The sequence below is a fragment of the Pseudoalteromonas sp. Ld20 genome (genome assembly GCF_045064175.1).
Taxonomy (GTDB): Bacteria; Pseudomonadota; Gammaproteobacteria; order Enterobacterales; family Alteromonadaceae; genus Pseudoalteromonas; species Pseudoalteromonas neustonica.
The window spans coordinates 1-57,671 of the sequence record NZ_JBISHB010000032.1; the positions used below are offsets into that span (position 1 = coordinate 1).

A 57,671-nucleotide genomic window follows, 5' to 3' on the forward strand; every position below is an offset into this window, starting at 1 on the left:
CGCATTACTTATCCCATCTAAACTCAGTGGGTACATACGGTTATCCATCAACTGTTTTATAAAATCAATTGATTGATAGTAACGCCAGTGTTCAACGGGTTGCGGGTTGAGCCACGCGACTTTATCAAAGTGATCGGTGATACGGTTTAACCATGCACTGCCGGGTTCTTCGTTGTAGTGCTCAACTGAGCCGCCGGGGTAGGCTATTTCATACGGGCCCATAGTGGTATCCCCCACAAATATCAGTTTCTAGTCGCTGGTAAATTTGTTGATCAGCGTCATGGTGTCAATAACGTTTGAATAGCGGAGCTAAAGCGCTCTTCACAGGCGTGAATGTCAAAAGCTGGACAGGCAGTGGCACTAAACGAGGCTGAGGGCCTTAATTAATCATCAACGATACTTAGTTGAAGGCCTAAATTCATATAGATGAATGGAGCATATTCATACCAAACGACTTCATTACTGAATGCATAGTCATATTTAAAGTAAGTTTAAAAAATAACAACACTTGGTTTTTTAATAAAAAATAAAGAAAACACAGCTGCCTGCTTGACTGGGGTTTTCTAATGGGTAACTCCTTTGGCTTTCTTCTGAAAAATGCTCACTTCGTTACCATTATGAACAATTTCAAGGTCAATACAAAGACCTTTGATGGCGCATTTTTGATATAGCAGCTTTTCGGCCTGCTGTTTGTTGTTAGCTGGCAGTGCAATCAACAACTTTTCGTCCTGTAGCGCTTTTATCCCAAATGGCTCGGCACATTGCCTAGGATTATTACAAGCAATCACTAGCCACTGTCTTAGTTCTTCGCTGTAGCTGCGAGTAACGGCCTGCCATTTGTTGTGATGAAAAACCTGATATTGACCATCAAGTACCCGCAGTAAGTCGGCTTCTGCGGGCAAGGCTTTAAAATTGTGCGTTACAGGCTGCGCCACTGGCTGATGTAAAAACAACAATATAGCCATGGTCAAAATAGACCAGAAGTCTGCGGCTAACCATCCAATGTGTTTATTCATGGGTTTTATCTCCGCGTAAAGTCACCATAGTCGCTGTTAGTAAAGCGACGATTAAGCCTGCAATAGAGGTGGGTACTGCTGTGGCAATGGCTTCTGCAGTGCTTTCTTGGCTTAATCCTTCGCTAAAACCAATAAAAAAGCCAATGTAGGTCCCTAAAATACCAATCAGCAAACACGATGAAATAGCATGCTTTTCGAGCTGTGTAATTACAGGGCTGACTTTTAGTTTTAGTAGTTTTGCCGAAGTCACGTAAACCGTTAGTCCTAAAATAGATGATAATACTGCATAAATAATAAGTGTACTTTGCATGTTTACGATCCTTTTCCGATTGATACCGGGCATACCCATCTAACGGCATTGCCCTTAAACGATGCTGCACCTGACTGGATACTGGGCAGTTGGTTATAGATTTCACAGCTTTCGTCTGCGAGGTTTAGACCATTTTTTTTATTGACTCTAAATGCGGTTGGGGGCGCGTAATTGCTACCTGCAAACTCCCAGCAAAGCTTAGGGTTGTCGTTTGCAAGCGCCACCCATTCACAATTGTCGTCACTCGTACCCGAACGAAACTGTAAGGCCTCCGTTTTTTGTGCGTTCACTGTCAGCTCTTCGGCTTTTTCATCAGATTCAAATATTGCAATCATTGACGCATAGCTCACAAGCATTGTTAATAAAGCTAATGTATATGGAAGGGTTTTAGTCATAAGTCACCTCACTTTTTTGGCACAAGAAAACCAATCGCGTTTTCGTGCTTAAATTTGAAATTGTGGTAGGTCGCTAGACAATAATCGACCAGCGCTTGTTCTAGATTTTTAACTGGCTCTGCAAGATAAACTTGCTTTGTACTTGCTTCGGCAAAGACCTTGGCAAATGCAATTGTTGATTGGTATTGGTGCTCCTTAAGTTGACTTTTTGTGACAATCCACCAGTCTTTGTTTGGTTTTTTTGCGAAAGAAAATACCTTTAAATTAGAGTTCGAAGAAAACAACAAGCAGGTTCCTTCCTGAGCTGCGCTAATCGCATATTTAACTGCCGATTTGTTATCGCATTTATTGTTAATACAGTGAGCCTGAGCGAGTGCTACGCTTTTGTCAGACGCTAAGGCTGAAGTCGCTAAGCTCATATTAAACACGACTAGTAAGCCCACCCATTTATGGTTCATGTCTGCTCTCCCTAATTTCTGTATAGTGGCGAACTTGACGTTGCAATTTACTAGCAGCCCTCTGCGCTTCTTGATTTAGGGCCAGTAGTTCGGCAACCACCAGCAGCTCGTGTTGTAAAGAGCTCACCACAATAAATTTGTGATGCATCTGCGATACAAGATCGATACTCGGACAGGCTTTTTGATTTAAATTCACCAGTGCAGAAAACTGATGAGAAAAATTAAGCAGTTCTTCACTTAAGGTACTCGCCGCCTCTTTCATCTCACGCGATGTCATCGTATCGATTTCTGTAAAGTGGCTGAGCGATTCGGGCCACGCTGCTAAGTGCAAAAGCAATACGCTATCGGCTCGTGAGTCGGCCTGATTACTGCATTTAACAAACTCACCGCTCAACTTCGTTGGCGAAGCACTGGCAGCAAAAATGCTGCCCAGTGCATAAGTTACCATTGCAAGAATAGGCGCTTTCATGCCTACTCTCCTTGCTTTAACGCATACTTCACACCTAAGCTTGAATAGTCTCCCAACAGCAGATCATCTAGGCTTATCAGTACACCTTTTGCAGCAGATGAGCCGTAAATTTCAAGGTAAGGCTGATCGTTGTTAGTATGTTTAAAAACCATTTCTGTTATGTCGGGTTTTATCTTTTTAAGTGCCTCCCATACCTCAGCATTCACCTCTTCGCCATAAAATTTAACCGACTTAAGCGAATAGGCCGGCTCTAACAAAAGCAATTTTAAAGTCCAAGTAGCACGGTCTGAAATAATCGCTGCACTGTTTGTTGCTGAAAACCCAATTACTTCGGCTGAGCTAGGCAAAGCGAACGTTAGCTTATTTGCGTCTAGCCGTTGCTCTCCTATATGCGCCTTACGGACTGCATTTTCGCACGCACCTAGCTGAAACTTGCGCAGTTCTAACTCTTCGAGTGAAGCAAAGGCGTTGACGTTACTCGCAAGCATGGCCAAACAATAAGTTGAGGTAGCAATAGCATCGTCCTTTGTTTTGTCGCTCTCTCGCGCTTGCGCTAACTCAAGTGTCGACACAAAAATTTGCTCAGCCTCCTGCACAACAGATGGGTGCTTATCTGCAAACAGTGCTTTGTAATTGAGGTCTTTAAATTCACGAAGCAATGCCACTCGTGTTTCATCACTCTCAGACTGAAACATACTACTTGCCAATGCGTAAACCTCGGTTGGCATAATGTACTGCTCAACCTCTAGAATAGAACTCGCAAGAACTGAACTGCTTAGCAAAACACCCGATACCATTGGTACTACTTTTCTAAGTCTCATGTCTGACTCCTTATTTAGCTTTGGCATTATTTAAATTGGCCTGACTAATCTGATAGTCTTCCAAAAGTTGTAGGGTGCCCGAGAATGCATTTTTAGACTGCAACCTAGCCTGGAGGGTCTCGAGGATAAGATCAGCTTGCTCAACGATCAGAGAATTGGTCTTAACCTCTGCAGGCAAGGTAGTGACTACCTCCAATACATCTTGAGCGATGTTTTCTAACTGCTGTAACGACAGCTCGCACGTTGATTGATATGCTTCTTGAAACACGGCTAGTTGCAGCGATTGATCTGCAAGTGCATTACAATAACCATGCAACCTTTGTGCGCTACTTAAGGCCGCTTTATATGAGTTGGTTAGCTCGCCTGCAGAATTAATGAGCTTAGATGCCAAACTAGACATGCTTTTAATCTCTGCGATTAAGTCCTTATCACTTTTTTGTGTGCCTAAGGGAACCACCACTTCTGTGCCCCCGTCGTTGATATTGTTAACATTGGCAGAAAGCTGAAAAGAGAGTCCTGCTGATAGTGATACAAGTGCAATTGAAAGAATTTTCATGACCTACTCCTTAACTGAGTATTTACTGATTGAAGAATTTAAATCCGTAATGTGCGAATTCGTTCGCGCGATGTACTCACGTAAGAGTTGACAGCTATCGCTCGATTTACACTCGGCCGCGAGTAGCTCCTTTTCGGCCTCTTCGAGTAATACTTCCTTGAGCTCTAGCTGTTGTTGTAAGAACAATACTGAGAACTGCGCAACATGCCGATCGTTATTTTCGACACGCTCTTTGAGCAAGTCGCTATTCGCTAAGGCATTTACACCTGCTAAAAGCGTTTGCTTGCTTTGTTCCTTAAATATGCTTCGGGCTTCATTGCTTTTTTCACTGCTGTCCGATACCTTATTGGCACTTTTGTACAGTAAATCTAGCTTGGCTTGGTCTTGCTCGTTCGCATGTGCTGAGCAAATCATGCACCCGCTAAGTAAAATGCTAAGTAGTGTCTTTTTCATTTTTCATCTCCTGATGATTTCAGTTTTAGTAATGACTTTTTTGTTATAAAGCGTGGTTGCTTTTTAGCTTTAGGTAAGGGAATTTCCTGCATCTGAATTTGACGATAGGTTTCGTTGTTTCCAGGAGCAGGCGGTAAAGCACATCCGTTCACTAAGAGCATTGCAATTGCGCCTAAACACATGATTTTTAACTTCTTCATTATTCACCCTGTTGATTTGCGGTAAATTCAAGTTATGAGAAATTTTTAAGCCTGTATATAGCAAAACCCAAAGATACATCCATGAACGTGCACGACACTGTTCATGCACGTTCATGAATGTTTATTGTTTATTTTTCATTTACTTATGAAACTATTGAATTTATGGTGACGATACTGATTTAGGCATATAAGGTGTTAAACATGGTGAAGGTAATAACAGATGTCGATGGGTGTTTAAGTGCAGGGAGATTTGCCTCCTTCAATTTAGATACGTTCCAAAGATTGCAAAAAATCGTTGAGCAAAATGACATTCACTTAGTCCTTGCGAGCGGAAGAGCGCAAGGTTATTTGGAGTGTATTAGCCAAATATTGAATTTAAACACGCCTTATATTTGTGAAAATGGCGCGGCCATATTTGATCCTCACTTAAACAAATACATCTACAACACAGAAAGCGCCTTAATTGAGCAAGCAAGCAACAGGATTGTTGATAAATTTAAAAAGGCCGCTGTATTTGAACCAAACAAGCAGTTCACACTGAGCTTGCGTTTAGTGAATGATCGATTCGCTGATATAAAGGAGGAATTTACTGCAATAAATGAACTGCTTAGCGATGTTGAAGAACTAGACGTTACGCATTCTAATTCGGCGATTGATATTTTACCGAAGTCACATTCAAAACTATCGGCCTTAGAAATATTATGCGCACAAAATAATTGGTCACCGGAGGAGTTTATTGGCTTTGGCGATTCTAAAAACGACCTAGACTTTTTATCGGTTTGCAAGGTGGCTGGTGCGCCCGCAAATTGCACACCTCAGGTTGCTAATCTTGTCGATCATGTATCTCAATACGACAACATCGAAGGACTAGTTGAATTTTTGAATAGTACACTGGCTAGCTAAATTAGATGTGCCAGATGCGCTAAATCACGATATCGCGATAGTGTGATGCAGCAATATTATTAAGAAGTAAGGACATAAATACCATGACAGCTAAATTAGAAGTTTCACAAAAAATACGTTTATTGTTAAGTGAATTTGACTGGAAAAAACTTGCTCACTTTATCAGGAATATAGACGCTGCTAAGTGCGACATTGAACTACAAGACAGCATTAATAAAGAAATTCACCGAAATTCAGCAACTCGTTGGATAAATGACGGAATGGTAGGCAAACACAGCTTCTTTAAACTAACTGAAATTCAAGAGTATTTGTCAGACGAGCTAAGTGAAAAAGAAGCTGTGATTACAAAGGCTTTCGATTTGCTATCACAATATTTTCCATCTATTAACCCGCTTTATACCAGAAAAAGCTCCATGCACCTTTTAAGAGTGAAGTATGAAAATCTGCTTAAAGATTGCAACAGTGAAAGCATTAGCGAATTTGAAGCGGTCGAAAATATGGGTGATGATTATTTACCTTATTATAAAGAGCGTCTATTGCCCGATTTTTTGAATGTGCATGTTGAATCCTTAACAAACTTTTTGGGCGAGTCTGCTCAGCAATCTATAGCTTCCAAAATGTTTACAATAAACAATCCACTTAATGGACAACAGCACGTTTATCCGGCAATCGACCTATTACCAGGCGGTTTAGCTTTAGAACTTAGCGATACTCTGAGCTTTTTAGACAGTAATGATCCCCCTGAAGATTACATAGCAGCGGTTAAAAAAACAAAACCTGTAATTTTTAATGCGCCGACTTTTGCGCTACAGTCATTATCGTTACAAACCGGTGAAATGAAGTGCGCGGTGAGTGATTACTTTAAAAATTTGTATCACTGCGACAAACACTTTTACAATATTGTGGGTGGCTTCCCAGGTTTAAATAGTGCAATGCTTAGCGACTATATGAACAGCGCAAACATTGAGGAATGGGCACAGCGACTCAAAAACATTGTCGTTGACAATGACTTTTCTCAAGGTGAATACTCGCTAGGCAGTGCTTGCTTGTTTATATACAACACAGAAGAGCGTGGTTACCAGGCGCTGCTTGCCAAAATGGCAAAAAAAGCGAATGGCTTTAACGACACGCACGTTATACCAGCGAGTATGTTTCAGCCAGTATTAAATAATCCTTTTGATTATGATCGCGAATTAAACTTTAAAGATCAGGTGATACGAGAAGTTGCCGAAGAGATTTTTGGTTATCCTGAACGCACTAACTCGCACCCAAACAACTACTTAACAGAATTGTATGCACACCCAGAAATTGCCGACTTAGAAGCCTTATTTGAGTCTAAACAAGCTGAATTTCATGTAACTGGCTTGTGTTTAGATATGTTCAGATTACGCCCCGAAATTTTAAGCACCACTATTATCCACGATGCAAGTTGGGCGCGAGAGCATTTTCCTGCATACAAACAATTAGGTAATTGGGAAACCACAAAAAATGGGCTTATGGCTATTACACTTTGCGATGATCAGTTTTATGAAATATGTGCGTCGAGCCGCACTAAACCCTTGTGCGCACCAGGCATTGCCTCGTTCATTAAAGGCTACAGTAAATTTAAAGATGTTATGGAAGCTAGAGCCGAGCGTAAAGTAAGTTAACATACTGGCTTTGGCGCTTACTCGGTTTGGTAGCGCTAGGCCATTTTTTCAAGCTATTTGATGGCGGAGTAACTTTATGTCAATCTACCTCCTTCTTAGACTAAATACTAATTTCTCAATTACCTTTTATAAACTCTAAACAACATTGCTAAAACGTTCACTTAGCTCTGTTTCTTTTCAAATAGATAAAACAGTCTAACTGTTTCGATAAAGTACCAGGGACAAAAACTCGAAGAAGAAATTTATGCGGAATCTAGGGAGTGTTGAACTTTGTAGTATAAAAAACAAACAACACGAAGGTGAGGTATAATTGAATGCACTAAAAAACGTTACACCGAACCCTCATACCAAGATTAATGTTAACAGACGGTACATGGAATGTCTTATCAAAAATAATGTACTTAAGTGGTCGAATTTATAATTAGCCCGACCATAGAAAAACGCTCGAAGGCATACTGTATAAGATGGCAAAGGTATTCCATGGCGAGATTTACCTTCTTATTTTGACCGTTGGAGTGCTATCTACAGACGGTTTAATTTATGGTCTAAGAAAGGGATGTTGAATGAATTTTTTCGCGCACTATCTCGTGATGCAACATGGATTGGTCCTCATTGATGGCAGTATTTTCAGGGCTCACCAACATAGTTGCGGTGCAAGAACTGCTGACAATGAATCAATTGGGAAAAGTCGAGGTGGTACTTCTACTAAAATTCACCTTCAGTAGATAGTGAAGGGTTGCCTGTTTATTATGAATTATCCTGTGGAAATATGCATGATATCGTCCATACAGAGTCACTCGTAGCCAATTGCCCAACAAGTAATGTGGTTGTCGCAGACAAAGGCTACAACAGGAAATGGCAAATGAGGTCGCGTCTTGCCTTTTTCCTCTTTTTTGGGTGCTCTAAATAGATACGGAGCTGTGGTTAATCCACGCTTTAACTCAACTCTTTGATTGCATTGCTTATCCCATCTAAACTCAGTGGGTACATACGGTTATCCATCAACTGTTTTATAAAATCAATTGATTGATAGTAACGCCAGTGTTCAACGGGTTGCGGGTTGAGCCACGCGACTTTATCAAAGTGATCGGTGATACGGTTTAACCATGCACTGCCGGGTTCTTCGTTGTAGTGCTCAACTGAGCCGCCGGGGTAGGCTATTTCATACGGGCCCATAGTGGCATCCCCCACAAATATCACTTTATAGTCGCTGGTGAACTTGTTGATCAACGTCATGGTGTCGATAACGTTTGAGTGGCGGCGTTGGTTATCCTGCCAAACGTGTTCGTATAAGCAGTTATGAAAGTAGTAAAACTCTAAGTGTTTAAACTCGCTGTGGGCGGCGCTAAATAGCTCTTCGCAGGTGTGAATGTAATCATCCATTGAGCCGCCAATATCAAACAGCATTAATACTTTTACTGCATTATGACGCTCTGGTGCCATTTTTACATCAAGCATGCCGCCTTGCTTAGCTGTGGCGCGAATGGTCTCATTTAAATCAAGCGTATCACTTGCGCCTGTGCGAGCAAATTTACGTAGTTTTTTAAGGGCGAGTTTAATGGTGCGCGAGCCTATTTCACGGTCAGAGTCTAAATTACGGTATTCGCGTTTATCCCACACTTTTACAGCGCGGCGGTTACGGTTGCCGTCTTGGCCTATGCGCACGCCCTCAGGGTTGTAGCCATAGGCGCCAAAGGGCGATGTACCGCCTGTGCCCACCCACTTATTGCCACCAGCGTGGCGTTTTTGTTGTTCTTCTAGGCGCTCTTTGAGGGTTTTCATGAGTTCATCAAGACCACCCATCGTTTTGAGTTGCGCTTTTTCTTCATCCGTCAGGTGTTTTTCAAACTCTTTACGCAGCCAATCATTAGGTAAGTCATGCTGTTGCTTTAGACTTTCTAATAAGTCGAGATCGGCAATACCAGTAAAATAATCGCTAAAGGCTTTATCAAAGCGATCAAAATGGGTTTCGTCTTTAACCATAATAGTGCGGGCTAAATAATAAAAACCGTCAATGTCGGCAAATACCGCGCCTTTTTTTAGCGCGTTGATCAAGTCAAGTAGCTCACGCAAACTCACTGGTAAGCGGTATTCCCGTAGTTTGAAGAAAAACGCAATCAACATCTTAACGGCGGCTCATAAAGGCAAGTTTTTCGATTAAGCTAATATCTTGTTCATTTTTTAAAAGCGCACCAAACATTGGCATTAAGCCGCCTTTTTGGCTTTTGTCGTGCAGCGTTTTTGCGTCGATGTCTTCGGCCATTAAAAGTTTAAGCCAATCAAGTAGTTCGCTGGTAGATGGCTTTTTCTTAATGCCGTTGACTTCACGTAAGCCAAAAAATACTTCCAGCGCTTGGCGTACTAAATCTTGTTTAACATACGGGTGGTGTACATCAACAATTTGTTGCATTTCATCGCTCGATGGAAAATCAATGTAGTGGAAAAAACAACGACGTAAGAAGGCATCTGGTAGTTCTTTTTCGTTATTTGATGTGATGATCACAATAGGGCGTAGCTTAGCGACTACACGTTCACCGGTTTCATAAACATGAAACTCCATTTTATCGAGCTCTAATAATAAGTCGTTAGGGAACTCGATGTCGGCTTTATCTATTTCATCAATTAATAATACCGGGCGTTTGTTATGTTCTTCACCATAAGTAAATGCCTGCCACAATTTACCTTTAACAATGTAGTTACCAATATCATGAACGCGCTCATCGCCTAATTGACTGTCGCGTAGGCGCGATACCGCATCATACTCATACAGACCTTGTTGTGCTTTGGTGGTCGATTTTATATGCCATTGAATAAGCGTGGTATCTAAACTTTTAGCGAGTTCTTCAGCCAGCATGGTTTTACCTGTACCGGGTTCGCCTTTTATAAGGAGTGGCTTTTCAAGCAAAATAGCCGCATTAACAGCTTGTTTTAACGAATTACTTGCTATGTAGTTATCTGTAGAATGAAATTGCACGGTAATACCTATCTGGTCTGAGCAGTAATAATGTTAGCCATGATGCCATATCTAAGTGGCCTCGCCAAGATAAGCAAAGCGGGGGATGGTTTGGCCGTCTTTTTCTACGGTCTCTAAAAACATACTCAGTGGGCGTGCCCACATGCCAAACTCGCCGTAAAGGGCTTGATAAATAACAAGCTGCTCGTGCGTTTCGCTATGAGTGGCAGCATAAAATACTTTGTACTTAGGGCCTTTGTAGTGTTGATATATGCCTGATTTGAGGGAATGTGGTTTTATTGCTGTAGTCATGTTTTGATCTCTTGTATAATTTGCGCTTGCACTTTTAATGCTAACTAATTTGCTACTATTATGAACTATATACCGTTAGATGATTACAAAAAAGCGTGGGTTTTTCGCCATAAAGATGCCCCTGTTAATGAGCAAGATCTTGCTTTAATAAAACCAATGAGCCATGAGCGCGCTGCGGTTTTATGGAGTACAATGGTGAGTCGCGAGCATGATCATCCCGATTTTTTTGAAAAAACAGATTGGTGTGGCAACGAAGAAAACTTTACGCAAACTATCCATTGGGAAGCTGCATGGGAAGAAGGCGCAGATCAACTCCCTCAAGACATTCTTGATCACTTAGGCTGGCAAGCAAATACCACGGTGTATTTTTGTATTGCCCGCGATAATATTATCGAAACCAGTTTTGATGTATTTAAGCGCAATTGGCAAAACTTTATGTTTTTAGCTGATGGTAGTTTGCTATTAGGCAAAAAGCGCGACGAGGTTGTTCAATTTTTAGAAACGGGTGACGCTAAACTAGGCGCAAAGCCACAAGCGAAGTAAATAGCTTAAAATGCGGTCAGTACTGTGCTATAAAATAGTTAACTAAACGTTTTTGAGTATAAGTGTTGGCTGCAAGTGATCCCCATCAACAAGGTGATATTTGGCAATCAGATGCGCAGCGTGTGCTTTATGCACAGCTGTGTAACGCTTTTTATGCGCGAGAAATAAATCGGCTTACGCATGAGCTCAATGAATCGCGCTTACGAAAAACACTAAAAAGCCTGCCTTATTATGTTGAATGCGCAGCGACACATATCGTAAATGGCCAAGTGCCTTTTCAATTAGATCCACAAAATGGCTGCTGGCTTGAGAAACAAACAGCGCACCCGCCCGACGAAAAAAAGAATGGTACTTTTTATCAAACAGATAAAAAAACGGGTTTAATAGTGCCGTTATTGGTTAATAACGATAATCATACTCGTGTTGCAATAGACAGCATCGACCAAGTAAGCGACAATAAACTGCATTGTAATGAGCACGGTTGGTTTGATTGCGCAGGGCGCTCACTTGATGGGTTAGCTGTTGTGTTACTTAAGCCCAGCAAAGCCACAATGGCTGCTGCATGTTGTGGTCACCAATGGCATTTTGCTAAACGTTGTACACCGCGAACTCTATCACTGAGAGAAATGCTGCTTGCAGGCAATATCAATTGGCGTAATTTAAAACGCCCGTATGTTCACGTTAAAAAAATATAATACCAGTTGCCTCAATCGCATTAAATTTGTACTGGTAAAGATAATCAAGGAGTGTTTAATGCGACTATTTCAATTTACTTTGCTGTGTTTAGCACTGTTTGTGCAGTATCGTTTATGGTTTGGTCATAATGGCTTACAAGATTATAGTCGCTTAAAAAATGCGGTAATTTCTCACCAAGATACTAATGCCAAGCTTATTAAACGTAATAAAGTGCTCAAAGCTGATATTGAAGATTTAAAGCTTGGTCAAGAAGGGGTCGAAGAACGTGCCCGTAATGAACTTGGGATGATTAAACCCGCAGAGACATTTATACGTGTTTTACCGAGCCAGCAATATAATGAAAAATAATCAAACAATCGCTGCCATTGTTCCAGCCGCAGGGGTGGGAAGTCGTATGCAGCATAGTATGCCAAAGCAATACATTATTTTGGCAGGGAAAACGATTTTAGAGCACACACTGGCGAAATTAGCGCAGCTTACGCAGTTAAGTAAGATAGTCGTTGCGGTGAGTGACAATGACCCTTTTTATCAAAATATAGGGTTTATTGATGTCAAAATTATTAGGACTGTGGGCGGTAAAGAGCGCGCTGATTCAGTGCTCAATGGTTTATTGGCTTTGTCAGATAACCCCCCTGACTGGGTATTGGTGCATGATGCCGCAAGGCCACTCGTTGCGATTGATGACATTGAAAACCTCATCGCGCAATGTACGCATGCAAATGAAGGCGGGATTTTAGCCAGTAAAGTAAAAGACACCATTAAGCGCGGTAATACTCACAGTGAACAGACTGTTCCGCGCGATGATTTATGGCAAGCATTGACTCCTCAACTTTTTAAATATCACGAACTAAAAGCGGCATTAGAGGGCGCATTACAACAAGGTGTAACTATCACCGATGAAGCATCAGCTATTGAATGGGCCAATAAGCCTGTCAAACTTATCGCTGGACGAAGCGATAACATTAAAATTACCACGCCTGAAGATTTAGATTTAGCCCATTTTTTACTCCAAAAACAACACAGTGAGAAAGCATCATGATTAGAATTGGCCATGGCTTTGATGTCCATAAGTTTGGTGGCGAAGGCCCGTTAACAATTTGTGGTGAAAAGATAGAGTATCCACAGGGTTTTCTTGCTCATTCCGATGGTGATGTTGCGATCCACGCATTGTGCGATGCTATTTTAGGATCGTTGGCGATGGGCGATATCGGTAAGCACTTTCCGGATACAGCCAGTGAATATGAAAATATCGATAGCCGTATTTTACTGCGCCATGTTGTCGACTTAGCTAAGCAGCAAGGTTATGTACTTGGTAATGCAGACGTAACCATTGTTGCGCAAGCACCAAAAATGTTGCCGCATATTCAAGCTATGCGAACAAACTTAGCCACAGATTTAAACGCAGAGCTTAGTCAAGTAAATGTAAAAGCAACGACCACGGAAAAACTAGGTTTTGAAGGGCGTAAAGAAGGTATATCGAGTCACGCCGTCGTGATCATGAGCAAAGAGCTGTTATGAGTGAATTAAATTATCTATATGGCGCGCCATTATCAAAAGCTGATTTTAAAACCACTGCTGAAGACTTTATGGTTGATGAAGACTTAGGTATAGAGTTTACGGGTAGCGGTGAGCATGTGTGTTTGCAAGTGGTTAAAAAAGGCGAAAACACCCAATATGTTGCCAAATTGCTTGCTCAAAAAGCCGGTATTTCACCGCGCGATGTAAGTTACGCAGGTATGAAAGATCGCCATGGTGTTTGTAGCCAATGGTTTAGCGTGCCAGTGCCTATTAAAAAAGACATTGATTTTACAGAGCTCAATAGTGAATCACTGTTTATTATTTCTCAACAACGCCATAACCGTAAACTTCGCACTGGTTGTCACAAAGGTAACAAATTTACTATAACCTTGCGTAATGTGACTCAGCCGCTTGATATTCTTTGTCGAATAAATGCAGTACGTGCTGGTGTGCCCAATTACTTCGGTGAACAACGTTTTGGTCACGACGGTCATAACCTAGTGATGGCTAAAAAAATGTTTGCCGGTGAGCGTATCCGTGACAAAAAACTGCGTGGTTTAATAATCTCTGCAGCGCGCTCGTATGTGTTTAATCAAATAGTGAACCTGCGAGTCGCTGAACATGGTTTGGCTAAAACCATGCACCGCGAAGTATTTATGCTCAGTGGTAGCAATGCTTTTTTTGAAGATGCAATCAGTGATGAAAACATAGCAAGGCTCGCCTCAGGCGATATTATGATGTCAGCGCCTCTGGTAGGCACTAGCGAAAAAGGCCTTACTGAACAAGAAAAAATATGGCTAGAACCATATAAAGAGTGGTGCGAAGGGCTAGGTGAATTAGGGCTTAAAAACGAACGCAGAATGCTGCGTTTGATACCACAAGATTTAGCGGTTGAAACGGTTGATGAAACCACCATTAAATTGAGCTTTGGTTTACCAAAAGGGACTTTTGCAACGGCATTATTACGTGAGCTGGTGGATTACACTGACGCCAGTCCACGCGTACATAAAGAGAAGGACGCTTCCAATGAAAATTCTGCTAAGTAATGATGATGGCGTAAATGCTAAAGGGATTGCGGTGCTTTATCATGCGCTGTCACAAATTGCCGATGTGACACTTGTTGCGCCTGACCGTAATTGCAGTGGAGCAAGTAACTCATTAACGTTGATGAACCCATTACGTGCAACAGCACTAGAAAATGGGTTTATTTCTGTCAATGGAACTCCTACCGACTGTGTGCATTTAGGGGTTAATGAACTACTTGATGAAAAACCTGATTTGGTTGTTGCAGGTATAAACCATGGTGCTAATTTAGGCGACGATACCTTGTATTCAGGCACTGTTGCGGCGGCAACTGAAGGGCGTCATTTAGGTTTGCCTGCGGTGGCAGTCTCATTATGCTCTAAAGAGGGCAACCATTTTGAAACGGCAGCGGCAGTTACGGTCAGTATAATTAAAGAGCTTGCATCGCACCCCCTTCCTAAAGATCAGATCATTAATATTAATGTGCCCGATATACCATTAAGTGAACTAAAAGGTGTGCAGGTAACGCGCTTAGGCGCACGCCACAAAGCTGAAACTATGACCAAGCAACAAGACCCTTGGGGACGCGATATCTATTGGTATGGTGTGTTAGGGGCCGAAAGTGATGCTGGAGTTGGCACCGACTTTTTTGCTATCAATAATGGTTACGCATCAGTCACACCTTTAAGTGTAGATATGACCGCAAAAGATAGTTTAGCAGCGGTAGGTGATTGGCTCAAAACAATGGAGATCAACGGTGCTAGCTAATTATACACGCAGTGCACATGGGCTCGCTGAGTTATTACAGCGCGAAGGTGTTGAAGATAAAGACGTATTGGCCGCTATTGCAGATGTTCCACGTCACGTATTTATTGACGATGTACTCAAGCATAAAGCCTATCAAAATACAGCATTGCCTATAGGTCAGGGGCAAACAATTTCACAGCCTTATATCGTTGCACGAATGACAGAATTGCTGCGTTTAGCCGGTGTGCGTGATAAAGTTCTTGAAATAGGTACGGGCTCTGGTTATCAAACAGCAATACTGGCTAAAACCTTTACCAAGGTATTTTCAGTAGAACGTATAAAAGCGCTGCAATGGCAAGCCAAACGTCGCTTACAGAACCTTGATTTATATAACGTTACCATGAAACATGGTGATGGTTGGCAAGGATGGGAGTCGCAAGCACCTTTTGCAGGAATAATTGTGACTGCGGCAGCGTCACACGTGCCACAAGCACTATTGGATCAACTTGCTGATGGCGGTGTGATGATTGCCCCTATTGGTAATGAAGATCAGCAACTAGTGATGGTTGTGCGTGAAGGCGAAAAATTTACTCAACATGTAATTGCGCCAGTGAGGTTTGTACCTCTTATACCTGGCGATATTGAATAGGAAGCTACTTTGAAATTGTTTACTAAGTTATACGATATGGCATTAGTGTGGGCAAAACATCGCCACGCAGAGCGTTATTTAGCAGGGATGAGTTTTGCTGAATCAGTTATTTTTCCTATACCGCCTGATGTAATGCTTGCGCCTATGTCGCTTGCTCAACCAAGCAAAGCGTGGCGTTTTGCTACACTGACTACTATAGCTTCAGTTATTGGTGGGGTATTTGGCTATTTACTTGGTTTTTGGTTATTTGAGCCTGTTGTTGAACCGCTTATTGCGCAAATGGGATGGCAAGATAAATTTAACGTTGCTTTAGAGTGGTTTAAAAATTACGGAGTTTGGGTTGTATTTTTAGCTGGGTTTTCTCCTATCCCCTATAAAGTGTTTACTATTGGCGCTGGTTTATTGCATATGGCGTTTTTGCCATTTTTATTGGCGTCGGCGGTAGGTCGTGGCGCACGCTTCTTTTTAGTTTCTGCTTTAATGAAATGGGGTGGAGTTAAAATGGAGCAGAAATTACGTCAATATGTTGAAGTACTTGGCTGGGGACTCGTGGTTTTAGTTGCGATAGCGTACATTTTACTACGCTAAGCATTGAAAAATCACTTTTTGGTAATTAAGGGCAAAACGCTATGAATAAACGACAAATTCTCTATGTTACTTTATTTACAAGTGTTTTGCTCAGTGCTTGCTCATCCCGCCAAGCGCCAGCCCCTGTAAGCAGTTTAAATACAAATGTAAAACCTTATACAAGCAAGGTTAATATCACAGGTGATCGCTATACAGTCGAAAAAGGCGATACATTATATTCAATCGCGTTTAGTGCTAAACAAGATTTTAGAACCCTAGCGAAAAACAACCGTATTCCAGCCCCTTACATTATTCAACCGGGGCAAATAATAACGTTTAAAAAACCATCAGCAAAAAAGAAAAAGCAGAAAAAATATACGAGTTCGAGTAAAAAGTCTACAAAAGAAACACAAAAAAATAACAAAAAATTAAAGAAAGAGCTTGATCAGCCAAAACAACGAGAGTATGTTCAAAAACAGACTAGTAAAAAAGTTAGCAATTCCAATAGCATGTACGATAAAAGGGTACATTGGTCTTGGCCAGCTAAAGGAAAAGTAACTCAGCGTTTTTCTACTAAGGAAAATGGTTTTAAAGGGTTACAAATTGCTAATAAAAAAGGTTCGCCTGTTTTAGCCGCAGCCAAAGGAACGGTTGTTTATGCGGGGAATGCGCTAAGAGGTTACGGTAATTTAATCATATTGAAACACAATGATGATTATCTAAGTGCTTATGCACATAATTCAAAACTGCTAGTTAAAGAAAAACAGGATGTGAAAGCAGGACAGAAAATTGCAGAAGTCGGTAACTCTGACTCAGAAGTAACGGCTCTACGTTTTGAGATTCGTTTTCGGGGTCAAGCAGTCAACCCTGCAAAGTACCTGCCTTAGCTATCGGGAATATATATAAGTGGTCAATAAATCACTTATTTGCTTGAGGGTACGCTCATGGGTAACACAGCAAAAGTAGAAAAATCAAAAGACGTAATTGATGATAAATTCGATGATGTAGCGGTTGAAGAACCAAATAAAGCATTATTGGAAGAAGTTGATAGCGAAGATGAAATATTTGCTAAAGAGGAAGTAACTAAAAACTTAGATGCAACCCAACTATATTTAGGCGAGATAGGTTTTTCACCTTTACTGAGTGCTGAAGAAGAAGTGTTTTTTGCCCGTAAAGCGTTAAAAGGCTGTGAAGCTTCTCGTAAACGTATGATCGAAAGTAATCTACGTTTAGTTGTTAAAATTGCCCGCCGTTATAATAATCGTGGTCTTGCGTTACTTGACCTTATTGAAAAAGGTAATTTAGGTTTAATCCGCGCGGTAGAGAAATTTGATCCTGAACGTGGATTTAGATTTTCAACTTACGCAACGTGGTGGATCCGTCAAACGATTGAACGCGCTATTATGAATCAAACTCGTACCATCCGTTTGCCTATCCATGTTGTTAAAGAACTTAATGTATATTTACGCACCGCACGTGAATTAACGCAAAAGCTAGATCATGAGCCAACAGCGGAAGAAATCGCTGAGTGCTTAGATAGACCTGTTGAAGACGTAACAAAAATGCTGCGTTTAAATGAAAAAATCACCTCAGTAGACACCCCGATTGGTGGTGAGAACGATACTGCTTTACTGGATATTATTGCTGATGAGAAAGGCTTTGGTCCAGAAGGCGAAGTACAGAATAACGATATTAATAAGCATATTGTAGATTGGCTTGGTGAGTTAAACCCCAAGCAACGCGAAGTACTTGCTCGTCGTTTTGGCCTGTTAGGTTATGAACCATCAACCCTTGAAGATGTAGGTCGTGAGATTGGTTTAACACGTGAGCGTGTAAGACAAATTCAAGTTGAAGCGCTGCGCCGTTTAAAAGATATTTTACAGCATGAAGGTTTAAGTACAGATAGTTTATTTGACCAATTCAATTAATCTGCTTTATTACATACGTAAATAGAATTAAAAAAGCTGAAGGGTGTCACTCTTCAGCTTTTTTTGCTTTCAGAATATTAAAGCAGTGCTTTTAACTTATAAAGTAAGTCTTGGGCTTGGCGTGGGCTTAGGTTATCTAAATCGATTTCAGCCAGCTGAGTTTCTACCTCACTCGGCTCGCTTTCAAATAACGATGCCTGCTGAACATTAAGATCAGCGGTAACGGGTTGATGATTCTCAAGCATCTTTAGCTTTTGTTTAGCTTGCTTAATCACAGCTTTCGGTACGCCAGCTAATGCAGCAACTTGTAAGCCAAAGCTTTTGCTGGCAGCGCCATCAAGCACGGTATGCATAAACGCGATAGTATCATTGTGCTCAATCGCATCTAAGTGAACATTTACGAGCCCAGCTTGTTGCTCAGCTAATTCGGTTAACTCAAAGTAATGTGTTGCAAATAAGGTTTTGGCTGATATTTTTGATGCTAAATGATCAGCCGTTGCATACGCTAAAGATAAGCCATCGTAGGTACTTGTGCCTCGTCCAATCTCGTCCATTAAGACCAATGATTGCGCTGTTGCATTATTTAAAATAGTCGCCGTTTCGGTCATTTCGACCATAAACGTTGAGCGTCCTGATGCAAGGTCATCGCTGGCACCAATACGTGTGAAAATACGATCAATATGACCAATATGTGCGCTGTCAGCGGGGACGAAACTACCAATGTGCGCCATTAAAACAATGAGTGCAGTTTGGCGCATGTAAGTTGATTTACCACCCATGTTTGGCCCTGTAATGATCAACATTTTACGTTGTGCATTGAGTTCAACAGGGTTGGCTATAAACGGGTCTTTCATAACTTGCTCTACGACAGGGTGGCGGCCTTGCTTGATACTTATATCGTCATTGTCGCATAGTACGGGTTTGGCGTAGTTAAGTGTAACAGCACGCTCTGCGAGGTTATTTAGCACGTCTAAATCAGCTAATGCGGCGGCCATCATTTGCAGCTGTTCTATGTGGGGAGCTATAAATTCAAATAATTGTTCATAAAGTTGTTTTTCAAGTGCGAGCGCTTTTGATTGGCTACCTAGCACTTTGTCTTCGTGCTCTTTAAGCTCTGGAATGATGTAACGTTCATTATTTTTAAGTGTTTGGCGACGAATATAATCAGCAGGTACTAGGTGGGCGTTGGCGCGGCTCACTTCGATAAAGAAACCATGAACACGGTTATACCCTATTTTAAGAGTGCTGATCCCTGTGCGTTCACGCTCACGCAGTTCCAGTTGTTCAAGTACATCGGTTGCGCCTTGGCTTAACGCGCGCCACTCGTCTAACTCACTATTATAACCGGGGGCAATAACGCCACCATCACGAATAAGTACCGGTGGATTATCAATCACGGCTTGCTCAAGCAAATGTTGTAAATCTGGTAATTCAGGTGACTGCATGATGATTTGAGTGATGCGCGGGTCGCTGGCATCCGTTAATAACTCATGCAGTGGTGCAAGGGCTTGTAGAGCGCTGCGTAGGCGCGTTAAATCGCGTGGGCGGGCAGTACACAAAGCAAGGCGCGCAATAACACGTTCAATGTCACCTATTTGCTTTAAAGAATCATGCAGCTCACAGTAGAGCTGAGCATCGATAATGGCACTAATCGCATTAAGACGTGCATTTAGTTCAAGCTTAGAACGAATTGGCGTATGAATACGACGTTTTAATAACCGTGAGCCCATGGCTGTCGCGGTTTTATCGAGTACTTGCGCTAGGGTATTTTCAAAGCCACCGGATAGGTTAACAGTTAGCTCTAAGTTTTTGCGTGTAGCAGCATCTAAAATAACAGCATGTTCATTATGCTCAAGAGTAATGGCGCGAATATGCGGTAAAGTAATACGCTGAGTATCTTTTACATATTGCATTAAGCAGCCGGCAGCAACTAATGCCGCTTTGGCTTTATCAACTCCAAAGCCAACTAAATCCTTAGTGCCGAACTGATCGCATAATAAGTGTTGTGCAGTATCTAAATCGAATTCCCATTCAGGACGACGACGCACACCTTTAACATGCTCAATTAAATGAAAGTTAGCAAAGTCTTCACTATAAAGTAGTTCTGCAGGCGCCAAACGTTGCAAGGTTGAACTAAATGCTTCGTCGGTATTTACTTCAACAATGTTAAACACACCAGAGTTAATATCTAAATAAGCAACACCGTATACACCTTTTTTGCTTTGCCAAACACTGGCGAGCAAATTATCTTGGCGTTCTTGTAATAGCGCTTCGTCCGAAATAGTGCCGGGTGTAACTATTCGCACAACTTTTCGTTCTACAGGCCCTTTGCTAGTGGCTGGATCGCCTACTTGTTCACAAATAGCGACCGATTCGCCCATCTGCACTAATCGCGCAAGGTAGTTCTCAACAGCATGGTAAGGTACACCGGCCATAGGTATAGGATCACCGCCAGCTTTACCGCGATGAGTTTGCGAAATATCAAGCAGTTGAGCCGCACGTTTGGCGTCATCAAAGAACAGCTCATAAAAATCACCCATCCGATAAAACATTAGAATATCGCGATGCTCAGATTTTATTTTTAGATACTGCTGCATCATCGGAGTTTGTTGACTTATAGTGTGTGGTGCATAAAGATCAAACGACATGTATTTACCCAAAGGCTGAATATGGAATTACATCAAGAGATTAAAACACTTGCTGCGCAATTAGGTGTTATTTTAACGGATAAATGCTTATGGATCACTACCGCTGAATCATGTACTGGTGGCGGAGTGAGTTATGCGCTTACAGATACCCCCGGAAGCTCTGCGTATATTGACCGTGCATTCGTAACTTACAGCAATAAAGCAAAGCAAGATTTACTGGGGGTTAATGCACAAACATTAACACACTATGGTGCAGTGAGTGAGCAGACTGTTTTGCAAATGGCAGAAGGTGCAAGTAAAGCTGCACATGCAGATATATCAGTCGCTATATCAGGAGTCGCAGGCCCAGGTGGCGGCACTAATGACAAACCGGTCGGTTTAGTATGGTTTTGTATTAAAATTGGCAATAAAGTGTATTCTAGCCAACAAATATTTGCGGGCGACAGAGCCGAAGTTAGGTCGCAAGCTATTGTTTATGCATTGAAAAGTGTTATTGAAAAGATAAATTTATAAAATAAGCTTGATACTGTGATTTCATACAGTATACTTGTCTGCATTAGCCGGATTTGGAGAGTAAAATGAACGATAACAAACAAAAAGCATTGGACGCTGCTTTATCTCAAATTGAGCGTCAATTTGGTAAAGGCTCAATTATGAAATTGGGTGATAACAAAGCGTTAGATATTGATGCTGTATCAACAGGCTCACTAGGCATTGATATCGCGTTAGGCATAGGTGGTTTACCTATGGGGCGTATTGTTGAAATATACGGTCCTGAGTCATCAGGTAAAACAACGCTGACACTACAAGTTATCGCAGAAGCTCAAAAAGAAGGTAAAACATGTGCCTTTGTTGATGCTGAGCATGCTCTTGATCCAATTTACGCACAGAAACTAGGCGTTAATATTGATGAGTTATTAGTTTCACAACCAGATACCGGTGAGCAAGCACTTGAAATTTGCGACATGCTTGTACGCTCAAGTGCTGTCGATGTAGTCGTTGTCGATTCTGTTGCTGCACTAACACCAAAAGCTGAGATTGAAGGTGACATGGGTGACTCACACATGGGTCTTCAAGCACGTTTAATGTCACAAGCATTACGTAAGCTAACGGGTAATATCAAACGCTCAAACACGTTATGTATCTTCATAAACCAAATTCGTATGAAAATTGGTGTTATGTTTGGCAACCCTGAAACAACAACAGGTGGTAATGCACTTAAGTTTTACGCATCTGTTCGTTTAGATATTCGTCGTATTGGTTCTGTTAAAGAGGGCGATGAAGTCGTTGGTAACGAAACCCGTGTTAAAGTGGTGAAAAATAAAGTTGCACCGCCATTTAAACAGGCTGAGTTTATTATTATGTACGGCCAAGGTATCTCTAAACACGGCGAGCTTATTGATTTAGGCGTTAAACATAAATTGGTTGAAAAAGCCGGTGCATGGTACAGCTACAATGGCAGTAAAGTTGGCCAAGGTAAATCTAACTCAATTAAGTTTTTGAAAGAGAATCCTGAGATTTCAGATGAGATTGAAGGTAAGTTGCGTGATTTATTGCTATTAAAAGCAACCATTAAGCCTGACGATGAAGATGCTCTTTTAGCTGATGATGCAGAGCTTTAAACAGACTCAATAAGCTCGACTTGACCCGCGCTTAATATTAAAAAACCGCTAAATATAATTATTTAGCGGTTTTTTATTTTTACTTTTTGAGTAATGAGCTAGGGCGTGTTGACCTTTCGTGATTGATTTTGCAGCAGTATGTTTGGTATTTAGGCAAGGCAGAGCCTATGTCGTGTGGTTGTTCCCTATAAATAGGCGATAACGCAGTATAAATGCCAAACATGCGCTGCCCAAAGGGTTCTTCCTAGGGGCGATTGACTCTTTGTTGCTCGGTTTTACTTAGCCCACTAGGTTACAAACCTCGCGCCGCGATTAAATCGCCCCTAGATTGAACAAATTTCAATCCACAAAGGTCAACACGCCCTAGTGCTTTTTAATAAATAAAAAGCGTGTTAGTGATTATAGTTGCCAGTTTACAGAGATGGCGTAACTACGTGGTGCACCGTAATAGCCTTGCGCCCAGTATAGGCTGTTAATGTATTTTTCAGAGGTAACATTATTAATGTTTAAAGTGACCCCTACGTTATCAGTAATTTCGTAAGTGGCCATTAAATCTAGTAGCCCATAAGCGTCTTGCTTTGTTGTAACGAGTGCATTATTGTTGGCATCACGCACTTGTACGCGCTTAGTATCATCTTGCCAGCGGTAATTTAAACCAAAGGTTAGACCTTCAATCGTTGGTACTTGATGAGTAATAGCAAGCTTAAATTGATTCTCAGGGGTGTAATCTTTAACTAAGTCATCACCTTCAATATTTACGCCACTGTAGCTAAAGCTTGCACTTAGATCGTCAGTCAATTTACCGCTGAGCTCTACTTCAAACCCATCACTATTAATGCCGTCAGCGCCATAAAAGCGCGTATCATCTGGCGATGAATTAGGAATAGCTACAGCAAGTCCTACTTGTTTGGCATCAAAGTATGCCAAAGTAATAAATAGATTATCTTCAAGTAATTGAGCTTTTAGGCCAACTTCACTGCTTTTACCAGTAATTGGATCTAAGTAGTCACCGTTAATGTCGCGTTGTGTTTGTGGCACAAAAGTTTCGGTGTAGCTAGCATAACTAGAAATACTCTCGTTGAAGTCATAAACAGCACCGAAGTAAGGCACTGTTTGCTCACTATCTTTCGCTTTATTTACGCCATAAGAAATACCATCAGTTTGCCAGTTAACTTGGCTTATACCTGTTAAGAAGTTAAATGAATCGGTGAGACTAAGTCGTGCTGATATATAAGCCGAGCGTTGTCTGTTTTTTACATCCCCACCACGTAAGCCTGCATTTAAAGTGGGTACTGGCGCTGATCCGTCCCAAGTATTTAAGTGATCAATACTAGGTGCTGGATTAGGGTGCTGCTGGTTTGCATCATATAGCGATGATTCGGTTTTTTTCATATCGGCTTGGTTTACGCCAAATGATAAATCATGCTCACGTGAGAATAAATCAAGTTTACCTGTGGCATATAAATCAAAAATATCATGCTCATCTTTATAATTATAATTGCTTGCTAAGCCAGATAGACCTGTTTGAGTTTCTTTATTTGGTGTGCCGTATACGTAAAATAAAGCCGACTCTTGCTCATTTTCTATATGGGCATAATTCGCTTTTATAAACCAACTAGCAGCAATACTTTGCTCAATAGATACAAATATTTGTTCAGCGGTATTGTTCCAGTATGACCAATCAGCGGCAGTGCTGGTTGATGAGTCATAATTTGTTGCTGTACCGTCAGTGTAATAAAGTGGCAGCGCACCCCATAGAGGACTATCAGCATCCTTTTTTTGATTAACGTAGTTAACAGATAAAACAGTACTATCGGTTAGCTGTCCTTCGTAGGCTAGGTAATAAATAGTTTTATCTTGTTCATAACGATCTAGGTATGAATCTGTTTTTTGCTTAGTGAATGCGACGCGTACTGCATGGTCATCCGCTAAGGCTGTTGAGGCATCAAGCTCAAAACGTTTGTTATTCCACGAACCATAAGAAGCTGAAGCGCTAACTTTTGTTTGATAAGTCGGCTTTTTAAGCACCATATTAACAGTTGCTGATGGATTACCAGCACCGGTCATTAAACCGTTGGCACCGCGAACAACCTCAATACTTTCAAAAATTGATGTATCAAGCGTACCTTGAATAGAACCTAAATCTTGAGGCAAGCCCATACCATTTATTTGAAAATTTGTAATTTCAAAACCACGAGCTTTAAAATACGTACGATCTGTCTCTATTTGTTCAACGGTTACACCTGGTGTGCTCTCTAACACTGCGTTTAAATTATCAAGCGAGAAGTCATCCATGAGTGCGCGCGAGATCACTGAAATAGACTGCGGCGTTTCTTTTATTGTTAAGCCAAGTTTGGTCGCTGATTGTGCATCTTCCGTAATATAGTTTTTGTGGTGTTGTCCATACACCGCGATTTTTTCAATATTCTCATCATTGTCTTTATTTTCAGTGGCTTGGCTGTAACTGCTGAGGGCTAAAGAGGTTAGTACGGCTAACTTAGATAAACGTAAAAATTGCGGGGCAGACATGTAAAGTTCCAAATAGTTCAAAGAAGCGAGTAATTTAATCTAAATGATAGTGATTTGCAATACTTGTTCTGTTTAAGTGGATAGTTAGAGTGGTATGGTTGGCAATAAAAAAGCGGCTAAAGCCGCTTAAAAGGAAGTAACAGGAAATAAATAATATTAAAATGCATATTTAACAGAAAATTGTAAGCGTTCCATATCACCATCAGAGCCGCTTTCTAGTTCGCGTTCGGCAACTTTTAACTCAGCACCAAATGTTAGCTTTTTAACTGGAGAATAAAGAATATTAGCGCTATAGCTTTGACTTGTTTTTGTTGGGTCGCCAGTTATCGCTAGTAAATCTGAGTTATTATCGGCTGAGAAGAATGAGTATAAGAATGTTGAACGCCATTGGTTATTCCATTGCTGTTGATAAGCAATAAAACCAGATGTTGAATCAATCGCATCGAGATCATCGCCATTAAGTACCGCACTATTAGCAACATTTAAACCAATATAGCGCCCTAAACCTTGGCCTTGGGTAAGCATAAATTTAAGATTGTTTTTACCAAAATTAACTTTACCAGAGGCGCTTACACCAAATGATGTTTCGTCTGCGTCAATGCCGTTTTGTTTGTAGCTAAGTTGACGTGCAAGCCCCGCAACCACAATCTCACCCCATTTTGCCTTGTGCGCATAGCGAGCTGTAAAATCAGGTAAAGATGCATCATCAATTGACGCTCTTGAACCACCTTGCATTGTTACTGTGGTTTCAGGGTTTTCTATAGAGAAAGACCAGCTACCCGTTGTGTATTTAACTTGAGCTTGACGAACAAATACAGTGCCCTCTGCTGGGCCTACAAAATCGAGTGTTTCAGGTAATGCCCCTACGTTCTGGAAGTTTGACCATGTTTGGCCAAATAACCAACCATCATAAGTAATAAATGCTTGGCGAACACGCGGGGCGTATGAGTTACTCACGCGCTCATTTCCGCCGGCAGCTGATGCAATAAAATCGATTTCAATTTTAGTTTTTATTTCTTTACCGTCATCTAGCGTTGTTGCAGTACCAAAGAAAAAGCGTGATTGGCGAGCATGCATATCAAATACTGGATCACTATCTACATCAGCACCCACAGGTGTCGTGCCTGGTACGTAAAAGTCACGACCAATGCTTCCGCCAGCTTGTACACCTGATGAGTAGTCACTCCACATAGCATCTAGCTTTACATAACCACCGTAAGTTACATCAGTATTACCAATGGTTGCAGCATGCGCGCTTGCTGATAGTGCGCATAGAACGGCTGTCGCGGTGAGGGTTTTTAATGCTGTTGTTTTTGTTGTCATAGTCAATGTCCTATTCGAGGCTGCTTGTTGCATTTTTGTAATACCACTTTTGATTAAGTACGCTTTTTACTCAATTACCTATTGGTCTATTAGACTAAGGTGGCATTATTACAGAGCATAAAAAGTACAAATTATTAACACACTGTATTAATGGTGTAAAAAGTGCGATAGTTTAGTATCTTTTTAGGTACATATAAACAATTAAAAGGCTCTACAACTAAGGTCTAATACTTTCACCTACGATGCTGGGTGATCCTTGGGGTAGGCCGATGGCAAGTAATTAAAAATGGAGACGACTATGTCACAAAGTATCTATCCAGTTCCTGCACATATCAAGAATGCAGCATTAGTTGATAACGATAAATATAATACACTTTACAAGCAATCTATTGATGACCCAGAAAGCTTCTGGGGTGAACACGGCAAACGCCTTGATTGGTCTACACCTTTCACTAAAGTAAAAAATACTTCTTTTGATAAAGGCCATATCAGTATTAAATGGTATGAAGATGGCGAACTAAATGCGTCATATAACTGTATAGATCGCCATTTGGCGACTAAAGCAGATAAAACAGCACTCATTTGGGAAGGTGATGACCCTTCACAAAGCGAACATATTTCTTATCAGCAACTGCATGATGAAGTTGCTAAGTTTGCCAATGGCTTAAAAAAATTAGGTGTACAAAAAGGCGATCGAATCGCTATATATATGCCAATGTCACCGCAAGCGGTTTACGCAATGCAAGCATGTGCGCGCTTAGGTGCAATTCATTCAGTGGTATTTGGTGGCTTTTCACCTTCAGCCATCGCTGATCGCATTAAAGATTCTGGCGCTAAAATAGTTATTACATCTGATGAAGGCCGCCGAGCAGGTAACACCGTACCGCTTAAAGCAAACGTAGATGAAGCCGTTTCACAACCATCAGTGACGACAATCGAGCACGTCGTCGTGCATCAGCTTACTGGTGGGGAAGTGCAGTGGAATGAACATGATGTTTGGTGGCATGACTTAGTTGCTGATGTACCTGCAGTGTGCGCGCCAGAGCCTATGAACGCAGAAGACCCGCTCTTTATTCTTTACACGTCGGGTTCTACAGGGCAACCAAAAGGCGTGGTTCATACCACCGGTGGTTACTTAGTTTATTCATCGATGACCCACGAATACGTATTTGATTTAAAAGAAGATGATGTTTTTTGGTGTAGCGCTGATGTAGGCTGGATCACCGGCCATAGCTATATTGCTTACGGGCCATTAGTAAACGGTTGTACGCAAGTATTGTTTGAAGGTGTGCCTACTTACCCAACAGCTGGCCGTATGGGTGAAGTCGTTGATAAGCATGGTGTAACAATTTTATATACTGCACCTACGGCAATTCGTGCATTGATGGCTAAAGGCGATGAACCTACAGCCACATCAAATCGCGATACTTTACGTATTCTTGGTTCTGTTGGTGAGCCAATTAACCCAGAAGCATGGACATGGTATTACGAAAGTATTGGTAAGAGTAATTGTCCGATTGTTGACACTTGGTGGCAAACTGAAACCGGCGGCATCATGATCACACCATTACCAGGTGCGATTGACATGAAACCGGGTTCTGCAACGCGTCCATTCTTTGGTATCGCCCCAGCATTATTTGATGCCGAAGGTAATACACTTGAGGGCGCTACTGATGGCAATTTAGTTATTCTTGATAGCTGGCCATCACAGGCTCGTACCGTTTATGGCGACCATGAGCGCTTTGAACAAACGTATTTCTCAGCGTATCCGGGTGTGTACTTTACCGGTGACGGTTGTCGTCGTGATGAAGACGGTTACTACTGGATCACAGGTCGCGTTGATGACGTGCTAAATGTATCAGGACATCGCCTAGGTACAGCAGAGATAGAAAGCGCGTTAGTTGCCCATGCCGCAGTCGCAGAGGCTGCTGTTGTTGGTTACCCGCATGATATTAAAGGCCAAGGTATTTATGTATATCTTACGCCAAACGAAGGCGTTACTGTTAGCGATGAACTGACCAAAGAGGTGCGTAACTGGGTGCGTAAAGAGCTAAGCCCAATTGCATCGCCAGATATGATTCAATGGTCACCTGGTCTACCTAAAACACGCTCAGGCAAGATTATGCGTCGTATTTTACGTAAGATCGCTGCAAATGAGCATCAACAACTTGGTGATACCTCAACACTTGCAGATCCGGGCGTTGTTGATGAATTAATCGAGAACCGATTAAATCGTTAAATTTGCGTTAAAAACTTGATTAGAAGTTGATTCTAAACGTAGTATATCGGCTGTTGTCTACTTGATAGATAGCAGCCGAATTTATTAGGAGTGAACCATGAGTCAGTTTTTAATAGCGGATGACCACCCGTTATTTCGTGAAGCACTAAAAGGAGCATTAAGTTCAAAGTTTGATGATTTAGACGTTTTTGAATCAGATAGTTTTGATAGCACTTTGCAGGTACTTAGCGAACAAGAAGATTTAGACATCTTACTACTTGACCTACATATGCCAGGAAGCGGCGATTTATACGGCTTAATTCGCATTCGTGAAGACTACCCAAGCTTACCAATTGCAGTTGTATCAGGCAGTGAAGATATACATATTGTTTCAAAAGTCATGAGTTATGGCGCAATGGGGTTTATTCCTAAATCATCATCATCGGATGATATTGCCAGTGCAATTAACCAAATTTTGGATGGTGACGTGTGGTTACCGCTCGAACTAAAAGACAAAGTTGCAACCGTTGAAGGTGAAGATAAAGAGATCGCAGCGCAAGTTGCGTCGTTAACGCCCCAGCAGTACAAAGTATTACAATATCTACACGAAGGTTTACTGAATAAGCAAATTGCCTACGAACTTCATATTTCAGAAGCGACAGTAAAAGCCCACATTACTGCAATTTTCAGAAAACTAGGCGTTTATAACCGTACGCAAGCGGTATTGATTGCAGCAAAATTACAACTAGAACCGATTGAACCTGCACAATAAGTACACATTAATAATAACAAAAATAAAGAGGCGAACAGCCTCTTCATTTTCATTGGCATGCTATTTCCACAAACCAAGAGCTTAACTAAACACCACAGTACGATTACCATTAATAAACAGCTTGTGCTCAGACGCTAATTGTAGTGCCTTACAAAACACTGTTTTCTCGACATCTTTGCCCATCTTAGCCATCATTTCAGCTGTGTTAGCATGATTTACATGAGTCACGTCTTGCATGATGATTGGCCCTTCATCAAGCTCATTATTAACAAAATGCGCGGTAGCTCCAATAATTTTAACGCCACGTTCAAATGCTTGATGATACGGTTTTGCACCAATAAATGCAGGCAAAAATGAATGGTGAATATTAATGATTTTACCGTCAAAACGACCAACAAACTCAGGGCTTAAGATTCGCATATATTTGGCAAGGCCAATAATATCTGGTTTGTAACTAGCAATTAAGTCACCCACTTGCAGGTCGTGTTCAGCGCGTGATAACCCTTCATGGCTGACCACATGAAACGGCACATCAAAGCCCTTCGCCAATGGTGCTAAGTCAGGGTAATTAGCAATTACAGCCAATACTTCAATATTCAGCGCTTGCTCAAACTGCTTTAGCAATACGCCGCCCAAGCAATGCGCTTCTTTAGTGGCAAGCAACACGACTTTGGTTTTTTCGTCAGTATGCAGTGCTAATTGCGCGCCATCGGGTAGCAAAGCCTGTAATTGATTTAAAAAGTCAGGTGCTGGTGCGCCAGTTAATTCAGTACGCATAAAAAAGCGCTGGGCGTCTTTATCTACAAATTCATTATTACGAGTAATATTTAAATTATGTTGGTGGCAAAGTCCGGTGATTTTAGCTATTAAGCCTACATCATCCGCGCATTGTGTGGTTAATATCGTGTTCATTTTTCCTCATTCTGATCCCGTGAACAGTAGCTCCATTATTTGTTAATTTGTCACTATTGCAAGGGCTTTATCAAGTAATTGATTATTACTTATGGGTCGTAGCAGCGACTTTACGTCGCGTTGGTTTAACATCGCGCATATTTATGCGATATCCGACACGAGGTAAACCCTTAAGAGAACACGATACGTAAATGAATCCCGTAGCGACTTTATATCGCGTAATTTCACACCGTGTTTGTTTTAAATCGCGTCTATTTTTCGACGCGGGGTAAACCCGCAGCTACCAGAAAAACATTTTAAAATTGTGAGAAAATTTTAAATAAAATACGTCTGTATAAATTTTGCTTCTAATAAGTTAATGCTATGTTGTTAATTTGCTTTTATAATTGAATTATTAAACACGGAGTTTTAATCACCACACTAATATATCCGCTGTTAGCTTAAATTAATGTAATTACCCATTGAGTCTCAAGGAACTGACATGAAAAATAGTGCATTATTTGTATTGTGTGCTTTGCTTACTGCCTGTGGTGGTAGTGATGACAATAAAACAACAAATCAAACAACCATACAAAGTTACACTATAACTACCAATGTTGAAGGTGAAGGGCAGCTACAACCTACAAGCCTTGTTTTAAAACAGGGAGAGAGTGGCACATTTGAACTACAGCCTGAACAAGGCCACAAAGTTGCCAGCGTTGAAGGGTGTAACGGTACATACAGCAACAATATCTACACTATTGAAAGTGCAGCACAATCATGCCAAGTAACCGCGAAATTTGAAGCAAAAACAATTAATGTCGCGCTTGAAAGTGATGCCTACATAACGCTCTATACTGATAAAAATGATTACGTTTATGGGGATTCTGTAGTAATTAACTATGAATTAAGTTCAGGTTATTTATTAGATGAAATAACAGGTTGTAATGGTACATTGAATGGCGAGCTGTATAAAGTTGATACGCTCATAGCTGATTGCCAAATAACGGCAACAACGTTGCCAACAAGTCAATTATTTAGTGGTGAAGATGAAGCACAAGTCAATGTAACCGTTTTAGATGGTAAAGGGAGCATTTTATCGTCAAGTAAAGGAATTATTGAATCATCTACTCCTGAATTACCAGCCTTGAATAGCTCACTTGAATTTGAACGAGATTTACTTGCTGTTGATATTGCAACTGAAGCAGGGCAAACCATCGAGCTGCAAATAACCTATGAAAACCCATTACCTACACAATTTACCTATCAAAAATTAATTGGGCAGCAATGGCAAGCATTAGACCAAGAAAACGTAGCAGTAAGTGAGGACAGATTAACACTTACATTAACTTTAACCGATGGTGGGGCCGGCGATAGTGATGGCGTAATAAATGGTGTTATTAAAGATCCTGGCGGCCCAGCTGTAGTAAAAATGCACACTGTCACTATAAACCAGTCAGCCGGAGGAGCTATAACGCCAGAGAGTCTAGCAGTGGCTCATGGTGATACGGCATTATTTACTATTTCAACTGATGCAGGTTATACCCTTGAAAGTGTAACAGGGTGTAATGGCATATTAAATGGAACCAGTTATCAAACGGCAGCAATTACACAATACTGTGAAATATCAGCAGAGTTCTCACTTACGTCATTTTTAGTTACAGCTCAAGCGGGCGAAGGCGGGCAAATATCGCCACTTGAACAGCTGGCTTCTTATGGAGATACTCTAACATTTACCGTTACAGCGGATGATGATCATAATATCGAGTCAGTCCAAGGCTGTGATGGGTCACTAGCAGGTAATATATATACTACAGGTATTATTACTGCTGCATGTGAGGTGCGCGCAACATTTGACCCTCAAACAGTACTCATGACTGCGCAGGCAGGTATGGGGGGCAGTATTTCACCCATGAGCCAAGAACTTAATATTGGGCAGCAAGCAAGCCTAATAGTGACACCAAATGAAGGTTACAGTATTGCCAATGTTACTGGCTGTAGTGGCAGCTTAAATGGCAACACTTATACTACAAGTACAGTAACCGTAAATTGCCAAGTACAAGCCAGCTTTAGCATTAATAGCTACACAGTAACCGCCAATGCTGGTGAGGGTGGAACGGTTACCCCTGCCACGCAAAGCGTTAATCATGACAGTAGCGCACAAATTACGATTACACCAAATGAAGGTTACAGCATTGACGCGGTAACTGGCTGTAGCGGTAGCTTAAGTGGCACCACTTACACCACAAGTGCAGTAACCACAGACTGTGAAGTGCAAGCTAGTTTTAGCATTAATAGCTACACAGTAAGCGCCAGTGCAGGTGAAGGTGGAGCAGTTAACCCTGCCACACAAAGCGTAAACCATGGCAGCAGTGCTCAAATTACGATTACACCAAATGAAGGCTACAGCATTAATGCGGCAACAGGTTGTAACGGCAGCTTAAGTGGTAACACTTACACCACAGGTGAAGTAACCTCAAACTGTGAAGTACAAGCCAGTTTTAGTATTAATAGCTACACAGTAAGCGCCAGTGCTGGTGAAGGTGGTGCGGTTACTCCTACAACACAAAGTGTTAATCATGGCAGTAGCGCGCAAGTTACTGTAAGAACTGACGAAGGTTATATGATAGACCGCGTATATGGCTGTGAAGGGGGATTGGTTGAAAGTGTTTTCACTACAGGATTAATTACTTCGCAATGTACAGTAACTGCTGAGTTTAAAATTATACCTAAAGCTCCCACAATTTCTGCACAAGCTTCAGTTCAGAGTATTACTGTAAGCTGGGATAGCTTAGACAATATTGCAGGGTATACCCTTTATTATGCAACAAGTGAAGCTATAACGCCGTATAACTACAACGACCTCGGTGGGGTTAAAGTAGAGTTTGATACATCAACTACTACGCATGAACTTACCAACTTACAAAGTAATACAACGTACTACATTATAATGACAAGCCACATAACAGGCACTGAGTCGGATATCAGTAACAAATTAGCCATTACCACTCAATTAAAAGTTATGCCATTGAATGATACCGGCATAACCTGGTGCGCTGATAGCAGTAGTAATAAACCTGACTGCCCAGCCATGGGCCATGAAGGGCAAGACGCCGAGTACGGTCGTGACGCACAAGCTAAAGCAGGCATACTTGAAAAAGTCGGTGGTGGTAATGCTGGGTTTGACTTTACTAAGCTGGATGCCAACGGCAATGACTTATCAGAATCTGCAAGTGCATGGTCGTGCGTGCGTGATAACCATACTGGGTTAATATGGGAAGTGAAAACCGATGACGGAGGCCTACATGATAAGCATGACCACTATAACTGGTATAACCCTGACAGTAACAATAATGGCGGAAGCCCTGGTTACCAAAATTATGATGGTGATACTTGCTACGGCTATGATGCCAGCAACTCCGCCACGTATTGTAACACTTATGCGTATGTTGAGCGTGTGAACACTCAAAGCCTATGCGGTGCCAGCGATTGGCGCATGCCAACACGATTAGAGCTGATGGGGATTGTGGATAATAGTATCATAGGTCCAGCTATTGATACGCAGTATTTTCCACTAACTCGGTCAAGTCATTTTTGGTCGTCGTCGTCTTATGCTGGCGATAGCGATAGCGCATGGGTCGTCAGTTTCAGCCTTGGTTATGTTTTCGACATCAATAAGTACGGCAACGGCCATGTTCGGTTGGTGCGAGGCAGACCCTAAAAAATGTCACTGATTTGATGAATCATCGAGTTATTGACGTTAACACTTGACATATAAGGAGTGTGTGAATGAACTTTAAATAGTTGGATGTATGGAAGTGCTACCAAACGATAGTTGCAGCACAATATAGGCCAAAAGCTTAAAGTGCAAGCTTATGACACGAGTAAGGAAAAATAATGAATACCACACTCAAATTTACCACAGGTTTGGTTAGCCTGTGCTTCTTAAATAATGTTATAGCAAGTGACAGTTGTACTAATGAAAATACAGCTATTCCCTATAGTACGCCCAGTAGTGATTTTACACTCCATGATAACGGCACGGTTACGCACAATACTACAGGCTTAATGTGGATGCGCTGCAGCATTGGGCAAACATTGGAAGATGAAAGCTGTACCGGTGATGCAAGTGGTTTTACTTGGCAGCAAGCCTTAACTCAAAACGATACTGCGTATGCTGGGTACAGTGATTGGCAGTTACCAAATAAAAATGAGCTTGCTTCTATTGTCGAGCAGCATTGCTACGAGCCGAGTATAAATGAGGTTATTTTCCCTGATACGCCAGCGAATCATTTTTGGTCGTCGTCACCCTATGCCTATACTGGCAGTGGCGCGTGGGGCACCGATTTCTACTATGGCAGTGTTTTCTACTATGTTAAGTTTAACTACTACCATGTTCGGTTGGTGCGAGCCAGACAGTAATTTTGATTTATATCGCGTTATATTATTTCATACTAGGGGAGGGCCTAATGCGGGGTAAATCCGCAACTACGTTTGAGATAAATGCTTTAGCAAATAGGTTGAATCAATCTCTTTACTGTAGCTTTATAAATGTATATGACATACATGTTTTAGGTGATAATAAAGACGCGCTTTAAGTTTATCTGCACTTTGAGAGCAGCCACTTTGCCAGTCATTAATTAATTCATCAAGTGGAGTTTTCATACATAAAAAATATTAACCTTATCATTTATAATGGCATATGAGTCGTAGGTTGTTAATTTAATTGTTAATTTAATTGTTTGTAATGATGCTTCGTAACTGTGAGGGAGTCGTCCCCGTCCAGCGTTTAAATGCGCGGCGAAAATTTGTTAAGTCACTAAAGTTAAGTTCGTTGGCTAGGGTTTCATTGGTTTGGGCTAAGGTTGTAATGTTAAACACCGCTGTTTGGCGGTTGATACAATCTTGTAAGGCGCTAAAGCGAGTATGGTGCTGTTTGAGTTTGCGTTTAAATGTAGCTGGGCTCATGGTGAAATACTGAGCAACGGTTTCAAGAGGTTGCTGTGGGTGAGCTGCAATATGATTACGCACTAATTGCAACCAAGGGTAAGCAGGTTGCGGCAGTTGTTGGATGTTAGTTAATGATTGTTGTAATAAACTTGGGCAACTATCAATTAAATGCTTGTTATACAGCTCATCACTGATACTGATCATAAATAATTGTTGTGAAAACTTGCAGTTGGCTTGCAGGTTAGTTTGGTACTGCTCTATGTGTTTAGGCTCAGGGTAGGGAAATGAAAAACATAAATCACTGTTATTCCCTACTCGCCATTTGCAGGTTGCAGCGATAAAGCTGGCAAATAACTCACAGCAAAATTGCTCAACCGCTGCGCTTATTGCGCCAAAGCTGAGGTTAATAATAAAGTAATGGCGGCCTTGATGATGCTTATGATGGGCGTTAAATAAATTAAAGCCATGTAATGGGGAGCGAGTTAGCAGTTTTTGTAAGGTGCGTAAACTTTCACCTTGAGAAAATGCGCTGTATAACGGGTTATGGTTGAGTAATTTACGACCGAGTAGAAAACTGAGTTGATGTTGGTTATCAAATTGGCGGCAATTTTCTTGTAGTTGATAAAACTGTTCAATAGTAATCGAGGCTGTTCCTGCTGCAAAGTCCTGGTAAAATAATTTAGTGCCTTTGAGTAATTTATCTGGGTGTACTCCACGGTGCTTTGCTAAATCAACGAGTTGTGCCGCCCACGACTGTAAGCCTTGGCACGGCGTGTCGATATAGCTTAGCTGACTCGATTTAGCATTCACACCAGCATTCACGCAGTTTGCTCATCAGAGTATTCGTGCAAGTGCTTATTTTTTAATAATCCTTGATGTAATTTACTTAATAGACCTGAAGTTGAGTCAGTGGTTGTTGCAGACACTAAACTCGCATGTACTTTTTGTTTATAAGTCAGCGTGCTATCGCTGCTGTTAAACGAAAATGCTTCTAATGCCGCGACAATAGATAAACTCAGCTGTTCTGCGACAGCTAGTTTTGTATTTGGTAGCATGACAATAAAACAATCACTGGCATAGCGACAAACTAAGTCTTGCTCTCGCACATTAAGGGTGATCACTTGTGCAAATTCTTGTAATAGTTTATCGCCTTCAGCGTCGCCAAACTGACGGTTAAAGCGATCAAACTGCGCAATATCGAACATCAGCAATGAAAAACCATGCAGGTTATGGTGCAATAAATTTAGCTCGCGATTAATTTGGCTTTTCATATAATCGGCACTGGCAAGGCCGCTTATGGCATCACTGAGTTGGTGTTCTCGGTAAAAGCGTTCTCGGTTACGTAATTGTTGGTTAATGCTCATTTGTTCTTGATGCCAGTGATAAAGTGCAATGGTCATTAAAATCATGCCAAAAGGGGCGGGAATTGATTCAATGGTGCTGAGCCATGCTTGCTCATCGCTATAACTAACAAACTCATCAATAAAATCTAATGTCATAGATAGATTCATAATCGCAAGACCTGCGAATAATAAATTGGTTACTCGTCCCTTCGGCCTACTTAATAGAATAAAAAATATCCACACTAGGGTCATGGCAGTAATGCCACCTTCGCCCGCAACATCAAACCAATCAACTTCACTGTGGCCTTTGTATTCGCCAAAGCTCAGTGTCAGGGTTAATACGCTGGCCAGCATTACCACTAAAATCAGTAGTAATGAGCGATGTAATTTTAAAAACGATAAATTCATATTGAGCTCAATTGGTCATGTCTGATTGGCAGAATAAGCAAACAGCTTTAATGCCACTAGGGTCAGATTAGCTCACAGTGATGACATATTTTTTACCATGTGTGATTTATTTCGCTAAACACCGCGTCTTTTAGTTGAAAAATACAGTTTGGCTAGGGGTCGAATTAGCTCATTTTAAGCTCTTTAAGTGCTTAAAAAAGCCTAATAACAGTGAATTAAACGTATTGCCTGAAGGACTGACATATTTCTTTCATGATTGCCCCTTAGGGTGTTGCTGCAAGCCAAGCATGGCCAAGTAAATAATTAAAATCACTAGCAGCAACCAAGAGAACAATTATGAACCCGTTTAAGACGTCACCTTTTATTAAGTCGAGTATTGCATTAGCGTGTTGTGGCATTTTATATGCGACCCCAGCTCTGGCTGATGGCCGTGTGCAAGGCCGGATCACCGATGCTAGCCAAAGCGTGTACTTTGGCGGTGCGAAAGTATCGGTTAAAGAATTAAACTTAAATACCGTTAGTAACCGCGATGGTTCGTTTTCATTTAATAAGTTGCCGGCGGGTGATTACACTTTGGTTGTTGATTACATTGGCGCACCATCAGTAGAGCAAAAAATTACTGTGGTGGATTCACAAGTTTTCACTCAGCAGATTATTATTGGTGAACAGCAACAAGCAATGGATAACATTATTGTCTACGGGCAAAGTGCAGGGCAAGCTGGGGCAATTAACCGTCAAAAGAATGCAACTAACTTAAAGTCGGTGGTCAGTGCTGATTCGATTGGCCAATTTCCAGATCAAAATGCAGCAGAAGCACTACAACGCCTACCGGGGATTTTTATTGCTCGCGACCAAGGTGAAGGGCGCTTTGTTGGTATTCGCGGTATTGATCCTAATTTAAATAACGTCACAGTCAATGGCTTAAATGTGCCATCACCTGAGGCGGGTGTACGCTCTGTGGCGATGGATGTGTTACCAAGTGAGCTTATTCAAAGTTTAGAAGTCAGTAAAACGGTCACCCCAGATATGGATGCCAGTGCGATTGGTGGCTCAATCGAAGTTAAAAGTCTTAGTGCTTTTGATAAAGCGGGTGAGAGCTATAGCTTTACTGCGCAAGGCTCGTATAACGAACTAGAATCTAAAACCAGTCCTAAGCTTTCAGGTAGTTATACTAATGTTTATGAGCTTGCCAGCGGCTTAGATTTAGGGGTTGCTACCGCCGTTTCATGGTCTAAACGTGAATTTGGTTCGCGCAATGTTGAAACTGGTAGTGGGTGGAGTACGTTTGAAGTTGAAGATGCAGCTACCGGCGATGATATTGAAATGTTTGGCGCAGAAGAAATAGAACAACGCCATTACCAAATTACTCGCGAGCGTTTAGGTGCCGCTGTTAATTTAGACTTACACAGTGGTGCAACGGATAAATATTACTTACGCACTCTATATAGTGACTTTTCAGATGATGAATATCGCTTATCAAATGAGTATAAATTTAGTGATGGTAAGCAATTAACAAGCACAGCGGCCAGTGGCAGCTTCACTGATGCCGAAATGGTACGTAATACTAAAGATCGTTATGAAGAACAAAGCATTTTAAGTATGGTGCTAGGTGGTGAAAATCAATTAAATGATTGGTTTATTGAATACAGCATCGGTTATTCAAAATCAAAGGAACAAGAACCTAATCGGCTCGATGCTGCGTTTATTGGTTCAGGGTTTGATTTAGGTTATGTTGCCCAAGTAGATGTCCCATTACTTAGCCAATCAGCAGCTGCTCATGATTTAAGCCAATTTGAGTTAGATACTATTGAGGCGATGAACAACGTTAGTGATGATCAAGAGCTTAGTTTTAAACTTGATTTTAGCCGTAATTTTGTTTGGCAAAATAACAATGGTGAATTTAAATTTGGTTTTAAACAGCAAAACAGAGAAAAGCGTAACGATGCTCGCGTTGCTATTTATGACGGTGATTTTTCAGGCGCTTTAGCCAGTGATTTTTCAGCCCCTATACCTGATTATGATTTAGGTGATTTTGGTCCAGGTTTAAACTGTGGTGCACTGCAAAAATTTGTCGCTGACAATAAACAATCATTTGCCTTTAATAGCAATGAGTCACAAATTGAATCTAATGGCCAAAGCTACGTTAGTAATGAAGATATTACCGCCGCTTATGCGATGATCAGCATGGATATTGATAACTTACATGTGGTTGCTGGCGTGCGCTATGAAGGCACACAATTTGATACCAGCGGTAATCAAGTAGAATTAGTGGTTGATGATATTAACGATACTGAAACGGTTACCACCACGCCTTGGCAGGTCAGTAAAGATTACGACTACTTTTTACCAAGCTTAAATTTACGTTATAACGTGAGCGATAAATTGGTAACACGTTTTGCCTACACCAACACTATAGCGCGACCAACGTTCAGTGATTCGGCGGCGTATCAATTAATTGAAACTGAAACGCTAGAAGAAGATGGCGTGCAGGTAACAGAGCGTAAAGCTGAAGTGGGTAACCCTGACTTAAACCCTTACGAGTCAATGAACCTAGATGCGTCAATTGAGTATTACCCAGGCAGTATTGGCGTGTTATCGGCGGGTATTTTCTATAAAGACATCGACAACTTTATCATTCAACAAGAAGTGCAAGATAACGGCGAGTGGGATGGTTTTGATGAAGTGGTGCAAATGGTTAATGGTGGCAAAGCCTCATTAACTGGGGTTGAACTAAACTGGAACAAAACCTTTAAATCAGGCTTTTTATTAGGGGCCAACGGCACATTTATTAATGCTGATGACAAACTACCTAATCAAGCTGATACCGTCGCAAATGTGCTCATCGGTTTTGAGAACAATACAATCAGCACTCGCTTAAGTGCATCTTATAAAAGTAAGAGCTTTCAATTTGATGATGCAGATATGGCTGTATACGAAGACAGTCATATGCAGTTAGATTTAAGTAGCAAGTATTACTTTAGCGATAATATTAATGTGTACTTTAACGCGACAAACTTAACTGATGAACCATTGTATTTATATCATTCTGATAAGCGTTATAACTATCAGTATGAATCATACGGGCGCACCTTTGAGTTGGGCTTTACGTTTTCTTCTTTATAAAAATATTGATGAGCTTGCAATTATGCAAGCTCGCTATTGAGAATGTTATGAATAAATTAAATACAGTATGGTTGGTATTAAGTGTGTGCTTAGCCGCATCAGGTTGCACATATCAAAATGTAGATAAGCCAAAAAAGAGAAATATAGGCACCGCCGATATTGCATTCTTAGCGTTTGGTGATGGCGGGTACCATGTTGATTACCCAAAAATAAAGCACCTTAAAAATCCAAAGAACAAGCAGCAATTTATTGCAGCTGAGCTTAACGATTGGCTTGAAGATTACCGCCCCAGAGCTGAGTTTGATCATGCGCCTATTTATGTTTATCCCGGAACTGATATTGCAACAGAGCAAGGTGGGGCACAAGCGGTTGGCTTAGCTATGGCTCAGCTATGTAAAACCAAAGCGTGCCAGTTTGCTATTCAATTGGGAGATAACGTATACCCAGATGGCGCCGATGCCGATGACGGTAAAGACGATCAAAAGCGTCTGCACGATTTAGTGTATGCACCACTTAAACCGTTGTTTGATGTTGACCCCAATTTAGTTGTGTATTCAGCATTGGGTAATCATGACTGGAAAAGCTCGCGTAAAGGTGTTGCTTTACAAACACAGTGGATGGCAAAACAGGCCAATTTTTATATGGAAGAGCAAGGTTATTACAGTTATAAAAAAGGGGGGCCAGGTAATGATGTAGAGTTTTTTGTACTGGATACCAATATGCTGTTAGCAGGGCAGACATTCTATGAAGTACCACTGAATTCAGATGGCAGTGAAGGCGATGAGGGCCAAGCAATAGCAAATGGCACCGCCGAGCTTGAAGTTCATGAGCAGCATGAAGGCCCAAAAAATGGTGAAGACCTTAAACAACTCGCATGGCTAAAGCAAGGCATTGCCAACTCAACGGCGAAGTGGAAGTTAGTGTATGGCCACCATATTTTATGGTCAATAGGTGGTACAAAATACAGTGAAGGGCATGTATTAAGGCGTTTACTAATGCCTACACTATGTAAATATGCAGACGGTTATATTGCAGGACATGAGCACGATTTAGAGCTATTAACGGATGATTGTACACAGTACGACTCAGGCAATAGTCAAGGTAAGTTACCGTTGATCATCTCAGGAGCGGCTTCAAAAATGCGCGGTAAGCATACGCCGTTTGCGCAGTATCAAGCGCGTCAGTATCCTCAGTATGATTTAGTGTGGTCAAAGAGTTTTGTGTGGGGCTTTAGTCACATAAACCTTGATAATGAAGACGATCAACTTGATGTGAGTTTTTATACAACTGCGCGAGATTTAAGTGGTGAATTACAGTCAGAAGCTCAGTTTAGTTTTAATAAGCGCACGCAATAATTAAGCAATATCACTATGAGTAAATGTGCGATTTGTTTGCACATTTACACAGTTTTTAACAAGTATGTAAAGCTATGTAAGCGGGAGTAATGCTTTGTAAATCATGAAATTATTAACTTTATTAGGAGTCTAAAGCCGACTATAAACAATAAGGAATTGATTCCATGAATACCCCACTATTTAAAATTGCTTTAACAACAACGCTAATAACAACATTAACAGCTTGCTCGGGAGGAGATTCATCCACCAGCAAAAGTGGTTACATTCAACTTTACAATGGCTCATATAATAGCCCATACACACGCTTATTTATTGATGATGCTGAGCGTTCAGGTACAGACTTTGGCAATGTAACTACGCGCCATAATTACAGCACAAATAGTTATGATATTAGCCTACAGTATTTAGATGCAAACGACAGTTACATTACCATCAAAGAGCAAACCGTCGACGTAAAAGATAGCGTAACCCAATTATTAGTGATGAACAGCGACTTTGCTGAGCCAGCGATTAATGAACTCAGCGTACCCACCACAAGCGATGATGGTAAGTTAAATTTAGGTTTTTATAATATTGCAGGAGAGAACATCAGCTTTGATGTTTACTTAGCTAATGATGATGGACTGTTTGATACCGCAGAGTTAATAACGTCACTTACTTATTTAAATGAGCTAGATTTAAAAAGTATTGATGAAGGCTATTACACTTTATATCTCACGCAAAGTGGCGACACCAATGTTATTTTTGAGTCAGCTACGGTGTATTTAAACGACAATGCCAGCTATGTAATGATGATACGCCCAAGTTATGCTACGCAAGATGACGGTATCGCACTTGATATTGTGACCTCAAGTAATAGCGTGACACAGTTAAAGCATCAGGCAGCACAAGGGCAAGTTCGTTTTATTAATACCATAGATGATTATTCCCAAACTCGCTTTACTGTAACCAGAGGCGCGCAAAGTTACCCATCTGAGTTGACTGCAAACGACACCTATTCTAACTACCTTGAGCTTGCACCTAATAGCTACAGTATTGCGATGACGAATGATACAGGTGATAACATTGTTGATAATTTTTTACTCACCCTTGAACGTGAGCAAAGTAACGTTGGACTTTTTTATACCGATAAAGAGTTTGGCCCACGAATGATGACATTAAAAGAAGATTTAACGCCAAGCAGTTATAGCCATAAAGTGACTGTTGTTAACTTATTAGATAGTTATGCAGGGCAAAATATTGTTGATGTCGATGTGGTCTTTACCTTAAACGGCGAAACGGTTGATGATGCAAAAAATAGAGTGACGGGTATTGATCAATACAGCCAAGAAAGCGTCGTTGTTGATAATGAAACTTACACCACCTATGTATTGTATGAAGATAACGGGCAGCAAATAGTGTTGATGCAGCAAGGTGATATGGATTTTAGCCAAGAGGGTAACTATATTTTAATACTTGAGCATGACGAAGCCAGTAGTACGGGCTATAAGATGACGTTAGAGCGCACTATTACGCAATCTGTCGAATAATTTAACGCAAATGAATTTCAGCGCTATAAAAAGTAGCGCTGATTTTTGTGTTTATATTAAATACACTTTACGTTATAACGGAGGTATTAAAGATATCCAAGGATTGAAAAATGGACGATGGTATAGCGCTAATTGTATTAGCGATACTAATTATATTGGCAGGTTCAATAGCAGGCTTAGTTGCTTTTTTTCAGCTCGGTGGGCTGAAAAATGAAATTACGGTATTAAAAAAGCAACTGGCTTATGTATTAAATCAGCAGAAAGATAGCGCGTTAGGTTCTAAAGATCAGAGTTTACAGCAGGATTCATCGCAGCTTAATAAGCAAAACACGGATATGCAAAGCGCTTATGCACACAGTAATTACCCGCATGATCCTGAGACAGACAATCCGAATATAACCAACACAGATGCAGCAGCCCATCAAACTCGCTCAGTGCAATCATTTGCAGTAGAGCCGCCGCAGAGTCCAGATACCTTCAAGCCAGTATCGCATGAACAAGCGCCTCCCTCATGCGTTAAAAAACAACCGTCTTTTATCAACACCTTTTTAAGTCAATTTAAAACTCAGCTACAAGAAAATTGGATGACTTGGATTGGGGGGGTTGCGTTAGCCTTCGGTGGAATATTTTTAGCTAAATACAGTTTAGAAGCTGGCTTATTGTCGCCTTCATTACGCATTACATTTGGCGCTTTATTTGGCGTGACACTCATTGGCCTGGCTGAATATTTACATAGGAAAGGCATTGTCTTTGAAGGGTTTAATAACTACGTGCCTGCGGCGTTAGCGGGAGGCGGTTTTATTAGCTGCTTTGCGTTAACTCTACTTGCGTATTCAAGTTACGCAATGTTAAGCCCTACTGCAGCCTTTGTTATGTTAGCAGTTATAGCATTAGCGGCAAGTGTAATGGCGTTGCGTTTAGGGCCGTTATTAGCCGTGCTTGGCATTGTTGGCGCTTACAGCGTACCAATATGGGTTAATACAGGCAGTGGCAACCTTATGGCACTGCTTATGTATATTGGTTTTGTTACTTTATCGGCGGTACTGGTTGCGCAAAAAGTAAAACGCAATTGGTTGTGGTATTTACTTTGGACATGCCACATTGGTTGGTATTGGGTCGCATTGAGCATAATGAATACTCAGCAATATTACCTTGTAGGTGGGTTTGCGTTGTTATCTATTATTGGCCTGATTGCGATGGCGCGCTTAGGGTTAATGCTACGCTTACTCGAATACCGCCCGCATAGCCTTAAGCGATTACTTAAGTTATTGCCTGACAACCCATTATTATTGGCAATTGTAGTGCCGTTACTGCTTGCAATCGTGATGTCATTGGCCAGCATGCAGTGGCAAATTATAGGGCTGTGTACAATTGTTATGTTACTGTTTTTGGTTTTGCAAAATAGCCGATGGGATCTCTGGCAGGGGCTTGCATTAGTGGTTGCTGTGGTTTTAGTGATCACCCAACAGAGGCACTTTAATGGTGATGATCACTTATTTATATTTAAAGGTATTTATGGCTTAGGATTAATACTAGGCATTGGTTTTTGCTGCTATGGGCTTTATTTTGGTGCTCGTTATAGAAAACGCCTAACCTTTCATTTGCTGGCATCGTTTGGTGTGTTTGTTATGTTAGCAACACTTTACACGATTACCCCTGAGCAGGATTTAAATGTTGCATACCCAGTGTGGACAGTTATTTTATTACTGACCAGTGGCGTGCTAATTAAGCGCTCACAAGCCGCCAGCACTCAATGGCAACAATTTAGCTATTGGATTGGCGCGAATGCCAATATAACACTGTGTTTAACCATGCTATTAGCTGATAGTGGATTAACGCTTGCTCTAGCCATTCAAGTGCTCGTTATTAGTTATTTAGTAAAACGCCATAATGTGCCAATGCCGCATTGGCCAATTAAAGCGCTGGTGGCTGTGTTGCTTGCCCGTTTAACCTTTGCACCATGGATTGCAAGTTACTCTGACTTAACTTTGTTATCGTTACATTGGAGCGCGGTGGTTTATCCGTTATGCGTTGGGTTATTTTGGTTTGCGGCAAAACAGTGGCAACAAACCGATATGAAAATCTGGCTCGAAGGCGCAACACTGCATTGTTTAGCACTGTTTATTACAACAGAGACCAGTTATCAGCTTGTTGGCCACTACCCACAGTTATCTTCATTAAGTTTTTATGAGCAAGTATTACTAAGCTGTAATTGGCTCGCTTTAGGTTGTGTTTATTTATATCGTTCACAAAGTGCAGGGCAGTTAGGGAAGCTTTATAAAGTGGCAGGCTTATCGCTTGCGGGATTAGCGGCTTTGTTGTTATTAAATACATCACTTGATAACAACCCTTTATTTGAGCGCCTATATATTGGCGAAACCCCAGTGTTTAACTGGGTGTTATTAACTTGGTTTGTACCAGGCTTACTTGCACTTTGGCTGGCTAAATTAGTTAAACCACTTAATACAACACTCAGTGCTATGGTCGTAGGTGTATCGGGGCTACTCGCGTTTTTAGCAATTAATGCGCTTATTCGTCAGTATTGGCAAGGTGCGTTTATCCACCTAGGAAAAGGTGCTAGTGATGCCGAGCTATACAGCTATTCTGTGATTTGGTTAGCCCTTGGCGCGCTAGTCGTTATTAGTGGTCATTTAAAACACCAATTGTTACTACAAAAACTGGGATTGGGTATTTTAGGTGCCGTCATTGTTAAAGTATTCTTAATTGATATGGCAAACCTAACGGGTTTACTAAAAGCAATTTCATTTATTGGTTTAGGGCTGTCTCTGGTGGCGTTGAGCTGGCTGTTTCAAAAGCTCAGAAGTAAAGCAGAAGTACATTAGCATGTACTTCTGCTACCACAACATAGAGACTTCAGCGTTTCACAGGGGGTTAATATCAAGGCGTTACTTTACAATAATGGCAGCCTCTTTTAAGCGGTAGCAACGATGAGAGTAAGCGTCTGTAAAACGCCCTAAGGGTTTGTTTAAAAGGTTTATACTGTGCTATTGATTTTAAAAAGGGAACAACCATTACTTACAATAATGCCTTGCCTAAATAGCTTTTAACGTCAACTGAAATAGCATCTTGAACTGGCTTGGGTATACATGACGGATTATCGCTCAGCATCATTACTGAGCGATAAGTTTCAACAATAGAACTCGTTTTAAGGGTTTGCTTTTAATCGCTGTTCAAAACGCCTATATCTTTTCAGAGTGACTCGATTTATAGCGTGTAAATAAATATAAAACACAGCAAAATCGAATAAAAAATAGAATACAGCAATCCCCGTTGGTGGGTTACCGCTACTAGGTAAGCTTGCAATACTTGATAGGTTATTAGGCCACCACCAAGTACCCGTATATGTACCGACTAACTCTATATACAGCACCACATAAAACATCAGTAAGAAAAACAGTTGTGATTTTTTAGCCACTATTAAAAAGGCTAAAAATACCAAAGTGCATATAAATCCAAATACATCATTCTCAGCAAAAAACCAAAAAGTAGAGAATAGTATGATGCCAATTAACAAAATGATTTTTAGTTTTTTCGTATTTCTTAATATTAACGGTTTTCTAGAAGCGCGATACACAAGACCAAATATCATCCCATGACCAAATGCGACCCACAGTGGTATATTATCAAACCGATAGTGATACATATTTAAAACTAACGAAAATAAACACTCCCCTAAAAACCCAACTAAAATTCCAATTAACATGGCAGTACGAGTTCGGCTATTACAATGCAAAACCCCCACCATAAAAATAGTGAATACGGCTATGTTTGCTGTTAATTGACCATTGCCAAACGTTACATCGCCAGCAGGGCTATCCATCCAAAGAAATAACGGTATAGCCAGTAAAGCAGCAATTAATATTCTTAATTGTTGTAGTTGAACCATAATAATTGGCCGATTTAATAGATTACTTGGCATTAATAGAGCTTCTCATATGTTTTGCTTAGCGAATTAGAGGTGTCAGTGTTCGATAATTAAGAGTGCCTTAAGTTATATTGTAAAGGCTGGGCTACTCTACCTGAGACTATGACTTTCTTATAGTGTTGCACTTAAAATAATCAGTATTACTCATATTTAACTGAAGTAATAACCGTTGATATTACTTATCGCTACAAACTGCTAAGCTCTAAAAAGGATTTAAAATCACCGTTAAGGGTACGTGAGTGAAACTCCCATTAAATTGCGATGCACATTACTATTCACAGTTTATGCCTCGTTCGCAAAGTCGTGCAATATTTGACTGGTTAAGCGTACGCTTTGATCTGAATGAGCCAGAACTCATTGAAATGCCAGATGGTAGCGAAGTAAATATTTTTCCTTGGCGAATGATTTTTTTAGAGCCAAAATTAGAAAAATCTGGGCTTTTTTCTTCACACCATGGGCGTCATGCTGCTTGGTTTCCCCTTCTAAGTCGATTGCAACAGCAAATTGCTGAGCTTACGGGTGTCGAGTTTAGTGTTGCTGTGTGCCTTTATTATCCTGATGGAAAAGAGAGTTTGAGCTTTCACAGTGATTTACCTGCTTTTGGCCCCACAGATATTATTGCTTCAATAAGTTTAGGAGCCGAACGTGAATTTTTAATTCGAAGCCAAAATAATGACGAAGAGCAGCACTGTGTCACGCTCGAAGATGGCTCGCTATTAATAATGGGGGAAGATTTTCAAGATATGTATCAACACGCCTTGGCAAGCACGCCAAAAGCAATCGGTCCAAGGTTTAATATCTCATTTCGGCAATTTGCTTGGCCCAATGAAGTGAGCGTTTAATTTATACAAATTCTTATTAAAAACGTGATCGCTCTAGGGTATTAAACAATAGGGTTTAGGAAGACTGATGCAAGCTATCCTGATTTATATGTTTAGATGGCGCCAACTATACCCAAAACGCCAATAGGTAAAAGTAGTAACCACTGAGGTAATTTTATAAACGTATTAAGTTTGAAAAAGTACCAACCGACAGTAAAAAACACAAATGAAAAAATGATAAATGTTACAGATATTCCGATAACTACATTTTGAAATGAGTTCAAGTTAAACCAACCAACAAAAGTTAATACAAGCCCACAAATAACAAGAGTGGCAGATACCATATGCCAACAGGCCAGTAATGTTGCTTTAGGTATGTCGGGAAGATCTGATTTAAGAAAAGGTCTAATAGGATCCACTTGTCCAGCAAAAATATGCACGCAAGATGTAAATAAACCGATTATTCCTGCAATGAAAACCCAAGTATTCATACAAACTCCTTGTAATATAACAAAGTTAAAATAGCGCTAGCTTATGAGTGTAGCTCAAATAATATACAATTGATTAAATGACAAACAATGATAAATCGCAAGGAAAAAAATCAGGCAGAGCCTGATCTTTTTCCTAAAACCTTTTACATCAAGCACTGTGGTTAAGCAGTGCTTTTAACTTCCCTGGCTTGATTGGTTTAGATAAGTAATGGATGTTTGCAGCTTTAGTTGCTTGTTTTAGCTCGTCGTCGCGTACTGCGGTTATTAAAATTGCAGGTACTGGGCTTTGCCAAATCTCCCGTAAGGTTTTGATTAATGTAATGCCATCGCAGTCATGACCGAGTTGATAATCCATTAGAATGACATCGGGTGCACTATGCTGTTTGGCATACTCCAGCACGGTTTCTACTTGCTCAAATAACTGATAATTTGCCTGCCACTTTTGCAATAAACTGGCCATTGCAGTTAAGTTTTCAGGATCGTCATCAACGGCAATAATGTTCATTGCGGAGCGGTTTTCAAACAAGCTATTAGTGATGTTTTTTTGCTGTACAAATTGGCTATCACCATAGGGCACTTCAATGCTAAAGCGGCTGCCTTTATTTACGTTAGAATCCACTTCAAGGCGCAGGCTAAGTAAATCAACCATGCGTTTGACTACACCAAGCCCTAAACCAACGCCTTTGTTATCACCTGATTCAATACGGTAAAAGTCATTAAAAATCTTAGCTTGTTCTACTTTACTAATGCCGGGACCCGTGTCCCATACTTCGATGCGTAAATGGTGTTTGCGTTTGCGACACGCCACTAATACTTTACCTTTTACGGTATATTTAACTGCGTTAGATACTAAATTTTGAATAATTCGGCGCAGATAGGTGATATCACTATGCACAATTAACTGGCCTGAACGTACATGGAGTTGTAGGCCTTTTTCACTTGCTAATATTGCGTATTCATTATGCAGCGGCGCTAAAATATCATCAATACTAAAATGACGTGGTGTGGGGGTCATGGCGCCTTGCTCTAGTTTGGCAATTTCAAGTAAAGCGGACATTAAATGCACAGTTGAATCTAAGCTAGCGCCAAGTTTTTCGAAGTTGTTGATATTGCTATCAGCAAGTGATTTTTCATCAATTGCGGCAAGGTAGAGTCGGGCGGCATTGAGTGGCTGTAAAATATCGTGACTTGCCAAGGCTAAAAAACGGGTTTTACTATCATTAGCTTGCTCTGCTTCACGCTTTGCTAAAGTGAGTGCTTGCTCTGTTTTTACGCGGCTTTCTATTTGTGCTTCGAGATCTTTGTTGATGGTGCGAATTTCTTGTGTGCGCGCTTCAATGCGGTTTTCTAAGTCCATATTGACTTCTTCGAGCGCATTTTGAGTGGCAATGTGGGTAGTGATATCTGAAAAGCTAGTAACAAAGCCGCCATCGGGCAGTGGGTTGCCAATCATCTCAAACACTTGGCCATTGCGACGGTGGCGAATAAAGTGATGTGAGCTGCCATTTTTTAAATGCTGCACGCGTTTATCAACTTGGCGGTCAATTTCGCCGGGACCACATTCACCGCGCTGTGCGTTATAGCGAATAATGTCTTCAATTGGTTGGCCTACCTCTAAAAAACCATCGGGGTAGTCAAACATTTCTGCGTAGCGTTTGTTCCATGCCACTAAATTAAGTTCTTTATCAACAACTGAAATACCATGGCTAAGGTTTTCAAGCGAGGTAAACAGTAAGTTTTGATTAAATTGCAGTGCTTGTGTGGTTTCATCAAAAAAGTTAACGACTTCTTCAAACGCCATGCGTTTACCTGATGCAACAGTATGGATCAATGCTTGCGCAGAAGATGCACCTAATACACCCGTGAGGGCGCGTTCGCAGTAAGCTATAAACTCAGAGGTGGGGTGAGTATTATTTTCGCCAAGCTGGTGATTAAGTGAAAACTGAGCCAATACTTGTTGACTGCGTTGAATACCTAAAAATGTTTGTAGCAGTATTTTAAAATCGTATACGGTGGCTTTTACGTTTTTGTTTAAGCGCCTTGCAAGCACCGCTTGCTCTTTGGGGTTAACAAAAGCAGCCGCTTGAATTTTGTCAATTAAGCGCTCATCAGCACCTAATGAAAAGCTAATATAGCAACCTATGTTGGCAAATAAAGCGATTAGAGTGCCACGGGTGATCAGGGTTTGCTGTAGTTCAGAATCCAAGGTATTACCAGCGTCTAATATCGGTAACATTAAAAAAAGTATCCAGCAAATAAAGCCTGCAAGCAATCCTGCATATACGCCATAAGCATGGCCTTTGCGCCAATATAAACCGCCAACAATAGCGGGCAGTAATTGGGTTACTAATGAAAAGGCGACTAACCCCATGCTGGCAAGTGCTTTGCCGTGGCCAAACCATTGCTGATAAAAGTACGATAAGATCAAAATACCGGCAATAGTAAAGCGCCGTACGAGCAGTATTTGTGGCTTATAGCTGCTGGTAATTAGGTTGCGTTTAAATTTACGACGTAGCATTAGCGGCAATACGACGTCATTAGAGATCATGGTGCTTAGCGTTAATGTGGCAACCACTATCATGGCTGTCGCGGCAGAGATCCCTCCAATAAATACAAACGTTGTGAGCAGTACATTGTTGTGCATCAATGGCAGGGCTAGTACAAAGCTATCGGGTGAAAAGCCATTACCAATACCGGGGTGAATTGCAGCGGTGGCAATAGGTAAAATCATTGCTGCGGTGAGCAATAAATACAGTGGAAATGCCCAGCGGGCGGTAAATAAATGGCGTTTGTCTTGGTTATCAACCACGGTAACGTGAAATTGTCGTGGCAGGCATATAATTGCAGCAGCTGCCATGAGCGATTGGCCAATAAAGTTAAAACTAAAAAAGTTAAAGTTGTTCCAGTGCTGCCAAATCGATTCTTGCAGTTGCGCTTGTCTGCCTGTGGGCAAATTATACAAGGTGTAAAGTGCTAAACCTGCCACAGCTACTAATGCGAGTAGTTTTATCAATGATTCAAAGGCTACAGCTAACATTAACCCTGAGCGATATTCGGTTACATCAACTTTACGAGTGCCAAAAAAGATCGCGAACATGGCCATGATCAAAGTGGCCGACAGTGCCACCATCGAACCTGATATTTTATTGTCGCTTTGCAGTAGTAAAAAGCTGTTACTTAGGGCTTTAAGCTGCAAAGCGATATATGGAATAGTAGCCAATAAGGCAATTACAGTGACCATAATAGCCGTGGTTTGGCGTTTACCGTAACGGGCTGAGATAAAATCAGCGATGGTGGTAATATTTTGCTTTTTACTCACCAGTACCAATTTACGTAAAAACCCTTGCCCAAAAAAGAACAGCAACGCGGGGCCAAGTAAAATAGGTAAGTAACTCCAACTGCTTGTTGCAGCAGTGCCCACTGAGCCGTAATACGTCCACGAGGTACAGTAAATACCCAATGAAAACGAGTAAACAAAGGGATGGTGGCTAATACGTTTTGCAAGCGGCGTGGTTTTATCACCCCAGTTAGCCAGCCAAAACAACACGCCAATGTATGCCAAAGCAACAAAAATAAGTGCAGCAGTCATGTTTTTATTCAATTTTTATTATGTTACTGCACACCATACCAGAAGTTTTTGCAGTTTTGAGCTGTCAATTCCACGCTTTAAAAAGTGATTTATTTAAGGTGTTGATATTTATAGTTAATTTCAATACTTGTAATTACATTAGACTAATGTCGCAGATCTGCCATATAGCGTTTGTGAATAATTAAAATCATTCCATAAAATAGTTAATACTTTGATAAAAAAGGGCTTTTACTTTTTTTTAACAACTGGGTGTTTACAGTTTACGTAAACGTTAACTTATTGTTACGACTATGGTCTCAATTCAATGTTAAGGCTGCGTTGCTAAATTGGTTAGCGAAGAAAACAAAATACACACATCACTTTTTACAGATGTTAAAGAGGAAATAAAAATGGCTTTTAAAGATGAAGAACAAGCAAAAGCTTACTGGGCGGAAAACATTTCACTGCTGTTTAAATTATTAGCGGTTTGGTTTGTCGTGTCATTCGGGTTTGGCATATTACTGGTTGATGTACTTAATGAAGTACGCTTTTTTGGGTTTAAATTAGGCTTCTGGTTCTCCCAGCAAGGCGCGATTTACACCTTTGTGGCTTTGATTTTTGTGTACGTTTTCAAAATGAATACGTTAGATAAAAAATATGGCGTAGACGAATAGGAGCTAAGTAATGGATGTTCAAACACTCACGTTTATAATTGTCGGTTTAAGCTTCGCGCTTTATATCGGCATTGCAATTTGGGCCCGCGCAGGGTCAACAAAAGAATTTTATGTAGCAGGCGGCGGCGTACCACCACTTGCTAATGGTATGGCAACAGCGGCGGATTGGATGAGTGCTGCGTCATTTATCTCAATGGCCGGTATTATTTCTTTCGCCGGTTACGATGGCGGCGTTTACTTAATGGGTTGGACGGGTGGTTATGTACTACTTGCCATGTGTTTAGCACCTTATTTACGTAAATTCGGCAAATTTACTGTGCCAGACTTTATCGGTGACCGTTACTACTCACGCACAGCGCGCTTAGTGGCTATTTTGTGTGCCATCTTTATTTGTTTTACCTATATAGCAGGCCAAATGCGCGGTGTAGGCGTGGTGTTCTCTCGCTTCTTAGAAGTTGAAATTGAAACGGGCGTATACATTGGTATGGTTATCGTATTCTTCTATGCTGTACTTGGCGGCATGAAAGGCATTACGTATACGCAAGTAGCACAGTATTGTGTATTGGTATTTGCTTACTTAGTACCAGCCATCTTTATCTCTATGATGATGACAGGTCACTTCTTCCCACAAACAGGGTTTGGTGCAACGCTAATTGGTAGTGATGGTGTTTACGTACTTGATAAACTTGACGGCTTAAGTGCTGAGTTAGGTTTTGCACAGTACACTGAAGGCTCTAAGAGCATGATTGATGTATTTGCTATCACAGGTGCCTTAATGGTGGGTACTGCGGGTCTTCCACATGTCATTGTACGTTTTTTCACTGTGCCTCGTGTTAAAGATACGCGTATCTCTGCTGCATGGACTTTAGTATTCATTGCAATTGTTTATACAACAGCGCCAGCGGTTGCAGCATTTGCCCGCGTTAATATGGTTGATACGATTAACGGTAAAGACGGTGGCGGTACTGAATACGCAGAAGCACCGGCGTGGATTAAAAACTGGGAAAGAACAGGCCTAATTACCTTTAACGATAAAAATGGTGATGGCAAAATGTTCTACACAGCTGGTAAAATTGATGATCCAAACAGCGCTAACGAAGTTAATGTTGACCGCGACATCATGGTACTTGCTAACCCTGAAATTGCTAATTTACCAGCATGGGTTGTTGCGTTAGTGGCTGCCGGTGGTATTGCTGCTGCATTATCGACAACAGCAGGCTTACTATTGGTTATTTCGACCTCCGTATCGCATGATTTGCTCAAGCGAACTTTAAAACCAGACATCAGCGATAAACAAGAGTTACTCGCAGCGAGGTTGGCGGCTATGATCGCGATTGTAATATCCGCTTACTTTGGTATTAATCCGCCTGGATTTGTGGCGTCGGTGGTCGCATTTGCATTCGGCTTAGCTGCAGCAAGTTTCTTCCCGGCAATCATCATGGGTATTTTCTCTAAGAAGATGAATAAAGAAGGCGCTGTATTAGGCATGATCACAGGTATTACCTTTACCGCTGCTTATATAATCTTCTTTAAGTTCATCAGCCCAGAGCTTAATAGCCCAGAGCATTGGTTCTTAGGTATTTCACCGGAAGGTATTGGTTTAGTCGGTATGATCATTAACTTCGCAGTTGCTGCAATCGTTCTTAAATTTACAGCACAGACGCCGCTTGAAATTCAAGAAATGGTTGAAAGTATTCGTAACCCGAAAGGCTCTAGTGAAGCACACGATCACTAATAATTTACTTTATTAATGAGTATATTGATATACCCAAAAGCCCGACTTAAATCGGGCTTTTTATATTAAGGGGAATGCATGTGTTTACAATATATGTGTACCTGTTAATATCATATTTACATTTCACTGTTGGTACTGTTACAGGGACGTAAAGTCAGATAAATATTAAATTTATTATTTTCAGTACCGCATTCGTTAATTAATACTCAGGATATCGGGTAAAAAACGATATACAGCGTCAATTTTATTAATCAAATATAAAGGAATACAGCATGTCTAGCTCAACAACTGGGGTAGTAAAGTGGTTTAATGAAGAGAAAGGTTTTGGTTTTATTACTCAGGATAATGGCGGCGCTGATGTGTTTGTTCATTTTCGTGCTATTGCATCTGAAGGTTTCAAAACCTTAGCTGAAGGCCAAAAAGTGTCTTACGAAGTTGAGCAAGGTCAAAAAGGCCCGCAGGCATCTAACGTTTGTGCAATATAATCTTAATGTCTTTATTTGTTAGATGAAAAAGCCCGACTTAAGTCGGGCTTTTTATTTACTTCTGATAGCAGTACAGTAGTTATACGATTGTTTTTTGCGAGTACGGCTATGAATCATGAGCAACAGGAAGTCGCCCAATTTGTAATGGCGCAAACACCCTTTAATCATCTAGATGCATCGGTAACAGAATATTTTGTAAAGCACCTTGATGTGATTTACCTGACCCGTGAAAACCAATCGCAATGGTTACAGTCAGCGTCCCCTAAGTTATTTTTAATTCGTTCGGGCTTATATGATTTAGTTGATGCTAAAGGAGATGTGATCACTCGCTTAGCACAAGGCGATTATTTTGGTTTTCCTTCTCTATTAACAGGGGAGGAGATTAAAAATCGCTTGGCAGTGCAAAAAGAGGGCATTGTTTATATGCTCAATCAAGACGCCTTTGATTACCTACGCCGCGAATATAAACTCTTTGAGCAGTATTTTGTGCGCGCACATGCGAACCGTTTGTTGTCATCGCATTATAAAAGTCAAAATGAGAGTTGGTCTGAGCGTAAAATTTCTGAGTTAATGTCGCGCAAGGCGGTTACTTTAGCGCCTGATGCGAGCATTCGCCAAACAGCTAAAAAAATGAAAAAACATGGTGTGTCATCAATCATGATCACTGAGTTTGAACGCTTAGTTGGCGTGGTAACGGATCGTGATTTGCGTAATCGTGTGCTAGCTGATGAGGTTGATCCAAAAGATGCCGTTAGCTCAATTATGAGCGCCAAACCGAAGTTTATTTTTGAGAATAATCGGGTGTTTTCGGCACTGCATTTAATGCTTAAACATAATATTCACCATTTACCAGTACTTGATGAACATCATAAAGCATTGGGGATGATCACCAGCACCGATTTATTACGTCAGCAAAAAAGTGATCCAGTACAACTGATTGGCCGCATTTATAAAGCGCACAGTGTGGTAGATCTAAAGCGCTACGCCGCTGAAGTACCAGAGTTGCTGCGTGGATTTTCTAATAACATTGACGACATCTCATTGATTGGCAAATTACTAAGTGGTTTAACTGACGCACTCACTTCTCGTTTAATTCACTTATTTCAAGAAGACAATGGTGCAGCACCAACCAGTTTTAGTTTTATTTGTTTTGGCTCCCAAGCACGCGAAGAGCAAACGTTGCATTCAGATCAAGACAACGGCTTATTATTACCCAATGATTTAAGTGCCCAGCATCAAGATTACTTTCGCCGTATGGGGGAGTTTGTGTGCGAGCAATTAGTGGAGTGCGGTATTAAACGTTGCCCAGGAAATATTATGGCTAGCAATGAATTATGCCGTATGAGTATTTCTAATTGGTGTGAGCGTTTTTTCAAGTGGATTAAAACCCCAACACCTGAGGCGATGCTTAACTGTAAAATATTTTTTGATTTACGCTTTATTGAAGGCTCAACGGCGCTTTATGCCTCGTTTTGCGAGCAGCTTACGCGCATATCACGCAATGAATTGTTTTATGCCGCGATGGCGACGGATATCAAATCTAATTCAGTACCAATCGGTTTGTTTAATCAATTTAAACTCGAAAAAGACGCTAAACAACATAAGTACATTGATTTGAAAAAACGCGGCGTGGTGATTATTAATGACATAGTGCGTTTATATTCATTAAAAGCGGGTATTCGCCGTGCAAATACCCAAGAGCGTCTAGATGCGTTACTTAAACATACATTATTGAGTAATCACGATGTGTATAACCTTAAAGATTGCTGGCGATTTTTAACGCAACTTCGCTTACGCACACAAATTAATGAAGAGGGTTTGCCGAGTAATTGTATTAACCCAGATAAGCTAAATTCGTTGGAGCGTCACCAACTCAAAGAGGCGTTTTACTTGGTGAAGCAGGCGCAGCAAGCGGCGGCATTTAAATTTGCGCGAGGAAGTTTATAAATGCAATTTATAATAAGTAGGATCAAAAGCTAAGTGGTTAAACGTTGGTTAAATCGCTATTTGAAACGTAAACAGTTGCTTGCACAGGCTGCACTTGAGCAACGTTTTATTGTAATTGATTTAGAGTTAACGGGGCTTGATCCTAAACAACATGAAATCGTCTCGGTTGCGTGGGTAAGGCTCGAGCAGCAATGTATTAAGCTAAGTCAAGCAGAGCATCATATTAATAAAGGTGTAAAGCAGTTAGATCAAAGTCCTGTTTATCACGGTATTGCACAGCAAGATATCGCTAAAGGACTGAGCTTAAAAATGATTTTGACTCAGCTAAGTGCACATTTTGAAGATGCTATTTTAGTGTTTCATAATTCCACGCTCGATTGGGGGTTTTTAAAGCTCGCATATGCTGAGTTGGGTATAACGGTGCAACCAAAGTTAATTCTAGACACTTTTCAGATCGAAAAAAAACGCTTACATCAACAAGGTCACGATATTGCTTTGGATGAATTAACCTTAAGTGCCTGTAGGGAGCGTTATGAGTTACCCCATTACACCTGTCATCATGCATTGACTGACGCTATGGCAACCGCCGAATTATTGTTAGCGCAGTGTCATCAGATTAGTCGTGGGCAGGTACTAAAATTAAGAGAATTGTTATAAATTAATCCCTTAGTCAGCAAGCATACAGTTTACTGGATTAGGTATGTTTACATTAGATGAATAGCTGGTAAATATGTGTTCAAACAAGGCTTTAAGTACTAATTTAAAAGTGTAAAAATCAGGCTTTGTTAGTGCGGTTATTCGGTTTTAAGTTTGCTATTGTAGCGCGCTGTAATTCAATCTGTTGTTAGGTTTATCCTATGAAAAATAATTTAGTGCCCTCTTTAGTTGGTGTGTTAGTCAGTTTATTTTCCGTTTGGTGGTTACACGGTTTTTTGTTGGTGGATCGTTGTTTAGACAGCGGTGGCGCGATTGATCATAAAACCAACTTATGTATGGGTGAAAATGAGCAAGTAATAGAGCTGGCAACGTCATCAGGTATGTTAGTGATTTATTGTATTGTGATTATGTTTGTTTCTTTATTAACAGGTAGTTTGGTACGCAAGCTATTTAAGCGTTAAATAATTTAG

The 57,671-nt window shown here is 40.9% G+C and carries 51 protein-coding genes and 2 pseudogenes; 31 read left to right on the top strand and 22 right to left on the bottom strand.

Translation table 11 applies throughout. From position 1 onward, the window contains the following. The 10 genes and pseudogenes from ACJJVX_RS08035 to ACJJVX_RS08080 form a co-directional block, all read right to left on the bottom strand. Window positions 1–306, bottom strand: a pseudogene (locus tag ACJJVX_RS08035) (hypothetical protein); the annotation flags it as partial. 257 nt (window positions 307–563) lie between these two features. Further along, complete coding sequence (locus tag ACJJVX_RS08040) at window positions 564–1,016, bottom strand: hypothetical protein (RefSeq protein ID WP_405630950.1); 453 nt, start codon at window positions 1,014–1,016, stop codon at window positions 564–566. Continuing rightward, window positions 1,009–1,326, bottom strand: coding sequence for a hypothetical protein (locus ACJJVX_RS08045; protein WP_405630953.1), 318 nt, complete (start codon window positions 1,324–1,326; stop codon window positions 1,009–1,011). Before ACJJVX_RS08045 ends, ACJJVX_RS08040 begins: the two co-directional genes overlap by 8 nt. Before the next feature lie 2 nt (window positions 1,327–1,328). Continuing rightward, complete coding sequence (locus tag ACJJVX_RS08050; RefSeq protein ID WP_405630956.1) at window positions 1,329–1,721, bottom strand: hypothetical protein; 393 nt, start codon at window positions 1,719–1,721, stop codon at window positions 1,329–1,331. 8 nt (window positions 1,722–1,729) lie between these two features. After that, window positions 1,730–2,179: a hypothetical protein gene (locus tag ACJJVX_RS08055; protein WP_405630957.1), complete on the bottom strand. Its 450-nt coding sequence runs from the start codon at window positions 2,177–2,179 to the stop codon at window positions 1,730–1,732. Further along, entirely contained in the window at window positions 2,169–2,648 is a 480-nt protein-coding gene (locus ACJJVX_RS08060; protein ID WP_405630959.1) for a hypothetical protein, read from the bottom strand. Before ACJJVX_RS08060 ends, ACJJVX_RS08055 begins: the two co-directional genes overlap by 11 nt. 2 nt (window positions 2,649–2,650) lie before the next feature. Continuing rightward, window positions 2,651–3,469, bottom strand: coding sequence for a hypothetical protein (locus tag ACJJVX_RS08065; protein WP_405630960.1), 819 nt, complete (start codon window positions 3,467–3,469; stop codon window positions 2,651–2,653). 10 nt (window positions 3,470–3,479) lie between these two features. Then, window positions 3,480–4,025 carry a hypothetical protein gene (locus tag ACJJVX_RS08070; RefSeq protein ID WP_405630962.1) on the bottom strand — a complete coding sequence of 182 codons (546 nt, stop codon included), beginning with the start codon at window positions 4,023–4,025 and terminating at the stop codon, window positions 3,480–3,482. Between the two features lie 3 nt (window positions 4,026–4,028). Next, window positions 4,029–4,478, bottom strand: a complete 450-nt coding sequence (locus ACJJVX_RS08075; protein WP_405630964.1) for a hypothetical protein — start codon at window positions 4,476–4,478, stop codon at window positions 4,029–4,031. Further along, complete coding sequence (locus tag ACJJVX_RS08080) at window positions 4,475–4,678, bottom strand: hypothetical protein (RefSeq protein WP_405630967.1); 204 nt, start codon at window positions 4,676–4,678, stop codon at window positions 4,475–4,477. The genes ACJJVX_RS08075 and ACJJVX_RS08080 overlap by 4 nt, the downstream gene beginning before the upstream one ends. Window positions 4,679–4,879: 201 nt before the next feature. On the opposite strand from ACJJVX_RS08080, the gene ACJJVX_RS08085 reads away from it, so the two are divergent. The 3 genes and pseudogenes from ACJJVX_RS08085 to ACJJVX_RS08095 all read left to right on the top strand — a co-directional run. Then, window positions 4,880–5,581 carry an HAD family hydrolase gene (locus tag ACJJVX_RS08085; protein WP_405630968.1) on the top strand — a complete coding sequence of 234 codons (702 nt, stop codon included), beginning with the start codon at window positions 4,880–4,882 and terminating at the stop codon, window positions 5,579–5,581. A gap of 83 nt (window positions 5,582–5,664) precedes the next feature. After that, window positions 5,665–7,230, top strand: coding sequence for a hypothetical protein (locus ACJJVX_RS08090; RefSeq protein ID WP_405630971.1), 1,566 nt, complete (start codon window positions 5,665–5,667; stop codon window positions 7,228–7,230). 344 nt (window positions 7,231–7,574) lie between these two features. After that, window positions 7,575–8,080 (top strand): annotated as a pseudogene (locus ACJJVX_RS08095) (IS5 family transposase); the annotation flags it as partial. An 86-nt stretch (window positions 8,081–8,166) separates the two neighbouring features. Here ACJJVX_RS08095 and ACJJVX_RS08100 read toward each other — a convergent pair. Genes ACJJVX_RS08100 through ACJJVX_RS08110 form a run of 3 tightly spaced genes read right to left on the bottom strand, consistent with a single transcriptional unit; the run spans window position 8,167 to window position 10,495 of the window. After that, window positions 8,167–9,354, bottom strand: a complete 1,188-nt coding sequence (locus ACJJVX_RS08100; RefSeq protein ID WP_405630974.1) for a vWA domain-containing protein — start codon at window positions 9,352–9,354, stop codon at window positions 8,167–8,169. 1 nt (window position 9,355) lies between these two features. After that, window positions 9,356–10,204 (bottom strand): MoxR family ATPase, encoded by an 849-nt coding sequence (locus ACJJVX_RS08105; protein ID WP_054204294.1) that lies wholly within the window; start codon window positions 10,202–10,204, stop codon window positions 9,356–9,358. 51 nt (window positions 10,205–10,255) lie between these two features. Then, window positions 10,256–10,495 (bottom strand): DUF1653 domain-containing protein, encoded by a 240-nt coding sequence (locus ACJJVX_RS08110; protein WP_342884621.1) that lies wholly within the window; start codon window positions 10,493–10,495, stop codon window positions 10,256–10,258. Window positions 10,496–10,555: 60 nt separating this feature from the next. Here ACJJVX_RS08110 and ACJJVX_RS08115 point away from each other — a divergent pair, with 60 nt between their 5' ends. The 11 genes from ACJJVX_RS08115 to rpoS all read left to right on the top strand — a co-directional run bounded on the left by ACJJVX_RS08115 (window position 10,556) and on the right by rpoS (window position 18,166). Continuing rightward, complete coding sequence (locus ACJJVX_RS08115; RefSeq protein ID WP_054204292.1) at window positions 10,556–11,038, top strand: DUF2947 domain-containing protein; 483 nt, start codon at window positions 10,556–10,558, stop codon at window positions 11,036–11,038. A 65-nt stretch (window positions 11,039–11,103) separates the two neighbouring features. After that, complete coding sequence (locus ACJJVX_RS08120; RefSeq protein ID WP_211841981.1) at window positions 11,104–11,733, top strand: hypothetical protein; 630 nt, start codon at window positions 11,104–11,106, stop codon at window positions 11,731–11,733. A 58-nt stretch (window positions 11,734–11,791) separates the two neighbouring features. Then, a complete protein-coding gene (gene ftsB, locus ACJJVX_RS08125; protein WP_054204290.1) occupies window positions 11,792–12,082 on the top strand; it encodes a cell division protein FtsB in 291 nt (96 codons plus the stop codon). Next, a complete protein-coding gene (ispD, locus tag ACJJVX_RS08130) occupies window positions 12,072–12,773 on the top strand; it encodes a 2-C-methyl-D-erythritol 4-phosphate cytidylyltransferase (RefSeq protein WP_054204289.1) in 702 nt (233 codons plus the stop codon). Before ftsB ends, ispD begins: the two co-directional genes overlap by 11 nt. Next, window positions 12,770–13,252: a 2-C-methyl-D-erythritol 2,4-cyclodiphosphate synthase gene (ispF, locus tag ACJJVX_RS08135; protein WP_054204288.1), complete on the top strand. Its 483-nt coding sequence runs from the start codon at window positions 12,770–12,772 to the stop codon at window positions 13,250–13,252. Before ispD ends, ispF begins: the two co-directional genes overlap by 4 nt. Beyond that, window positions 13,249–14,298: a tRNA pseudouridine(13) synthase TruD gene (gene truD / locus ACJJVX_RS08140; protein WP_054204287.1), complete on the top strand. Its 1,050-nt coding sequence runs from the start codon at window positions 13,249–13,251 to the stop codon at window positions 14,296–14,298. Before ispF ends, truD begins: the two co-directional genes overlap by 4 nt. Beyond that, window positions 14,279–15,043 (top strand): 5'/3'-nucleotidase SurE, encoded by a 765-nt coding sequence (surE, locus tag ACJJVX_RS08145; RefSeq protein ID WP_054204286.1) that lies wholly within the window; start codon window positions 14,279–14,281, stop codon window positions 15,041–15,043. Before truD ends, surE begins: the two co-directional genes overlap by 20 nt. Further along, window positions 15,033–15,671: a protein-L-isoaspartate(D-aspartate) O-methyltransferase gene (locus ACJJVX_RS08150; protein WP_054204285.1), complete on the top strand. Its 639-nt coding sequence runs from the start codon at window positions 15,033–15,035 to the stop codon at window positions 15,669–15,671. Before surE ends, ACJJVX_RS08150 begins: the two co-directional genes overlap by 11 nt. 9 nt (window positions 15,672–15,680) lie before the next feature. Continuing rightward, window positions 15,681–16,259 carry a YqaA family protein gene (locus ACJJVX_RS08155; protein WP_054204284.1) on the top strand — a complete coding sequence of 193 codons (579 nt, stop codon included), beginning with the start codon at window positions 15,681–15,683 and terminating at the stop codon, window positions 16,257–16,259. Between the two features lie 41 nt (window positions 16,260–16,300). Then, entirely contained in the window at window positions 16,301–17,125 is an 825-nt protein-coding gene (locus ACJJVX_RS08160; protein ID WP_054454923.1) for a peptidoglycan DD-metalloendopeptidase family protein, read from the top strand. Window positions 17,126–17,182: 57 nt separating this feature from the next. Continuing rightward, the gene (gene rpoS, locus ACJJVX_RS08165; RefSeq protein WP_405630980.1) at window positions 17,183–18,166 is read left to right on the top strand and encodes an RNA polymerase sigma factor RpoS; all 984 of its coding nucleotides are present in this window, start codon (window positions 17,183–17,185) and stop codon (window positions 18,164–18,166) included. Window positions 18,167–18,243: 77 nt separating this feature from the next. Here rpoS and mutS read toward each other — a convergent pair whose 3' ends face one another. Continuing rightward, window positions 18,244–20,814 carry a DNA mismatch repair protein MutS gene (gene mutS / locus ACJJVX_RS08170; RefSeq protein WP_054204281.1) on the bottom strand — a complete coding sequence of 857 codons (2,571 nt, stop codon included), beginning with the start codon at window positions 20,812–20,814 and terminating at the stop codon, window positions 18,244–18,246. Between the two features lie 21 nt (window positions 20,815–20,835). Here mutS and ACJJVX_RS08175 point away from each other — a divergent pair, with 21 nt between their 5' ends. Beyond that, window positions 20,836–21,327 (top strand): CinA family protein, encoded by a 492-nt coding sequence (locus ACJJVX_RS08175; protein ID WP_405630983.1) that lies wholly within the window; start codon window positions 20,836–20,838, stop codon window positions 21,325–21,327. 65 nt (window positions 21,328–21,392) lie between these two features. Then, on the top strand, window positions 21,393–22,436 hold the full coding sequence (gene recA / locus ACJJVX_RS08180; protein ID WP_170173098.1) for a recombinase RecA: 1,044 nt from the start codon (window positions 21,393–21,395) through the stop codon (window positions 22,434–22,436). A 399-nt stretch (window positions 22,437–22,835) separates the two neighbouring features. Here recA and ACJJVX_RS08185 read toward each other — a convergent pair whose 3' ends face one another. Together ACJJVX_RS08185 and ACJJVX_RS08190 are read right to left on the bottom strand one after the other, a co-directional pair. Then, the gene (locus tag ACJJVX_RS08185) at window positions 22,836–24,965 is read right to left on the bottom strand and encodes a TonB-dependent siderophore receptor (protein ID WP_405630985.1); all 2,130 of its coding nucleotides are present in this window, start codon (window positions 24,963–24,965) and stop codon (window positions 22,836–22,838) included. A gap of 156 nt (window positions 24,966–25,121) precedes the next feature. Further along, complete coding sequence (locus ACJJVX_RS08190) at window positions 25,122–26,288, bottom strand: DcaP family trimeric outer membrane transporter (RefSeq protein WP_054204277.1); 1,167 nt, start codon at window positions 26,286–26,288, stop codon at window positions 25,122–25,124. Window positions 26,289–26,586: 298 nt separating this feature from the next. Between ACJJVX_RS08190 and acs the strand changes: the two genes are divergently transcribed. Beyond that, window positions 26,587–28,527 (top strand): acetate--CoA ligase, encoded by a 1,941-nt coding sequence (gene acs, locus ACJJVX_RS08195; protein WP_054204276.1) that lies wholly within the window; start codon window positions 26,587–26,589, stop codon window positions 28,525–28,527. A 97-nt stretch (window positions 28,528–28,624) separates the two neighbouring features. Further along, window positions 28,625–29,278, top strand: a complete 654-nt coding sequence (locus tag ACJJVX_RS08200) for a response regulator transcription factor (protein WP_054204275.1) — start codon at window positions 28,625–28,627, stop codon at window positions 29,276–29,278. An 81-nt stretch (window positions 29,279–29,359) separates the two neighbouring features. On the opposite strand, the gene purU is transcribed toward ACJJVX_RS08200, so the two are convergent. Next, window positions 29,360–30,190: a formyltetrahydrofolate deformylase gene (purU, locus tag ACJJVX_RS08205; protein WP_335678402.1), complete on the bottom strand. Its 831-nt coding sequence runs from the start codon at window positions 30,188–30,190 to the stop codon at window positions 29,360–29,362. 481 nt (window positions 30,191–30,671) lie between these two features. On the opposite strand from purU, the gene ACJJVX_RS08210 reads away from it, so the two are divergent. Both ACJJVX_RS08210 and ACJJVX_RS08215 read left to right on the top strand, forming a co-directional pair. Next, the gene (locus ACJJVX_RS08210; RefSeq protein ID WP_405630987.1) at window positions 30,672–33,890 is read left to right on the top strand and encodes a DUF1566 domain-containing protein; all 3,219 of its coding nucleotides are present in this window, start codon (window positions 30,672–30,674) and stop codon (window positions 33,888–33,890) included. Between the two features lie 176 nt (window positions 33,891–34,066). Then, window positions 34,067–34,591 carry a DUF1566 domain-containing protein gene (locus ACJJVX_RS08215; RefSeq protein ID WP_405630990.1) on the top strand — a complete coding sequence of 175 codons (525 nt, stop codon included), beginning with the start codon at window positions 34,067–34,069 and terminating at the stop codon, window positions 34,589–34,591. A 312-nt stretch (window positions 34,592–34,903) separates the two neighbouring features. On the opposite strand, the gene ACJJVX_RS08220 is transcribed toward ACJJVX_RS08215, so the two are convergent. Continuing rightward, window positions 34,904–35,941 (bottom strand): helix-turn-helix domain-containing protein, encoded by a 1,038-nt coding sequence (locus ACJJVX_RS08220; protein WP_405630992.1) that lies wholly within the window; start codon window positions 35,939–35,941, stop codon window positions 34,904–34,906. Beyond that, complete coding sequence (locus tag ACJJVX_RS08225) at window positions 35,938–36,870, bottom strand: GGDEF domain-containing protein (protein WP_405630993.1); 933 nt, start codon at window positions 36,868–36,870, stop codon at window positions 35,938–35,940. The genes ACJJVX_RS08220 and ACJJVX_RS08225 overlap by 4 nt, the downstream gene beginning before the upstream one ends. A gap of 336 nt (window positions 36,871–37,206) precedes the next feature. On the opposite strand from ACJJVX_RS08225, the gene ACJJVX_RS08230 reads away from it, so the two are divergent. The 4 genes from ACJJVX_RS08230 to ACJJVX_RS08245 all read left to right on the top strand — a co-directional run bounded on the left by ACJJVX_RS08230 (window position 37,207) and on the right by ACJJVX_RS08245 (window position 45,720). Further along, complete coding sequence (locus ACJJVX_RS08230) at window positions 37,207–39,993, top strand: TonB-dependent receptor (RefSeq protein WP_405630996.1); 2,787 nt, start codon at window positions 37,207–37,209, stop codon at window positions 39,991–39,993. 47 nt (window positions 39,994–40,040) lie between these two features. Then, window positions 40,041–41,348, top strand: a complete 1,308-nt coding sequence (locus tag ACJJVX_RS08235) for a metallophosphoesterase (RefSeq protein ID WP_405630998.1) — start codon at window positions 40,041–40,043, stop codon at window positions 41,346–41,348. A 164-nt stretch (window positions 41,349–41,512) separates the two neighbouring features. Beyond that, window positions 41,513–42,877: a hypothetical protein gene (locus tag ACJJVX_RS08240; RefSeq protein WP_405630999.1), complete on the top strand. Its 1,365-nt coding sequence runs from the start codon at window positions 41,513–41,515 to the stop codon at window positions 42,875–42,877. Window positions 42,878–42,987: 110 nt separating this feature from the next. Further along, on the top strand, window positions 42,988–45,720 hold the full coding sequence (locus tag ACJJVX_RS08245; protein ID WP_405631001.1) for a DUF2339 domain-containing protein: 2,733 nt from the start codon (window positions 42,988–42,990) through the stop codon (window positions 45,718–45,720). A 323-nt stretch (window positions 45,721–46,043) separates the two neighbouring features. Here ACJJVX_RS08245 and ACJJVX_RS08250 read toward each other — a convergent pair whose 3' ends face one another. Next, window positions 46,044–46,817, bottom strand: a complete 774-nt coding sequence (locus ACJJVX_RS08250; protein WP_054204267.1) for a hypothetical protein — start codon at window positions 46,815–46,817, stop codon at window positions 46,044–46,046. 245 nt (window positions 46,818–47,062) lie between these two features. On the opposite strand from ACJJVX_RS08250, the gene ACJJVX_RS08255 reads away from it, so the two are divergent. Then, complete coding sequence (locus tag ACJJVX_RS08255) at window positions 47,063–47,665, top strand: alpha-ketoglutarate-dependent dioxygenase AlkB (protein WP_405631003.1); 603 nt, start codon at window positions 47,063–47,065, stop codon at window positions 47,663–47,665. A 92-nt stretch (window positions 47,666–47,757) separates the two neighbouring features. On the opposite strand, the gene ACJJVX_RS08260 is transcribed toward ACJJVX_RS08255, so the two are convergent. Together ACJJVX_RS08260 and ACJJVX_RS08265 are read right to left on the bottom strand one after the other, a co-directional pair. After that, the gene (locus ACJJVX_RS08260; RefSeq protein ID WP_054204265.1) at window positions 47,758–48,135 is read right to left on the bottom strand and encodes a hypothetical protein; all 378 of its coding nucleotides are present in this window, start codon (window positions 48,133–48,135) and stop codon (window positions 47,758–47,760) included. A 148-nt stretch (window positions 48,136–48,283) separates the two neighbouring features. After that, on the bottom strand, window positions 48,284–51,724 hold the full coding sequence (locus tag ACJJVX_RS08265; RefSeq protein ID WP_405631006.1) for a PAS-domain containing protein: 3,441 nt from the start codon (window positions 51,722–51,724) through the stop codon (window positions 48,284–48,286). A gap of 389 nt (window positions 51,725–52,113) precedes the next feature. Between ACJJVX_RS08265 and ACJJVX_RS08270 the strand changes: the two genes are divergently transcribed. From ACJJVX_RS08270 to ACJJVX_RS08295, 6 genes are all read left to right on the top strand, one after another. Further along, entirely contained in the window at window positions 52,114–52,377 is a 264-nt protein-coding gene (locus tag ACJJVX_RS08270; RefSeq protein ID WP_004586074.1) for a DUF4212 domain-containing protein, read from the top strand. Between the two features lie 10 nt (window positions 52,378–52,387). Then, window positions 52,388–54,112 carry a sodium:solute symporter family protein gene (locus ACJJVX_RS08275; protein WP_054204263.1) on the top strand — a complete coding sequence of 575 codons (1,725 nt, stop codon included), beginning with the start codon at window positions 52,388–52,390 and terminating at the stop codon, window positions 54,110–54,112. 272 nt (window positions 54,113–54,384) lie between these two features. Continuing rightward, window positions 54,385–54,597: a cold-shock protein gene (locus ACJJVX_RS08280; RefSeq protein ID WP_054204262.1), complete on the top strand. Its 213-nt coding sequence runs from the start codon at window positions 54,385–54,387 to the stop codon at window positions 54,595–54,597. 108 nt (window positions 54,598–54,705) lie between these two features. Continuing rightward, on the top strand, window positions 54,706–56,544 hold the full coding sequence (locus tag ACJJVX_RS08285; protein WP_405631010.1) for a DUF294 nucleotidyltransferase-like domain-containing protein: 1,839 nt from the start codon (window positions 54,706–54,708) through the stop codon (window positions 56,542–56,544). Between the two features lie 33 nt (window positions 56,545–56,577). After that, entirely contained in the window at window positions 56,578–57,201 is a 624-nt protein-coding gene (locus tag ACJJVX_RS08290) for a 3'-5' exonuclease (RefSeq protein ID WP_342883279.1), read from the top strand. Window positions 57,202–57,401: 200 nt separating this feature from the next. Then, window positions 57,402–57,662, top strand: a complete 261-nt coding sequence (locus tag ACJJVX_RS08295) for a hypothetical protein (protein WP_064435248.1) — start codon at window positions 57,402–57,404, stop codon at window positions 57,660–57,662. Window positions 57,663–57,671: the final 9 nt, after the last annotated feature.

Bases quoted from the DNA above. Each gene is read 5' to 3' on its own strand.
- ACJJVX_RS08040 (WP_405630950.1), bottom strand. From the start codon at position 1,016: ATGAATAAACACATTGGATGGTTAGCCGCAGACTTCTGGTCTATTTTG.
- ACJJVX_RS08045 (WP_405630953.1), bottom strand. From the start codon at position 1,326: ATGCAAAGTACACTTATTATTTATGCAGTATTATCATCTATTTTAGGA.
- ACJJVX_RS08050 (WP_405630956.1), bottom strand. From the start codon at position 1,721: ATGACTAAAACCCTTCCATATACATTAGCTTTATTAACAATGCTTGTG.
- ACJJVX_RS08055 (WP_405630957.1), bottom strand. From the start codon at position 2,179: ATGAACCATAAATGGGTGGGCTTACTAGTCGTGTTTAATATGAGCTTA.
- ACJJVX_RS08060 (WP_405630959.1), bottom strand. From the start codon at position 2,648: ATGAAAGCGCCTATTCTTGCAATGGTAACTTATGCACTGGGCAGCATT.
- ACJJVX_RS08065 (WP_405630960.1), bottom strand. From the start codon at position 3,469: ATGAGACTTAGAAAAGTAGTACCAATGGTATCGGGTGTTTTGCTAAGC.
- ACJJVX_RS08070 (WP_405630962.1), bottom strand. From the start codon at position 4,025: ATGAAAATTCTTTCAATTGCACTTGTATCACTATCAGCAGGACTCTCT.
- ACJJVX_RS08075 (WP_405630964.1), bottom strand. From the start codon at position 4,478: ATGAAAAAGACACTACTTAGCATTTTACTTAGCGGGTGCATGATTTGC.
- ACJJVX_RS08080 (WP_405630967.1), bottom strand. From the start codon at position 4,678: ATGAAGAAGTTAAAAATCATGTGTTTAGGCGCAATTGCAATGCTCTTA.
- ACJJVX_RS08085 (WP_405630968.1), top strand. From the start codon at position 4,880: ATGGTGAAGGTAATAACAGATGTCGATGGGTGTTTAAGTGCAGGGAGA.
- ACJJVX_RS08090 (WP_405630971.1), top strand. From the start codon at position 5,665: ATGACAGCTAAATTAGAAGTTTCACAAAAAATACGTTTATTGTTAAGT.
- ACJJVX_RS08100 (WP_405630974.1), bottom strand. From the start codon at position 9,354: ATGTTGATTGCGTTTTTCTTCAAACTACGGGAATACCGCTTACCAGTG.
- ACJJVX_RS08110 (WP_342884621.1), bottom strand. From the start codon at position 10,495: ATGACTACAGCAATAAAACCACATTCCCTCAAATCAGGCATATATCAA.
- ACJJVX_RS08115 (WP_054204292.1), top strand. From the start codon at position 10,556: ATGAACTATATACCGTTAGATGATTACAAAAAAGCGTGGGTTTTTCGC.
- ftsB (WP_054204290.1), top strand. From the start codon at position 11,792: ATGCGACTATTTCAATTTACTTTGCTGTGTTTAGCACTGTTTGTGCAG.
- ispD (WP_054204289.1), top strand. From the start codon at position 12,072: ATGAAAAATAATCAAACAATCGCTGCCATTGTTCCAGCCGCAGGGGTG.
- ispF (WP_054204288.1), top strand. From the start codon at position 12,770: ATGATTAGAATTGGCCATGGCTTTGATGTCCATAAGTTTGGTGGCGAA.
- truD (WP_054204287.1), top strand. From the start codon at position 13,249: ATGAGTGAATTAAATTATCTATATGGCGCGCCATTATCAAAAGCTGAT.
- surE (WP_054204286.1), top strand. From the start codon at position 14,279: ATGAAAATTCTGCTAAGTAATGATGATGGCGTAAATGCTAAAGGGATT.
- ACJJVX_RS08160 (WP_054454923.1), top strand. From the start codon at position 16,301: ATGAATAAACGACAAATTCTCTATGTTACTTTATTTACAAGTGTTTTG.
- rpoS (WP_405630980.1), top strand. From the start codon at position 17,183: ATGGGTAACACAGCAAAAGTAGAAAAATCAAAAGACGTAATTGATGAT.
- mutS (WP_054204281.1), bottom strand. From the start codon at position 20,814: ATGTCGTTTGATCTTTATGCACCACACACTATAAGTCAACAAACTCCG.
- ACJJVX_RS08175 (WP_405630983.1), top strand. From the start codon at position 20,836: ATGGAATTACATCAAGAGATTAAAACACTTGCTGCGCAATTAGGTGTT.
- recA (WP_170173098.1), top strand. From the start codon at position 21,393: ATGAACGATAACAAACAAAAAGCATTGGACGCTGCTTTATCTCAAATT.
- ACJJVX_RS08185 (WP_405630985.1), bottom strand. From the start codon at position 24,965: ATGTCTGCCCCGCAATTTTTACGTTTATCTAAGTTAGCCGTACTAACC.
- ACJJVX_RS08190 (WP_054204277.1), bottom strand. From the start codon at position 26,288: ATGACAACAAAAACAACAGCATTAAAAACCCTCACCGCGACAGCCGTT.
- acs (WP_054204276.1), top strand. From the start codon at position 26,587: ATGTCACAAAGTATCTATCCAGTTCCTGCACATATCAAGAATGCAGCA.
- ACJJVX_RS08200 (WP_054204275.1), top strand. From the start codon at position 28,625: ATGAGTCAGTTTTTAATAGCGGATGACCACCCGTTATTTCGTGAAGCA.
- purU (WP_335678402.1), bottom strand. From the start codon at position 30,190: ATGAACACGATATTAACCACACAATGCGCGGATGATGTAGGCTTAATA.
- ACJJVX_RS08210 (WP_405630987.1), top strand. From the start codon at position 30,672: ATGAAAAATAGTGCATTATTTGTATTGTGTGCTTTGCTTACTGCCTGT.
- ACJJVX_RS08215 (WP_405630990.1), top strand. From the start codon at position 34,067: ATGAATACCACACTCAAATTTACCACAGGTTTGGTTAGCCTGTGCTTC.
- ACJJVX_RS08225 (WP_405630993.1), bottom strand. From the start codon at position 36,870: ATGAATTTATCGTTTTTAAAATTACATCGCTCATTACTACTGATTTTA.
- ACJJVX_RS08230 (WP_405630996.1), top strand. From the start codon at position 37,207: ATGAACCCGTTTAAGACGTCACCTTTTATTAAGTCGAGTATTGCATTA.
- ACJJVX_RS08235 (WP_405630998.1), top strand. From the start codon at position 40,041: ATGAATAAATTAAATACAGTATGGTTGGTATTAAGTGTGTGCTTAGCC.
- ACJJVX_RS08240 (WP_405630999.1), top strand. From the start codon at position 41,513: ATGAATACCCCACTATTTAAAATTGCTTTAACAACAACGCTAATAACA.
- ACJJVX_RS08245 (WP_405631001.1), top strand. From the start codon at position 42,988: ATGGACGATGGTATAGCGCTAATTGTATTAGCGATACTAATTATATTG.
- ACJJVX_RS08250 (WP_054204267.1), bottom strand. From the start codon at position 46,817: ATGCCAAGTAATCTATTAAATCGGCCAATTATTATGGTTCAACTACAA.
- ACJJVX_RS08260 (WP_054204265.1), bottom strand. From the start codon at position 48,135: ATGAATACTTGGGTTTTCATTGCAGGAATAATCGGTTTATTTACATCT.
- ACJJVX_RS08265 (WP_405631006.1), bottom strand. From the start codon at position 51,724: ATGACTGCTGCACTTATTTTTGTTGCTTTGGCATACATTGGCGTGTTG.
- ACJJVX_RS08270 (WP_004586074.1), top strand. From the start codon at position 52,114: ATGGCTTTTAAAGATGAAGAACAAGCAAAAGCTTACTGGGCGGAAAAC.
- ACJJVX_RS08275 (WP_054204263.1), top strand. From the start codon at position 52,388: ATGGATGTTCAAACACTCACGTTTATAATTGTCGGTTTAAGCTTCGCG.
- ACJJVX_RS08280 (WP_054204262.1), top strand. From the start codon at position 54,385: ATGTCTAGCTCAACAACTGGGGTAGTAAAGTGGTTTAATGAAGAGAAA.
- ACJJVX_RS08285 (WP_405631010.1), top strand. From the start codon at position 54,706: ATGAATCATGAGCAACAGGAAGTCGCCCAATTTGTAATGGCGCAAACA.
- ACJJVX_RS08295 (WP_064435248.1), top strand. From the start codon at position 57,402: ATGAAAAATAATTTAGTGCCCTCTTTAGTTGGTGTGTTAGTCAGTTTA.